The following is a 57,671-nucleotide window of genomic DNA, read 5'->3' as shown; positions in this document are numbered from 1 at the left end:
TGTTTTGGTCCCATCGGCATGATCGCCCATCATGGCTTTCATTTCAGGATAACCGGGGGTTTCCAATGTTACTTGTACCGGCAGCTGAGCCATATAGGACTTGTCTTTTTCAGGAAGGCTATTGAGGGATTGCAATCCTTCTTTTGCCGTCTGGGAAGCATATCTTCTCGGGACATTGGTCGCGATAAAATTTAGTTTTTTAGCTTTGGCGAAATCTACCAACGGCTTGTAATCGGTTGAAAAATTATTCCATAAGCGTGCTGAATCCTTCAGCTTTTTGGTGTCAAAATTCCCGTTGAGGTATTGGTTTAACTGTGGCTGATTGTCCCTTTCGAACATTTCTGCTCCTAAAATTAGCTGTCCGTTTTTCTTCTGATACAGACCTTCCGTAATTTTCAGCTGAAGCCAGTGGTTGATAGAGCTGTTGTGGTTTTCACCGAAGAAGACCACATCATAATCTGCCAGTTCGCTGATGAGTTTATCCGTTTTAATTTCCTTCCCTTTCCCGGTATAAAACTGATAGGCTTTGAAATCCTGCGCATGTAATGAACAGAAAGCAACAAACAGTATTGTTATTAAAATATTCTTCATTTTATTTTATCTTTTAGTTTAACCGTAATTTTTTCATTCAGAATGACTTCACAGGTAATCAATAAAGATGATCCCGACCTCAAAATTAAATAAAAAAGCCGCCCTGTAAAAACAAAACGGCCTTAATAAAAAAACGATCTAACTATTATTTTTCCAACCCGGCTACCAGGTCTTTCCATTCCTGCAGCTCAGGGATTCCCGGTTTTCTTTTTCCGAAGAACTGAACGATGAAGTCGCCTTCGTTATTAAATACTTCAATAGCGGTTACCTCTCCGTCTTCAGTCGGTTTTTTCACGATCCATGCTTCAGCAATTTTTGTTACATCCAGGTGTAAGTTGAAATCCGGGTCCATTACGTTGAACCACTGCTGATGCCAAAGTGTCTTCTTCACATTTCCCGTGTGGATCTGGATAATCCCTCTGTTTCCTACAAAAATCATGATCGGAAGCTCTTTTTCAGAAGCATCTTCCAATACGTTCACCACTTTTGAATTGTCAATCTTTTTGGCAAAACCTTCGGGAGCAAGCCTTAAAGCCTGTGTTCTGCTCACCCCGAATTTCCTGGTCATCATGAAAAAGTCGTGGGTATCTTTTAAAGAAGTCCATGCCTGCTGGAATCCTTCAACATCAATCTCAGCATCTGCTTTTTCAGGCGCTTTAGGAGCTACCGTTTCAAATTCGAAAGCTTGGTTCTGGTCTTCTGCCCTGAATTTCTCCACAGCTGCATCGAAAGCCGCTTCATTACTGTCCTTTGTGAGATAAATCTTGTGCAGGGCCAGTCCGTCTTTCCCAAAGAACTGAAGGCTTTTCTTATCACCTTCTGCCACGGCGAAAACAAATTTCCAGTGGTTCAGGAAAATTCTCAGGTCAATATCTTCCCCTACGAAAAGCTGTGCATGCGGGCTGCTGAAATCACCGTTCCGGTAGATCCCTTTCCTTTCATGAACACACTCGTCATTACGGGTAAGCGCCATTACTTTTCCCAACTGTTCTGCTTCCGTTAAAATATCCTGAAATTCCGGTCTGAGTACCGTTACGCCTTCGCCAATGCTTGTGGCCAGTAATTCTGCCTCGCTTACGCCAAGTTCTGCCGCTGCATTCCTGATTCTCATATGCGGGTTTTCAGCTTTAAGAGCTTCCCATTTTTCTTTTAATTCATTTACTAATGTGCTCATTATTTTATTTTTTTATGGTTAGAATTGTATAATTTCTTGTTATGGTTTCGTTTCCTGTTTTGCTTTTCACCTGTTCTTCCTTTTCAGAGATTTTCATTCTCTTAAATTGGCTCCGGGATACCGTTTCCTCCATTTCAGAGGTTGTATAAAGGGTAAAATCAAACTGAGTAAAAGGCAGTTTTTCCATGAATCCTCTCTGCCCGAAAGTCAGGACAAAAGTTCCGTTGTCTTTCAGCACCCTGTACACTTCGTTCAGATACTGTACGGGCTCGCTCCAGAAATACACGGTGTTCACCGTAAATATTTTGTCGAAAGTCTTATCCGTAAAAGGCAGCTTCCTGCCTTCATACCATACAAAATCCACCTGATCTTCATATTCCCTGTTTAATCTTCCGGCTTCATGATGCATGGTTTCGGAAATATCAATCCCTGTATATCTTAAATTTGCGGCTTTTTTTATGATGTGTTTAACATGCGCTGCATTACCGTGGCCAATTTCCAGGATTGCTTCGTTGTCTTCTATCAAAAGCGCGTTAATACTTTCAATGGTCATCCCGATATTGGTCTCATGCATCATCGCTGCGATTTCAATTCCTTTTTCACCCTGTGGATCGGCTAAATGCTGTGCCAGTTTTTTTAAATCTTCTTTATCCATTTTATCCAAAAATAATCATCGGGTTATGAGTAATCGGGTGCTCGCAGATGGTGCATGGAAAATTATAGGCACTGCTGATATTTTCAGCGGTGAATACTTCTTCCGGCGTCCCGAAGGCGGCAACTTTTCCTGATTTCATTAATAAAATTTTATCTGCGTACTGTGCGGCTAAGTTCAGGTCATGAAGCACCACAATGGCAGAATTGGCTTTTTTGGTAAACTTCCTGATGATTTCCAGTGCTTTGTACTGGTGTTTTACATCCAGGTTGTTCAGGGGTTCATCCAGAAAAAGAAGTTTGTGGTCAATTCCGTTCTGCAGCTGGGCCAGAACCCTGGACAGGTGTACCCGCTGTTTTTCTCCGCCCGACAGCGTGTTGTATTCTCTTTCTTTTAAATGGAAAACATCTGTTTCGTACATCATGTTGTTCATGGCTTCGTGATCTTCCTGCCTCGGCTGCGCCTCAAAATACGGATAACGCCCCATCATCACGACATCTTTTACTTCCAGCGGAATATCATTGCTGTTGTGCTGGGAAAATTTTGCCTTGTGTTTAGACAGTTCCCTGACTTCCCAGTCGTTGATGTTTTTATTTTTAAACAGAATTTTCTGATCTGATTTTACCTCATTGGCAAGAATGCTCAGCAGGCTGGATTTTCCGGCTCCGTTCGGTCCTACAATGGCTAAAAACTCACCGTATTCCAGTGAAACGTCAATTCCGTCCAGGATATGGAATTCTTTATGCCGGTAACTGATCTGATGGGCCCTGATCATGCCAGTGATTTTTTGGATTTAACTAATATTGCTATAAAAATCGGTCCTCCCATTAATGCCGTCAGGATCCCGATCGGCAGTTCTGAAGGCTGTACAATGCTTCTGCTGAATGTATCTGCCGTCAACAGTAAAATGCTTCCGCAGACTGCCGACAGAGGCAGGATGAATGCATAGTTTGATTTAAAAAGAAGCCTTAAAATGTACGGTACGATAAGTCCCACAAAACCGATGGTTCCTGAAAATGCAACGCAGGTCCCGATCATCAGGGCAGTCATAATAATGATCTGCTTTTTTAACTTTTCTACATTGATCCCCAGATGCTGTGCATCTTTTTCGCCCAGCATCATGGCATTCAGCGCTTTTCCTTTTGGCAGCAGCATGCTGTATGAAATCACCAGAACAATGGCCAGGATAATGTTTTTCGTCCAGGTTGCCGCTGCAAGGCTTCCTAAATTCCAGAACGTTAAGTCTCTCAACTGTTCGTCTTTTGAAATATAGATCAGGAATCCTGTAATTGAAAATCCGATGGCCGTAATGGCAACACCCGTCAGCAACATCATCACTACATTGGTTTTTCCGCCGCTTGTGGAAATCCTGTACACCAGAAGCATGGATAGAAGGGAACCGATAAATGCCGAAATCCCCACCAGTGAAAACTGTACGGCTTCGGGAAGGTACTGCTGAAAATGCCCGCCTAAAACAATGGCAATTGCTGCAAGCAGTGTGGCTCCCGAAGTAAGCCCTATCAGGTCTCCCGTTGCCAGGGGATTTTTAAATAACCCCTGCAGGCTGGTCCCTGAAACGGCGAGCATGCTCCCGATCAGGACCGCCATGATAATCCTGGCCGCCCGCACATCCCAGACTACATATTTATCACTTAATGACAGATCCGGATCCTGCTGTATCAGTTTTCCCAATACATCAAAAGCAGATTTCCCGCCGAAGTCATAAACCCCGGTATTCAGTGACCATACTGCCAGCAAGACAAGCAGCAGGACACTTATGATCATATAAAAATATAATTTACTTGGTGTTTTCAATTAAAAGCTTGTTTAATCCTACAGCAGCTTCTCCCAGTCTTGGCCCGAAACCGGAAACCAAGCCTCCGTCCATAGCAATGATTTTCCTGTTTTTACCGGCATTGATTTGCGAAACACCCGGCATTTTCAGTGCACCCTCGTTTCCGCCCGCTCCTTCAAGCCCGCTGGTGAAGAAGAACAGGACATCCGGATTTGCTTTTACGACTGCTTCCGGGGTTAACGGTTTGAAATCTTCAAAATCATTCACGGCATTTTCACCGCCGGCCAGTTCAATTAATGAAGCCATCGGCGTATTTTTACCTGATACCATCAGCATCGGCCCTCTGGCGTAGATAAACAGCACTTTCGGTTTTTTAGCAATCGGCTGAACCTGTTTTAAATCGGCATCAATTTTATCATTAAGTTTCTGGTACTCTGTATTCCCGACTGCCTTGGCTACGTCAGCAATTAATTTTTTAGTCCCGTCAACGGTAAATTCCTGCTTGAAGACTTCAGTTTTGATGCCTGAAGATTTGATTTTCCCCATCAGTTCAGGGTTAATGTCTTTATCAGAAGCTAAAATCAGCGTCGGGCTCACCGCCATGATCGGCTCAATGGTCATAGATCTCACATGCCCCAGGTCTTTCGCCGTTGCTTTCAGAGATCCCGGATAGGTACTGGTAACATCGGTTCCCACAATTTCCTTCTCATGGCCTAAAGCAGCTACGATTTCCGTAATCCCGCCGTTAAGCGTTACGATTTTATTGCTCGATTTCGGGGTTTCCGAACTGATTTCCGTATTGGTTCCGGTCTTGGCATTTTGTTCTTTTTTACAAGAGTACACGGCAGCCAGCACAGAAACGGCAAGAATTATTTTCTTCATGATCTACTTTTATTTGATTTATTTATAAGGGTTGGAATTCAAAGTTCGGATAACCGCGTACCCCATCTTTGGTCATGGCGTTAAACCTTATCTTATAATAAAAGCCTTCAGCATCCTTAAGAACAAAAAATCTGTCGCTGTAAGTTTGAGGGCCGTTTACTCCTGTAGTTGTCCGCCATTTATCGCCCAAAGCTCTATGGTCATTAAAAATAAATCTGGATGATTCGATATCACTTAATTTAAAATCTCCATAAACCTGGTCTAGTGTTTTTCCGGCAGGAATATCAATCTGATAAGCTCCTACTCCGCTGATCATATTGGTAATAATAAAATCTGCATAGAAATAGCTTCCCGCACTTTGTTGCGGAGCAGTAAATACCTCATTGGTAAATGTTGTAAATGCAATATCCCAATTGTCTTTTTGAGGCTGAATCTGAGCTGGCTGGCCTTTTTCAAGACTGAAAAAATTAAAGTTATAGTCAGTATTCTTAGTAATTATCTGTTCCTGATATTGATTATCATTCAAATTGGCATATCTTAAACGGTATCCGTTACCGGATCTTAGGATCTGAATTTTTTTCCATCCTCTTGAATCTCCTGTCAATGATACGGACCCATTAGCCGCCGTAGCTGTAGATAATGCTTTTCCCATATTTACCAAGTAGACTGCATTATCAATGTCATCTGCTTTTATTTCCGTAATTCCTGTAGTCTGGGTTAAAAAATTACCATCAGGATTATCAATATATGCAAGATTGCTAGCCGTAAATGTACCCACCTGCACAGCAGCCATCAATCCTGATACATCAACAGATTTTACAGCATTGATATTTGTGACATTTGGTATTTTTGCTACAGCCATTGCTATGGATCCGTTGATAACCACACGAAACTCATCACCGTTATAAAATGCTAAATCCCAATCGGTTCTCTGATTAGTCTTTTGTCTGGGTTCTTTAGTCACAGGATCGATATCACTTAAATCAATCCACACCTGATTGGGCTGATTAGCCCCTCCCACCATTGGTTTTGATGTTGCACCGGTCATCGAAGGTACGGATACTGGTTCTTCATCTGCTGAAAAACAAGATTGTACAGCAATGATAAGAAGTAGAGATAATATTTTTAAATGTTTCATATTGTTTATTAAAATTGATACATTAATCTTGCAAAATAGCTTCTGCCATAATATAAGTTGAGACGGTCTGTTGCTGCATTATGCCCTGTTGCCGTATTGTTAGTACTGTTGATAGTAGTTACATCAAATATATTTTTAACCCCCAATGAAAGTTCCAGACGGTCTTTCCAGAATGGCTGGCTTACAATGAAGTCCATTATATGGAAACCGTCTGTTTTTGCCAGACGGAAAGCCTCATTTTCAATTATATATATCCTTGCCGGTCCTGTATATTTATAATATAGATTGAATGCCGTACGGGATCCTGTTATCTTATAGCCTGCATTTGCTCCTGCCTGAAAATTATACTGAAAATCCTCCGGAGTTCTAACATCCATTTCCTGCTTGGAAACAGAAATCCCATTTAAGGATGTTCTTACACCAATTGAAAACTGATCTTTCATCACATTTGCATTTGCTCCGAATAATAGACTTCTGTAATTATCCAGATTCATATATTTATAGGTAGAAGGACGTACAATCATTACATTTTCAATCTTATCACTCAAGTCTACATATAGAGCTTCAAGGTTATAATTGAATTTCCATCCGTTGCCTAATGAAAATCCCTGATCCCAGAAAAGTCCTGCAGAATACCCGGTTTCAGGCTTAAGATCAGGATTGCCCTGTATATCGTGGTTTACATTTACAAAATAAGTAAACAATTCATCATAGGTGGGATAACGGTTTGCTGTACCGAAAACACCTCTAATATTGGAGTTCTCAGAAGTCTTATATCTTGCAGAAAGTGAATAGTTAAACTGATTATCGAATCTGTTGCTTACGGAAAGCCTTGTCCCGGGCCTAAGAGAGAACTTATCTGAAATATTCCATTCCGCAGAAAGGAAAGTACCGTAAGTGAAAATTTTCCTTGAGATGTTGTTTCCGTTAAATTCACCCGCTATCAGAGCTGCATAACCGTCTGTATGATCAAGCTCATAACCCAGCTGAAAATCAAATTTTTTACTGTCTAAAAAGTTACTGAACATACCTCTGGAATATATCACATCTGTCTTATAATAGGACTGCTCATTATAATTCGGGTCTTTTACCCTGTTGGGAATATCATAATTATAATCGTAAAATTCCCGGTTCTGGTTCTGATAGGAAAAATCTCCCATATAGCGGATTTGTCCTAATTGGGTTTGAATATTAAACTGGTGAATCCAGCGTTCAGTATTATAATTCCTGTCAAGACTCTTATAAACCACTCCGCCCATACCATCGTTTAAAGGAATCCTGTCAACTTTCGGATTATAATAATTGAATGTTTCGTTCAAATAAGAGGCTTTGTAGAAGAATGACGTTTTATTTTTAGCATATTTTATCAGCGCGTTGGCTTCATACTGATCTTTAGGATTCCATTCATAGCCCCGTAAATTATTCTGCTGAAAATATTTATACCCTTCTTTGGTACCCTCATAACCCATGAACTGATTATGGTTGAAACTAATATTGGTAAACCAGTTGTCATTAAAATTATAGGCTGCATTAAGGTTCTGAATGTGTCTTCCTTGTCCTTTTTTTCTAAGATTGTATTTGTCCCGTACCGTTTCTTCCTGTAAGCTTGTCCTTATGCTTAATTTTTTGGAACTGCTTTTTTTAGTAATGATATTGATCACTCCAGCTAAAGCACCGTTCCCGTATTCCACTCCCATACTGCCTTTTACAATTTCAATCCTTTCAATATTTGTCAGGCTGAGTTTCGTAAGATCAATATTGCTTCCTAATCCGGTATCTCCTACTACAGGAATATTATCGATCAGGATTTTAACATACTGGCCTCCCAGTCCCAAAATATTAGCCGTTGAATTTCCTGAATTGGTATCAGGTGTAATCTGTATATTTAAAGATTGATTCAATACTTCAGCAACATTCGTTACGGCCATATTTTTAATCTGCTGTGCATCTATGACTTCAACCTTATAAATGGACTTATTTATAGACTGCTGTGTAAATTGCCCGGTAAGAACAACCTCTTCTATTTTACTCTGATTAAGAGAATCTTTATCCTGTGCATTTATCCATAAAACAACGGATAATGACAGGATGGAGAGCACTTTCTTCTTCATAGATGCAAAAAATTTCGACAAATATAATGTTTTATTTAGAACAATTAAAAATAATTAATTAATTTTGTAGAATAATTCTAAATAAAAATAACGTTATGAAATTAAGACTACTTTTAGGAACTTTACTGTTAACAGCCATGTCAGCACATGCACAAATGGAATCTATCAATGAAAATTTTGAGTCTTTCAATGCCGGCGCCAATAATCCATTACCTCAAAATGGGTGGACCAGTGTCCTCGCCGGACAACGGATGTATCCGGATGCTGCAAATGGCAACAAATACTTACAGGCTTATACATTTTTTACACCTAATGTTCCTTTCTACGCTATTACTCCACAGATTACTGCTCCAACAGGTACTAAGACTTTATCCTTTAAGGTAGCACAGACAACAGGTTCAGGCGGATCAGGTTCAGTACAGGTAGGACTTGTTTCCAGCAATACCGATATGTCAACATTTACTCCGATCGGTACAGCGGTTACGGTTTCTTCTGTTGCACCACAGACTTTAACCTATACAATACCTGCGTCTACATTCCAGTATATTGCTTTCAGATTCATAGGAAGTGTTGCACACGCTGCGATTCTTATTGATGATGTTGTATATTCAGCTTCCCCCAGCCTTGCTGTTATCGACGCATCAAAAACAAAAGATAACGCTCAGTTTGCCGTAAATGCTGAAAATACAGCCTTAGAATTTATAGCCAAGAAAGATCCTAAGAATATTCAGGTTTATGCAGCCGGAGGTCAGAAAGTGGCCGAAGGCAAGCTTTCCGGAAGATCTTTTGATATCAGCACGCTTCAGACCGGTGTCTATTATATCCTTATCGAAAATGCTGAAGGTTCGGTAATAAAATCAAAATTCATTAAGAAATAATTGATCAGCACACATATTGTTGGCCGGCTTGTGATTTTCATAAGTCGGCTTTTTTTATCAAGAAAGACAACAATATCATTTACATTTTATCTGTAAAAAAATCAAACACGATAAAAATCATGTTTTTATTTAGAACAATTAAAAATAATTATATAGTTTTGTAGAATAATTCTAAATAACAATAATATTATACCCTATGAGAACAAAATTACTTTTAGCAGCCCTGTTTGCTGTCGGTATCCAACAGACTGCTTTGGCACAGGTTGACGCAAACGGCTACACCACTGTAAATATGACGATGGGCGCCAACTATCAGAACCGTGTGTTTTTTGATTTAAGTGCGAATAATACGGTCTCTCAGCCTGCCAACAGCTGGGATATTGCATTTTACAGGAATTCATCCATGAATTTCGGAACGAGAATCAATGACGCGCAGAACATAGAGGTATATCAGGCATCCAATAACCCGAATGACTGGAATGCCATTACGTCCAACAGTATTTCCGCCTACGGAGCTCCACTGTATAACCTTGACAATACAGCAACGATTCAGCAGGGTGCTTTTGAACAGGGAACCGCTGCTTACGGATGGGGAGAATACAATCCCGGAAACCACCATGTGGAAGGAAAAGTAATCTTCATTTTAAAATATGCTTCCGGAACTTACTATAAATTCATGATTGATGATTATTTCGGAGGCTATACTTTCAAATATGCCAAATGGAATGCCGCCAACAGTTCATGGGATGCCACGGTTTTCAAAACGATTGCCAACGGAAGCGATGATGCATATTTCAATTATTTTTCTTTTGCAACAGGTGATAAAGTAACCAATGCAGAGCCTGCCAAAGCCAACTGGGACCTTATGTTCACCCGGTACTGGACTGATTATTCGTATATTAATCCGGGTACGGGACAGCCCGCAACAATGAAGTACAGAATGGCAGGTGTGATCCAGAATACCAATATTACGGTAGCCAAAGTACAGCCCGAAACACAGGCAACAGCCACCTCAACGCTTCCTGCTTCTTCGGCATTTTCAAATAATATTACGGCTGTGGGACATAGCTGGAAACCTACGACCGGCATCTACAATGATGTAGTGTATTACATTAAGCAGGGTTCTGAGTACTACAGGATGTATTTCATTTCCAACGAAGGAAGCGGTACGGGAAATATGTACTTCAAGTATAAAAATATAACATCTTTCTTAGGCACCTATGATATAGCAGTCGGTAAGAAAGCATCATTCGGGATTTATCCGAATCCTGCAACGGCCGGTCAAAATGTGACAGTTTTGTTTGACAGTAAGGAAAAGCAGAACAGCAAAGGCAATGTAGAGGTGTATGACCTTTCCGGGAAAAAATTATATGCTGAAGAACTGACCAATCAGGCCGGTTTCTATAAACAGGATCTCAATATATCCCATCTTGCTTCAGGAACTTACCTGGTAAAAATCACTTTCGGCGGCCAGACAGAGACTAAAAAACTGATTGTGAAATAAAATCTGAACTTTAATACTTTCTATTTTTTCTATAAAGGCTGTTCACTAAGGTGGACAGCCTTTTTACTTTTTCTCCGGAACCACAAACGAAACTTTCCGCTTATCGGTTCCTGATCTATTTCTGCTATAAAATTTTAGACCCTTTATAAACCTGTGTGGAGCTTTCCAGTATTTTGGAAACATCCCTGCGGAAATCCAGCAGATGGTCCTGTCCGTTGTGGCGGTTCAGGTGCTCTTCGGTTTCCCACAGCTCCACCATAAAAAAAGTTCCCTTGGTCACTTTGTCTTCAATCAGGTCATATTGCAGACACCCTTCTTCTTTACGGGTTTCCCTTACCAAAGGCTGAAAAAGTTCCACCGCTTCCATCAGATAATTTTCATTAATCCTGAACAACGCGACAACATGTACGTTCATATTATTTTTTTAAGGATGTAAATGTAGAATATTTTCAAAACCAAAAATCTATTTCATCCCTGTATTTTTACAATAGACCGTAAATTAGATATTAAAGTACAGATTTATAAATCGTTATCGAGCTCATTACAATCACAAGAGTCCCGATTAAAATAAACATTCCCTTTACAGGAAGCTTTGCCGTGAGCATGGCAGAAAACGGTGCGGTAACAATGCCGCCGAGCAGCAGTCCAAGGATGATATTCCAGTGCTGGATTCCCAGCGTAAACATAAAGGTAACAGCGGCCGTGAAAGTTAAAATAAATTTGGCCACCGTAGAACTGCCGACGGCAAATCGCGGGGTAAAGGAATTTTTAATCAATGTTCCGGTCACCAGCGGACCCCATCCGCCTCCGGCAAAAGAATCGATAAAACCTCCGATCACCCCCAGCCTCGTCAGGTTGGTTTTCTTCTTCAGTTTTTTATCCTGCATCGTCTTAAATGCATTGGAAAGAATCTGAATGCCTAAGTATAAGGTATAAAAGGAAATGAGCGTTTTGGTTATTTTAGAATAATATTCCCCGAGATAGGTTAAAGACACTGCCCCGATTACTGCGCCGATTACGGCCGGTATTGCCAGCCTTTTCACCAGGCTCTTACTTACATTTTTTAATCTGATGTGGCTCAGGCTCCCCGCAGCTGTGGTAAAACTCTCTGCCGAATGGATGCTTGCGCTTACGGCATGCGGCGGAATATTCAGGAATAAAAGTGTTGTGGTGCAGATTACTCCGTAGCCCATCCCCATAGAACCTGCTACAACTTCAGCCAGTACCCCTACCAGCAGCATCCAGTAGAAAATATGGTTGTCCTTTGCCAGAACGGTGAACAGCTCATCCAGATACCCGAGCTGATACATGGATAAAACAACAATCAGCAATACCGCTGCCGTAATAAAAAACAGATTTAGCCTGAACTGAACTTTTTTAGAAATCACCATTGCGGTCTTATGTTATTTGAGGTTTTAAAAACAGCATGAAATTATACTGATCTTATAAATGAATATTAGTTTTGAGATCCTTTCCGGAGTTCTTAAGTATATAATGGATCCGGATTACAAAATCATGACTGCTCCTACAGTGGAATGGCTGGTCTCATCAATCAGAACCGCATTCCCCGTATTTTTATGGTCTTCAAAACGGTCAAAAACCAATGGAGAAGCTGTTTTAAGACGGATTTTCACCACTTCATTAAGTCCGATACTGTCTGAAACCGGGATCTTTTCCAGTGTATTGACATCAATTTTATATTCTATCTGCTTCACAACGGCTTTTAAGACCCTGCTTTTATGCTGGATAAAATATTTATTTCCTTCATTCAGGTTTTTGGTATCCAGCCAGCAGACCACAGCTTCAATTTCATTTTCAACCTTCGGAAGGCTTCCGGACTGTACTAAAAAATCGCCCCGGCTGATGTCAATATCATCTTCGGTGTGTAAAACGGCGGGCTGTCCGGCAAATACAGATTCTACTTCATGGCCTCCGGTTTCAATCTTTGAAATCCGGGTCTGGATATTTTGGGGAAGAACCGCAATAGTATCGCCTCTCCGGTAAATCCCTGAGATTACTTCTCCTGCATAACCTCTGTAATCATGCAGCTCATCAGTCTGCGGACGGATAACATACTGCACCTGGAATCTCGGGCTTTCAAAATCACGGCCTTCATGGATGTTGACATTTTCAAGAAAATCCAGCAGCACCTCACCTTTGTACCAAGGCATATTGCCCGACCTTTCCACAATGTGGTCACCGTGAAATGCCGAAATCGGGAAATAGCTGATCTGTTCCAGCCCCAGTTTCTTAGCTACCAGATCATACTGGGCCTTTATATCATTAAAAATCTCCTCAGAATAGTCTACCAGATCCATTTTATTCACCGCTACCACTATATGGGGAATCCGCAGTAAAGAAGCGATAATTGAATGCCTCCGGGTCTGCTCGATTACGCCCTGTCTTGCATCAATCAGGATGACCATCAGCTGTGAATTGGAAGCTCCGGTAACCATATTCCGGGTATACTGGATATGCCCCGGCGCATCAGCAATAATAAACTTCCTTCTCGGGGTGGAAAAATACCGGTAGGCAACATCAATGGTAATCCCCTGCTCACGCTCAGCCCGCAGCCCATCCGTTACAATGGCAAGGTCTATCCCGTTTTCATTCCTGTTTTTAGACTGTTTCTCCAGGGTTTCAAGCTGGTCGATCAATATATTTTTACTGTCATACAGAAGCCTTCCGATCAGGGTACTTTTTCCGTCGTCTACGCTTCCCGCAGTGATAAATCTTAATATGTCCATGTTTGTTTATTAATAATGAATAATTGGTAATGAGTATTTTTAAACCGCCTGTATTTTTCATCTTGAGCAAATGCAGTAAGTTTCGTATTACTTATTACCCATTGCCGATTACTTATTCCTTTAAAAATATCCTCCTTTTTTCCGGTCTTCCATGGCAGCTTCCGTTACCTTATCATCAATCCGGGTTTCCCCTCTTTCTGAAATCCTCGACGCTGTAATCTCGCTGACCACGTCATCCAATGTTGCCGCCGCACTTTCTACGGCAGCCGTGCAGGTCATGTCTCCGACCGTTCTGTACCGGACTTTTTTATTCATAACGGTATCATGCTCATCAATACGAATAAAATCTGAAACCGCAATCAGCTGGCCTTCAAATTCAATCACATCACGATCATGCGAAAAATAGATCGGAGGCAGTTGAATATTTTCCTTTTTGATATAATTCCACACATCAAGCTCTGTCCAGTTGGAAATCGGGAACACCCGCACATTTTCCCCTTTGCTGATTCTTCCGTTGTAGATATTCCAGAGTTCGGGGCGCTGCAGTTTCGGATCCCACTGCCCGAATTCGTCACGGACAGAGAAAAAACGCTCCTTAGCCCTTGCCTTTTCCTCATCCCTCCTCGCTCCGCCGATGCAGGCATCAAACCGGAATTCTTCAATCGTATCTAACAGGGTATGGGTCTGCAGCCAGTTTCTGGACGGAAATTTCCCTTTAGGCTCTGTCAGATTTCTGGCTTTGATGGTATCTTCCACTTTCCGTACAATCAGTTCCGCATTGATGTTTTCTGCTAAATAATCCCTGAAGGCAAGTGCTTCCGGAAAATTATGTCCTGTATCAATATGCACCAAAGGAAACGGGATTTTCATGGGTGAAAAGGCTTTGATGGCCAGATGAACCAGGGTTATGGAGTCTTTTCCGCCGCTGAAGAGCAGGGCCGGCTTTTCAAACTGTGCCGCCACCTCACGCATCATATAAATACTTTCTGCTTCCAGCTGATCCAGATAGTCTAGTTTATGGGTAATCATTATTTGAAATTTTAGAATTAATGGGTATGCAGTCCGCATTCTTTATGTGAATTTTCCCACCACCAGCGTCCGGCACGGGGATTTTCACCTTCGGTAACCGCTCTGGTACAGGGCTGGCATCCTACACTGATGAAACCTTCTTTATGCAGAGGCAATTCCTGTACATTGTGCTGTTTCAGGTAATCCAGAACCTCCTGATAGCTCCAGTGCAGCAGAGGATTGTATTTATACAGCTGACGTTCTTCATCCCATTCAATAACCGGCATACGCTCACGGTTCTCCGACTGTTCAGAACGCAGGCCTGTGATCCATATACCGGCGCGGGCAAGTGCTCTGTTTAAAGGTTTAACCTTCCGGATAAAACAACACTGCTTCCTGTTTTCTACAGATTGATAGAATGCGTTGATGCCTTTCTCATTAACATAGGTTTCCACATCTGAAGCATCAGGGAAATAAACTTCTGTTTTTACTTTATATCTTGAATTGTTCTGGGCGAGTAACTGATAATGCTCGTTGAAGAGCCTTCCCGTATCCAATGTGAAGACCTTTACAGGCAGGGATGCCCTGAAAATCATATCGGTAATTACCTGATCTTCCTGACCGAGTGAAGTGGAAAAAACAGCGCCTTCCGGGAATCTTAACGATACAAATCTAAGCCCCTCCTCTGCAGGAAGCTGTTCCAATATGGCTGCATCTTCTTTTGAAATCATAATTTATTCATTTGAAGTGATGCAAATATCTGACAAAATAATTAGCCTACCAAATGAGTAGACTACTATTTAAGCGATATGGAAAACTAATCCACCAGGTCCATTAAATTTTTGCTTTCCAGGATACCGAGCGAGGCATCCCGTACCTCGATTAATACGTCATGCAGTCCGCAGTGATCTTCATTGCAGTCTTCGCATTTCTCGTAAAAATTAAGGCTTACACAGGGAAGCAGGGCAATTGGTCCGTTCACCAGCCGGATGATCCGTGCCAGCGTTACATTTTCAGGGTTTTGCTTTAACAGGTAACCGCCGCCTTTTCCCTTTTTACTATCCAGGATATCTGCTTTTTTAAGTTCAAGCAGGATATTTTCTAAAAACTTCAAAGGAACTTTCTTGCGGTCTGCAATTTCTGAAATAAGAACAGGGCCGTCATTTCTCTTTTCTACAAGGTATGACAGCGCTTTAAAAGCGTATTGGGATTTTTTAGACAGCATTTCAACAAAAATAAGAAAATTGTTTGAGATATGACAGCAGATTGATTATAAGATAAAAAATGCAGGGCTGAAGCAGTGGATGGAGAGATCAGTCCTTTTTTTTCAGCTAAATCACTATATTTGTTTTATGTTCAGTAAACAGGAAGCACAGCAGTTAAAAAAAGAATTTTGGACGGCTTTCGGAAAGTCTTTCCCGAGGAAATGGATTCTGTATGACACAAAAATCAAGGATATGTCATTCAAATTTTACGCAGATAATAAAAAAGCAGAGGTATCCCTGGATATCGAAATGAAAGACGAGGTTTTCCGGAATGCGTATTACGAGAAAATCTGGTCGCTGGAAGACATCCTGAAAGACTATATCGGGGAATTTCATAAAGATGAACATTTTACACTGGAAAACGGAAAAACCATCAGCAGGATCTGGGTGGAACAATACGGCGTTTCTATTTTCAACAAAAATACATGGCAGCAGACCTTTGAATTCTTCCTGGAAAAAATGGACGGTTTTGAAAGGTTTTATTATGAATATGAAGATTTTATAAAAGACGTTTAACTTACGGTTCATTCGATTTTTCAATAAAGAAATTTACTTTCACTGTTTATTTTTTAGAACCTGCTTTAAAATTATTCCGGCAGATTTTTGGTATGGATTTAAATCTGCTAAATCTAAACGTCAACCTAAAAGTTTCTGCAAAGCTTCAATACTAAAATTTAAACACAACAAATTATCACATTTTAAATACGGTTATCCGTCCGGGATTACGGATTGAAAAGAATGCAGTCATAGCCCTGCCTGAGCTGTTATTTCTATCCATAGCTGCCAACACTCCGTAAACAACAATCAAATTATTGCTATTCAAACACTTATGATTACGATCATAAGCCACCATATAATGAGTTATTATATTTGCCGAAATATAAATCCAGGTTAAAATAAATTTAATCAGATTAATTTATTAACAGCTGTAAAATCAGCAATTACTTAATTCTTGTATTATGATGAACCCTTCTACTATTTATAATCCCGGGAGATTGTTATCTCTGGTATTCCTGTTGCTGGCTTTCACTGCCAACGCGCAGGTGGGAATAGGAACAACAACACCGAACCCAAGTTCTGCTCTTGACATAGCCTCTACCTCCCGTGGGATGCTGACCCCGAGAATGAGCACAACCCAGCGGAACGCAATACTTTCGCCGGCAGACGGCCTGATGGTCTATGATACCACACTGAAACAGTTTTTCTACTATGTTGGCACCACCGCATCCTGGTCTCCCATAGCCAGCGGTGTAACAGCAAGGCTGAATTTTAAAAGAATACGGTCTACAGATGTCCTGGCTACGGTATTGGCTGCTGAGCTTGCTGCCGGAGGCGGATCCAGATATGTAATGAACTCCAATACTTTATATGAAATCAACGGGCAGATCAGTTTTGATTTCCCGATTGACATCAATAATTCCTACATCCATGGCCTGGATACCGAAAATGACATCATCACCCGTGCTTCCGGTAATATTTTCGAAGGGTCTACAGGCGGCAGCATCAGGAGTTTATCGCTGAGTGCTCCCGGCGGCAGTGTTTTTAACCTAAACGGTGCTTCCACCCAAAACCTGATTTTCAGAGACTGTATTGTTTCCAACTCCAATACCGTGGGTACTGTTTCGGGATTCGGACTGGTATTCACAAGCATTATCCAGTTTTCAGGCAACGCCAACGGTATTACCTATAATAATATCACGCAGTTGCTGCTGAGCAACATGGGCTGGTTTGGGAATAACACAGGAACGTATGAAAGATTAACGGGAACTTTTACTCTGGTTGAAAAACAGGGAGGCTTCAGTCAGGTAAACGGCTCGGCAATTGGTCTTGATGTTTCTGCTACAGGCCTTACCATTACGGGGGATGCCGTCCTGGAATCCGTTGTCTTTACAGGAACCAATACTGCGGGTTATGTAAGAGCTTACACTACAGGAACCTATCCCGGATATAATTTTAACAACAGCTGGACGGTAAGGGCTGCCGGAATCCCAACGGAAACAGATGCCAATGCAGTGGGTGATTTTGCGGTAGATTATGCAGTGGGAACAGGAATCGGGGTTAGTTTCAATACTGCCAACCCGAGTAATATTGTAAAAATCGGGACGGCGACTTCGGTTTCCACATCCTCCAATTTATTCCGTTTTTCAACGGACGGTGTGCCTAACAGGCTGAAATATCTGGGTAAAAAGAAAAGAATTTTCCAGATCTCAGGTTCTGTTTCATTCCAGGTTCCGGCTGCAGGAACGTACATCATTTATATTGCTAAAAACGGCACCGTACTGAACCAGTATAAAGTATACGGCCGTGGATCTGCTGTCAATGATATTGTTGTACTGCCTATCAACGGAACTACGGAACTTTTGAGTAATGATTATATTGAGATATTCGCACAGCGTTATTCAGGTTCTACCGGGGATATTATTGTTCCGAATATGACCATTACAGTAAAATAAAAAAACAAAGCTAAATTCCTACTTTATGAACTAAAAGACATAATCCAAAAAAATAATTGATCATAATACCATTCTTGCGAATGGTATTGTTGATTTCAGGAGACAGCTTAATTATATGGTTATCAATCAATAAAAAAAATCAGGCTTATGTACTACACAATATTACAATCGAATACTGAATCCGGTAAAATATTTACCAAATGGCAAATGATAAAAAGCCGGGTTTACTTATCTTGCGTTCATGAAAGAACTGTTTGATTTCATTTTAAGATTCGGGAACCTCAACCCGCAGCAGATGGATTTTATTGCCGCCAAAGCTACGATACTTGATCTTCCAAAGGAAGCATATTTCTCTGAAGCCGGGAAAATTGCGCGCCAGGTAGGCTTTAATATAGACGGCATCCTGCGTGTCTGCTATTACAACAATAAAAGTGAAGAAATCACCAAATATTTTATTGAAGAAAACAATCTGGTGGTAGACCTGGAAAGCTTCGATAACGGAATCTGTTCTACAGCCTATGTCCAGGCAGTTACCGATTGCAGGATGATTGTTTTTCAGAAGAAAGACTGGCAGGAGCTCTTACAGACGATCGTCGGTTTTGATGCCATTGTCCATAAAATTATTTCAAGGGCACTGATGCAGAAAGTAGAGAGAAGAAGCCCGCTTGTTTCGGAAGATGCCACCACGAGATACCTGAAATTCCTGGAGGTCTACCCTACTGCGGTCAACCGTATCCCGCTTTCCTATGTTGCTTCTTATCTGGGAGTAACACAGTCTTCTTTGAGCAGAATCAGGAAGAATATTAAATAGATTGATAGATTTTAGATCTTAGATTTCAGACTTCAGATTTAAAATTATGTTGACTTAAATTCTGTTTAAATCCATAATTTAACCTGTCTTTACTTGAAAAGTTTTAAATGTATAATGCTGATAGAGAATTACAGAAATCATACAGATTTGAAACTGAATTCTGTGTCCAGAATGTGATCATACAGGAAAAAACATCTGAAAGCTTTTATATTAATTCAAACTTCCGTTTAAATATTTTCCGTACTTTAGTAATCAGGAAAGTGGTATCGGGTGTCTGTTGATCATGGTTTCAGCGCGCTCAATTTCAAATTTCCGACAATTAAATCACAAAATATCTAAAAATAATGGAAAATAATCCCATCTTTTTTGCAGACGGTGCAGATTCTGAAATGATTGAGGCTTACCAGAAAGCCCAGCAGACCTTTAAATATTTCTGGAGGGAACAATCCTGGGAATACAGAAGAATTATTCCGGCACTGGCAGTTTCCTGTGTGAAAGTCGCTTTTTCGCAGAAAGACCCAACATCTGAAAGTCCGATAATAGAACATATGTGGATCAATGATATTGATTTTGACGGCGACTATGTTAAAGGCTATCTTATTAACGAACCGAATGAATTAACCAATATTCAGGTCGGAGATTACGTAGAAGTGCCGCTTAATGAAATCAGCGACTGGCTCTTTGCTATCACTCCGGCAACAAAGAAATCAACGGGGCTTTCAAAATTATTTTCATCTTCTGCTGATCCTTTACCGAAAGTATATGGCGGGTTTACGATTCAGAAAATGCGTTCTGATATGCTACCGGCTGAAAGAAAAGACCATGACAGCGCGTGGCAGCTTGATTTCGGGGATGTTAACGATATAGAAGTGGTCTATGAACAAAAAGAAAAGCCGGAAAACCTGATTGAACATCCCATGAGCAGGAATATGAAGGAAGATTTCATCAAGTTTCTAAAAGAGTATCCGGATGAAATGACCAATGCAGATGAAAACGGATTAACCATTCTCCATAAAGAAACAATTGCCGGGAATTTAAGTTCTGTAGAAGTTCTGCTGGAAAACGGAGCTGACAGAAACTTAAAGGCAAACAACGGAAAAACAGCTCTGGATTTTGCCAGGCAGCTGAATTGGGAACACCTGATTCCGGTTTTGGAAAAAAATAATTAGACAGACAAAATATCCAATGATTCTTCGGTCACAGATTAATTCTGCAGGTTATCCTGATCACGAGTTTCCAGACTTATATTTAAACAGGCTAATTATTTAAGACCTTTTCATCGCTTTTTGCCAAATGGCAAATGCCATCCTGATTAATTGGCGGAATTTTACACCATCAATTAAAAGAAATATGAAAACAGCATTAATTACAGGAGCCAACAGAAGCATCGGCTTTGAAACAGCAAAACAACTTTCAGAACAGGGACTGTTCGTGTACCTGGGAAGCCGCAGCCTTGAAAACGGGGAAAAAGCCGTACAGGAATTACATGAAAAAGGGTTCCAAAATATCAAAGCCATTGAAATTGATGTTACCCGTCCGGAATCGGTTTCAGCCGCAAAAAACTGTATTGAAAAAGAACAGGGAAAACTGGATCTCCTGATCAACAATGCCGGAATTCTGGGAATACAGCCTCAAACGGCTGCCGAAACTCCGGTAGAAGGTATCAAAGAAGTTTTTGAGACCAATTTTTTCGGTGTGATCAGCATTACCCAGACTTTTCTGGACCTGCTTAAAAGGTCGGACAGCCCGAGAATCAGCAACATCACGTCCGGACTGGGTTCACTGACTTTGCACAGCGATCCGGACTGGAAATATTACCATGTAAAAAATTCGGCTTACGGGCCTTCCAAATCAGCTTTGAATGCCTACACTATTGTTCTGGCGTATGAACTGAGAGATCTGCCTTTTAAAGTAAATGCCATTGATCCCGGTTATACCGCAACGGATTTCAACCACCACAGCGGGCCGGGTTCCGTAGAAAGTGCCGCATCATTTATCATTAAGCATACCTTAACCGATGAATATGCACCAACCGGACAGTTCTACAGCAATGATATTGAGGATGAAAGCGGAATCAGCCCGTGGTAAGAACTGATTTCAATTAATCATTAAAGAGAAACTTCCGGGTTTCTCTTTATTTTTTACCAAATGGTAAAGATCCGGAAACTAAGAAAAAGTATATTGCAGGAATGAAAGAGTTTATTGATTATCTGCTGAAATTCGGTGATCTGAACGAACAGCAGATCAGTTGTATTACCGCAAATGCCGTTGAAACGGAACTCAGAAAAGACGCTTATTTTGCGGAAGCAGGAAAAGTGGTCAGGCAGACCGGATTTATGACTGAAGGTATTCTCCGGAACTATTATTACAACAGCAAAGGAGAAGAAATTACCAAATATTTCGTAGAGGAAAACAATGTGGTGATCTGCAAAGCCAGTTTCGACAATGAAATTCCTGCCACCTCTTATCTGCAGGCAGTTACAGACTGCAGGCTTATTATCTTTCCGAAAAAAAACTGGGAAGAAATTTCCGGGACGGTCATGATCTGGGACAGCCTGATGCAGAAAATAATTTCCAGGGCTTTGGTAAGGAAGGTGGAAAGGATCAGTCCGCTTGTTTCCCAGGATGCCACCACCCGTTACCTGGAGTTTCTTGAACACTACCCGGGCCTGGCCAACCGCGTCCCGCTTTCCTATATTGCTTCCTATCTCGGGATTACCCAGCAGTCACTCAGCAGGATCAGGAAAAATATACGGTAAATAATTCAATACCATTTTTAAATCTTTTCTACTAAATGTAATCAGCTCTTTTATTGATTTAACCTACTGTTGATTTAAATGAAAACAGCATTCATTACCCGTAAAGATTATGGTTCTGTATTATATCTTAAAGAGAAATGAACTCCGTAAAATAATACTGTGATGACGTCTATAAAAGCTAAATTTATTATCTTTAAAGTACAGTTCGTAAAACTTCACTGCTTAAAAACCCATAGACTGTAATCGAACAGACTGAAAACAACCGGCCATATGAAATCAAAATCCCATTTTTCAGCATTGCTGACCTATACCCCAACAGAAGAAGGAGGAAGACCCACACCGGTCTCATCAGGTTACAGACCCGGGTTCAAATTCCCATTTGATAAAAACCTGTTTACAGGCATACAGAAATTTGCAGGAACGGATCTGGCTTTTCCCGGTGACAGCGTACATGCAGAGATCACATTACTCAATCCAGAAAAACTTACAGGAAAATATATGAAGGCATGGATTTCGATTTTTTTGAAGGTGATAAATTAATCGGGCACGGGACGGTAACTGCATTATACTGAATAAAACCCTATGAAAGAACCGGTTCCTTATTTCACTGCACTTATTCTGGAATTTGAAAAATCCGGCCCCTCTGCAGAAAGCATCAATAAGTTGTTTGACCTGCTGTATGAATTACGTAAAAAGAACAGGTCACACCAGGAACAATATATTCTTGCGAAAACCCTCTATCTTTTAGGCTCCTATCATGAAGCTGAAAGAATTTTGGAATCTGATGCATCTCCTATCTATTCGTATGAGAAAAAAGAAAAAGAAAGGTTTTTAAAGCTCCTTCAGGAAATCAGTAAGGAGAACTCTTTTCCGTTCAGAACAGCAAAAGTCTACCGCGACCTTCGCGAAGCAGCAAGCCAAAAAAAATAAGTATGCTTTCTTTGGATGATATTATAACAGTCTGGGATAATCCCGGTTATCAGATTACCTTTTCAGATTCTGTCAAAGACCTTATTATATGTAATAAAAATGTAAGGACACAATGGCTCAATGTCTTTTCAGAAAAACAGCCTGATGAACTTTTAATAATAAAACTCATCTTCCATTTTGAATGGCTTGCCACACTAAAAAAAGAACTGATAGACTTCTACAGGATTGCCGATACGGATTACAAGCCTGAAAAAATGGATCCTGATTGGTTTAACGGTCTTGAAATCTGGGATGTTACTATTGACATCGACCATAAAAATACCATCCACACTGAAATTCTTATGGCAGATTATTACAACAACGGATACAGTTTCTGCCTTAACCTAAAAGATGATATCATTACTCATCTGCAATATGATCCTTCCCTGTAATTAATATTCACGATCCGGATACATCATTCGCGGATCGGGCTACTTTTCCCGCTGTTCATCTCCCCATCTTTGTACCATCATTTAAAACAAAAAATATTTAAAAAATGGAAACAAAAAAAGTATGGTTCGTAACAGGAGCTTCAAAAGGTTTAGGATTGGCTTTGGCTAAAAAATTATTGGAACAGGGTTACCGTGTGGTGGCAACAAGCAGAACTATTCAGTCTTTGCATTCTGAAATCGGAGAACAATCGGAGCATTTCCTGCCTCTTGAAGTCAGTTTAACGGATCCTGAGAATGTAAAATCTGCCATCGGGAAAAGCATCGAACATTTCGGGCAGCTAGATGTAATGGTCAACAATGCGGGGTATGGACAGATCGGAACGCTGGAAGAACTTTCAGACGAAGAAGCCAGGGCCAATTTCGACATCAATGTTTTCGGAACGCTGAATGTGATCAGAAATGCAATGCCTTATCTTCGCCAACAGAGATCAGGGCACATTTTCAATATTTCTTCGATCGGAGGATATTCCGGGAATTTTCCGGGCTGGGGAATTTACTGTGCGACAAAATTTGCGGTTGCCGGACTTACGGAATCGCTGGCAGAGGAAATTAAAGATTTCGGAGTGAAAGCCACGGTGGTGTATCCCGGATATTTCAGAACCGATTTTTTAAGCAAAGAATCTGTGAGAACGCCTGAAAATGTAATTGAAGAATATGAAGCTGCAAGAAATTCTGAACAGGCCCACCTGGATGAAATCAACGGAAACCAGCCCAATGATCCTGAAAAAGGCGCAGAAGCCATCATCAAAATCAGTGAAGAGCAACATCCGCCTGTGCATTTCCTATTGGGAAGCGGTGCCACTGAAGCACTGGATAAAAAATTTGAGATGATGAAAGGCGAAGCTGACAAATGGGAAAGCCTGACCTTATCCACCGTGATCTGATCATTTTCCTTGGCATTCACTCAAAAAAACAAAAAGTCAAGACTGGAAGCTTTCACTAAAAATGAACTCTGTTCTAAAACCCGTGCGGATTTTATATTTTTGCTCCGGTAGAATATTGTCCGCACTTATACAGTAGAATTTATTTAACGTAACAGGGTTCATTTTCTTAACGCTGCATTTCTTAAGCCGAGATTACAATAGGGCTTAAATAATGAGCACTTTCTGCATTGTGCTTTTTACAAAAATATCTAACTTAGTCATTATGAAACAGGCATTCCGTTTTAATTCGCTATCCGATTTTCATGCGTTCTGCAACCTTCCGAACCCTGAGCATCCGCTGATCAGCCTGATTGATTACAGCCAGGTGAATTATCCTACCGATGATACCGAGCTGAAATGGATCCAGAATTTTTATTCCATGGGACTGAAGAGGAATGTTAATGCCAAATTTAATTACGGACAGCAGGAATATGATTTTGATTCCGGTGTACTCTGTTTTGTGTCGCCGCTTCAGTTCCTGAGCCTGGAAATGAAACCTGATATTGAGGTAAAACCGACCGGTTACCTATTGCTGATTCACCCGGATTTTCTCTGGGGGACTTCACTGATCAAAAAAATAAAATCATATGAATTTTTCAGCTACCAGATCAATGAAGCGCTTTTCCTTTCTGATAAGGAAGAAAAAATCATTGTAGACCTGTTTAAAAATATTGAAAGGGAATACCAGAACAATATGGATAAATTCACGCAGGAACTGATTGTGGCCCAGCTTGAACTGTTCCTGATTTATGCCGAACGTTTTTACGAACGCCAGTTCCTTACCCGGAAAAAATCCAGCCATGAACTGCTGCTGAAATTTGAAGAAGTCCTGGACGGATATTTCAGAAGCGGAAACCTCATCGAAAAAGGCATTCCTTCCGTGAAAAGTATTGCCGCACAAATGAATATTTCCGCCAATTACCTCAGCACCTTACTGCGTATCCATACCCAACAGAACACGCAGCAGCACATTCAGAATAAAATTATTGACACGGCAAAGGAACGCCTGAGCACTACGAGTCTTTCGGTAAGTGAGATTGCTTATGAACTGGGGTTTGAGCATCCGCAGTCTTTCAGTAAGCTGTTTAAACAGAAGACAAACCAGTCGCCGGGAGAATTTAGGAGGTTGTTTAATTGAATAATAATTTTCAACAAATAGAAATATTATTTCATTTAAGATTATCTATATTTGGAATCAAAACTTATTTCATGAAAACCAAATATGCTGTTATTATTTTCCTGATGGGATTTTTATCAAACCTGATCGGTGCCTTTTTAAAAATTACCCACTATCCAAATGCTAATCTATTTTTCGTAATAGCTTCAATCCTTGAATCTTTGGGAATGCTTATTTTTATCTATAAACTCATGACTTATCCAAAATTCAGGGAATTTATGAACTGGTAATATATGAACACAATATAAAATTAATTTGTAATTTTGATTTAAATACATCAGTCGTGGATATTCAAACGAGAAAATTAATATTTATTCAGGAGTTTCTGAAAATTCAAAGTGAGGAATTAATTTCTCGCCTAGAAAAGATTTTAATCGGTAATGAAGATCAATTTAATTCATTTTCGATTGAAGAATTGAATACCAGAATTGATCAGTCATTAAAAGATTCTGAAAATAACAAAGTTACTGAATCGGATGATTTACTTTCTGAAATTAAACAATGGCAGTAAAAGTATTCTGGACAGATTTTGCAAAGCAACAATTAAGAAACATCTTTGATTATTACAAATTAAAGGCAAGCCTTAAAATTGCAAGAAATTTAGTTTCCGGAATTGCTGAAAAGACAAATACTCTTGATTTTCAAAAAGAAATCGGACAAAAAGAAGAATTACTTTTAGAACGAAAAGAAAATTTCAGATATTTGATTTATAAAAACTATAAAATCATTTACTGGTTCAACGAAAAAAAGAACCGAATTGAAATTAATGATGTTTTCGATGTAAGACAGAATCCAATTAAAATGACTGATGAGAATCGGGATAAGAAATAACTAAACTGATTCATTATATTCAAAATAAAAAAGAGAAGCTTACACTTCTCTTTTTATGGTTATGGTTATCCAAATTTCTTCTTTCTCAGCCAGAAAAACAATCCTCCCAAAACAGCAATAATTGCTAAAGGAAGCAGCAGGTTGAACCACTGCCAGTAATTTCTTTCTTCGTTGATCAGGTAACGGTCTAGAAGCCGTTCTTCAATATTCCGGTTTCTCAACTCCATCAGGTTGCTGTCGTCCAAAAGGTAGTCCAATGCATTTTTAAGGAACTGTTCGTTTCCGAAACGTTCCTGTGTAAGGACATCCATTCCCAGAGGCATCGGTTTTCCGTTCACCACTTTATTTCTGGCGATATCTCCGTCGGCAATCACGATCATTTTATTTTCAGGACTTGACGCTTTAAAACCGGGATACGATTTCCTTTCGATCCTTGAAGCATAGGCAGAAGTGAATTTCCCCTGTAAAGCCACGGCAAAAATCTTAGGCGTGCTAGGTTTTTCCAGTTGTCCTAAGCTGTCTACACTGTTGATTTCTTCCAAGCTTACGTAATTCGGGACCTGTTTCAGTGATGTTCTTTCACTGGATTCAAAAAGAACGTCTGTCCTGATATTTTTCCTTCCGCCCAATGTATCAATTGAAGTCGGGAACTCAAATTTTACGGGATTGATATTTTTAGTAACAGGGTTTTCATTTTCTGCAATACCCAACGGAAAATAAGGCCACGGCTGTGTAGAATACTGTGCATTTCCGGCTACTTCCCCGGCAACAAATTTCAGCTTGGCAAACTTTTTTACATCTTTTACCAGAGCCGGATTGATCCTAATGCCGTAATTGAAAAAGAAATCCGTCAGATTAAGGTCAACCGGATAAGGCATCAGCTTTTCAGAACGCATCAGTGTATCCATTTCCGCATTCACGGCATCGATCATCCAAAGGGTCTTTCCGCCGTTCATGATGTATTGGTCAAGAATTACTTTCTCGCCATCCGTAAACGCTTTTCTGGGCTTTGCAATCACCAGGGCACTCATCTGTTTCAGCAACGGGACATCCGCTAATGAAAGTTCGGTCTGGTTTTTAGGGATAATCGGTCCCGCATCATAATTTTCAAGCGCAAGATTCATAAAGCCCTGGAATTCGCCCGGACTCAGTTCATCCTGGTTCACCAGAACGCCTACTTTCTTGAAACTTTCATTGGTGGCTATTTTTAATCTGGAAATAAAATTATACTCCAGGTTTTCAATGGATTTGTTAAGCAACTCGGCATTATCCGTATAATTCTGTTCCACCACCAACGGCACGGTTACTTTTACTTTTCCGTTCTTAATCAGTGCATAAGGATAAATTTCGATCTGTGAAGTTTTCCCGCTTTTTCTGTCGTCCAGAACAGACGGGTATATTCCGTGAGACAATAAACTGTCTTTCGGGATCTTTGTTTCAATCGGGTCTATAAATTTGAAATCCACCTTTGAATTCACTTTCCTGAAATTTTCAAGCATGAATTTGGTTTCGCTCTGAAGCTGTTTAAAATCCGCAGGGAAATCACCTTCGAGGTAAACTTCAACCATAATCGGCTTTTTTACGGACTCCAAAACTTTGATGGTATTATCGGAAAGGGTATATCTTTTTTCCTGGGTTAAATCCAATCTGATTCCTGAAACGGCCAGGATTATAACCAGCGGCAGCACTACAAAAAGCAAAATTCCTACCGGGGATCTGAACTGTATCTTCTTCATACTTTTACTTCTTTTTATTGATGAAATGATTGGACAATACCAGGGTTACACCGATAACCAACACGAAATAGGCGACATCCTTAAAATCAATAAGCCCTCTCGTAAAGCCGAGAAAATGCTGGTAAAAACCGATATTCTGCAGAATAAAATCTGCGCCGCCCAATAATTTATAACTGGCCAGCTGTTCGATTCCGAAATACATGATAAAGCACATGAAAACACCCAGCAGGTACGCCATGATCTGGTTCTGTGAAAAAGAGGAGGCCAGGATCCCTACTCCTGAAAATGCGGCAATCAGGATAATCAGCCCGATATAGCTTCCGAAGGTCATCCCCAGGTCAATATTTCCCGCAGGAACGCCTAAGACATATACCGTATACAGGTAAATCAGTGACGGAATCAGACATAAAATCCCGACGATCCAGACAGAAAGAAATTTTCCGAATACCAGGTCTGAAACTTTCAGCGGTTGGGAAAACAGCCAGTTTAAGGTACCGGTCTGCTGTTCCTCAGCAAAAGTTTTCATTGAAAGCGCGGGAATGATGAACATCAGGAACCATGGTACCAACACAAAGTAGCTCTGTAATGAAGCGGTCCCGATTTCAAAAATATTGGAATCATTGTCGAAAAAAAACAGAAACAGCGTCGCAATCAGGCTGAACGCTGCAATGATCAGCCATGCGCTCCAGTTCCCGAAATAACTCCAAAGTTCTTTTTTTAAAATTGCAAACATGTTTTATAGTTATGAGTTGTAAATTACGAGTTACACTTGCCGGCTGCAGATTGAAAGTTGAGTTATAAATCTCTGCCAGGCATTCTTAACTGTTAATTTAATTATTACTTTTTCTATTCTTATTAACCAACTTTACGGTCATCATAATCAGAAATACCAGAACGAAAAATCCTGTGATTAATTGCCACCAGTATTCAATAACTCCATTTTTTAGGATCACTGTAAATACCACAAGGAACAGAATAAAGGTGGCGATCTCGTTGGCCTGCCTCAGTTTGATATTGGCCGTTCCGAGTGTAGCTCCGCCAAGCTTCTTTAATTCCAGTACTTTTTTCCAGCACCAGTAATGATAGAATGCCAGGCCGACAAGGAAAGTCAGCTTCAGATGGAACCAAGGTGTTTTCATTAATCCGGTGTTTAAGAAAATCATGACCAGCCCGCAGACTGCCATGATAATTCCGGCCGGAACGGTGATGATGTTCCACAGCCTTCCTGCCATAAAAATATACTGTTCCCTTAAAATCTTCTTCTTTTCCTCCGGGAATCCGTCGGTATCTTTATAGTACACAAAAATTCTTACGAGATAAAAAATTCCCGCAAAATAACTGACCATAAAAATTATATGAAGCGCTTTTATTATCGTATAAAGCATTTTTACCTATTTTTTGAAAGAAATACTATCGGTTTTATTACCATTAAAATATTTCTTAATGTATAAAAGTTCTCCTTGATCATTATAAAATTTCCAGTCTCCGAAATAAAACCAGTGGCGTTCTTCTTTTGAAATATCGAATTTACTCTGACCTTGTTCCATCATTTTTCCGTCGGGAAAATACCTTTTGGTTTTTGTAATATCTTTCCTGATTTTATCTTTCTGGAACAGTTGATGATTTAAAAAAGTCTTCCAGATACCAATTTTCTCTCCTTTTTTATATTTCCCGATGGAAATCAGAGTTCCTTCATCTGAAGAGTATTCTTCTTCCCATTTTCCGTTTCTTTTATTGGTGCTGTTATCATCTTTTACATATTGGTTGATTTTAGTTTTACATGAAACAAAAAATACACAATACAGTAAAAACAATAATTTTATTTTCATAAGCTACTGCACCACCGTAATATTGGATTTGTCCTGCTTTAACCGGATTTTTTTCGCTCCTAAATGGGTATAATATTTTTCCAGTTTATTTAAGTGATCGTCGCTTGTTTCCTTACCCTCTATCTGGTAGCCATAGTCACTCCAGATGCGGATATAAAACAGGTCTTTCACTAAAACCCTGTAATTGGGCTGCTCAAAATTTTTGGCAAGATAATTATCCAGGTCTTTTTTCGTTTTAAACTGATAAATATACACACCTCCGTCATGCAGGTCGTCTTTGGGATTGTCATAAACAAACCCGTAGACTTTGGTAATTTTAGAGGCAATATCAGCATCTGTAATTTTAGAAATTATCTCAGGATTATCCGTTACAAAAGGGATTTTGGCAATCCCTGCAGATTTCATTTCCTTATTTACTTTTACAGGCTGCATACCCTGCAGCTCAACATTTTTAAGATCAAAATCCATGATGTTTTGCGCAGAAAAACTTTGGAAACAGACGAAACCGATGATCAGCAGTACTTTTTTCATAAGTCTGCTTTTAAGAAATCACATCCAGCTCTTTCCCCACTTTTTCAAATGCAGCAATGGCTTTATCCAGATGTTCTCTGGTGTGTGCTGCAGAAAGCTGAACCCTGATTCTTGCTTTTCCTTTCGGCACTACTGGATAGAAGAACCCGATTACGTAAATGCCTTCATCCATTAACTTTTCAGCCATTTTCTGGGCCAAAGGTGCATCATAAAGCATCACAGGCACAATCGCGGCATCGCCATCCGGGATATCAAAGCCTTTCGCTTTCATTTCCTTTCTGAAATATTCTGCATTTTCCATCACCTGGTCACGGAGAGAAGTGTCTTCAGAAATCATATCCAGAACTTTCAGTGCTGCCCCAACAATTCCGGGTGCGAGTGAATTGGAGAATAAATAGGGTCTTGAACGCTGTCTCAGCATATCAATAATTTCTTTTTTACCGGAAGTAAATCCGCCCAGGGCACCGCCCAAAGCTTTTCCTAAGGTAGAGGTAATGATGTCTACCCTGCCCATTACTTCGTTGGCTTCGTGGGTTCCGCGGCCTGTCTTTCCGATAAATCCTGTCGCGTGGGAATCATCCACCATAACCAGTGCATCGTATTTATCCGCTAAATCACAAACACCTTTCAGGTCTGCAACAATTCCGTCCATAGAGAATACGCCGTCCGTAACGATAATTTTAAAACGGTGGCTTTTTTCGGAAGCGGCAATCAGCTGAGCTTCAAGATCTTCCATGTTGTTGTTTTTGTAACGGTATCTTGCGGCTTTACACAGACGTACGCCGTCAATGATCGAAGCGTGGTTCAGTTCATCTGAAATAATGGCATCCTCTTCTGTAAAGAGAGGTTCGAAAACCCCGCCGTTGGCATCGAAGCATGCAGCATATAAGATCGTATCTTCGAGTCCTAAAAATTCAGCGATTTTCTGCTCCAGCTGCTTGTGGATATCCTGAGTCCCGCAGATGAAACGAACAGACGACATGCCGTATCCGTGGGATTCAATCATATCCTGGGAAGATTTCATCACTTCCGGATGGTTGGATAATCCCAGGTAATTGTTGGCACAGAAGTTCAGAAGCTTTTTCCCGTTGGCTTCTATTTCCGCACTCTGCTGAGAAGTAATAATCCTTTCTTTTTTGTAAAGACCGTCATTTTCAATATTCTGCAGTTCGTTCTGTAGGTTTTCAAGATACTTTGTAGAGATCATTTTCTGATAAATTTTTGATGTGCTAATTTAATAAAAAAAAGCCGTTTCACGATGATGAAACGGCTGGGTTATTTGCTGATGGCAAGCTTTGTTATTTTTTGATGAATTTAACCGGTTTGTCTTTTATTTTAAACACATACATTCCGGGAACAAGCTCTGAAATATCAACCGCTTTTTCAGGCTCGCATTTTCCGCTTCTCACCAATTTTCCGTCTGCAGCATAAATAATAAAATCTTCCGGCCTGTTAATTCCTTTGATGTACAGTTCATCCTTCGCAGGGTTAGGGTATAGAGCAAATTCTTCTTTACTGAATTCGGCAGTTCCTAAATTAGTATCCATGCTTACGGTAGAATTCCTTTCCAGGATCTGATAGTCATAATTGAACTCCACACTGGCTACCGGAAAGGTTACCGACTGCACGAAATACTGGTTGTTGGTGGTATTGTTCAGCGAAAAATAAGCTACCTGACCGCCTGTTCCGTTTACTTTTACCGGTAACGGCATTTCAAAGAAGCTTACCATAGGGCTGCTTTGGGTCTGGGATGCCCTGAATGTCAGTGTATTTCCCGTCTGTTTCCAGCGAATATCATAAACAGGATAGCCTTCGCCATAGATCCAGTCATTGAAAAATCCTGTAAAATCCTGTCCTGTAGACTGTAATAAAGAAGCATTGAAATCCTGGGTTTTTACATAATTATAGGCAAGGGCCGGCCTTGAATGGTACTGCTGAAGCGCCTGATAAAAAGCAGCATCTCCTAAAATCCATTTCAGCATCCTCAGTACGTACCCTCCTTTTGAATAAGAAAGTCTTCCGCTGAAAATAATCCCGGTGTTCCCAAGATTTGAATCATCAACATACACACTTCCTCCGGGCGCGCCGGTGATATAATTTTTCTGGGTGGACAGGTAGTTTAAAAATTCCGTATTGGACATCAGCAGCTTTTCATTGGCCAGGTGTTCCCCGAAGGTTGCAAAACCTTCATTCAGCCAGATATCATTCCATGCCCCGCAGGTTACCTTATCGCCGAACCACTGATGGGCAAGTTCATGGGCAATCAGCCCTCTGCCCCAAGAACCCATTGAAGACATAGTCTGGTGTTCCATACCGCCTCCGGCCTGGAATTCCATGTGTCCGTATTTTTCATTCCTGAACGGATAAGGCCCGAAATAGGTTTCAAAAGTATTCATTACCGTTTTGGTCCATTCGATATTGCTCATGCTGGAAGTATTGGAAGCGGTTGAAGGGAATACATAATTTACAAACGGAAAGGGAGGATTTCCCATGGTATCATTAAGCTTTACAAAATTGGTAATGGAAAGCGCAATGAGATAGGCAGCCGTTGGGTACTGCGTCCTCCAGAAGGTGCGTTTCTGTCCGTTGCCTACAATAGTCTCAGACATCAGCTTTCCGTTGGAAGCGACATTGTACTGGGAAGGCGTAGTCACTTTAATATCAAACCTTTCAATCTTATCATTTAAGCTCTGCTTGGTCGGAAACCAGTCCTGCGCACCGTACGGTTCATTTAACGTTGACAGAACAGCTGTTCCGCCCTGGGTGCCATTAAAGAAAGCATTGTTAGCGTTTGAAGGGGCTCCGGAATAGTAGACCGTAAGCGAATCCAGTACATTGGCAGCCAGCGATGCCGCAAAGTTAACTTTCAATTCTTTGGTGGAAAGCTGCTGGAAGCTGAGATTCTGACCATGGTACATAACCTGTGAAACCGGCATCTGATTATTGAGGTCAAAATAAATGCTGTTCATGGCCTGGTTCGGTTTGAAATGCGAAGTCACCGAGCCCGAAATATTATAGACGGAAGGATTAATGGTGACATCCATCCGCTGGTACTGAAGATCATAATTCAGGGTATTGGGATTGGTATTGCCTGCAGCCATTTTATGGGCAAAAGATTTCATTTCCTTTGCAATCAATCCTTTTTTTTCCAGATTGTCATTTTGAGAATACAACTGCTGAAAGACAGCAACACTCAAAATAAAAAGACCTATTTTTTTCATATTTCATTAAATTACGTCAAAGATAAAAAAAACCTTCTAATCATTGATTAAAAGGTTTTTGTAATATCTGTCTAAAATATTTTATAAATCCAGAGCCGGTTCCAGAATCTTTTCCATTCTTTTCTTCACCATATCTACCGAACCTGCATAATTGTTTACCATCAGGGAAAAAACAAGCGTCTTTCCTGAGTTTGTTTTCATATATCCTGCCAGCGTCTTCACTTTATTCAGGGTTCCGGTTTTAGCAAAAACCTGCCCGTTCCCGGTACCGATGAACATTCTCTTCAAGGTTCCCGACTGTCCTCCAACCGGTAATGAACTGAAATAAGTCTTATAATATTTTTCATCCATTAAAGAAGTTAAGAACTTAGCCTGTGCAATCGGGGTTACATTATTGCTCCTGGACAATCCGCTTCCGTCAATATAATTCAGCCCGATCATATCAAAACCTTCATTTTTCAAATGCTGGGTCACTACTTTTCTGCCGGATTCAGTGGTCTGGTCTCCCAAACTCTGGAATCCTACGGTTTTTAACAGCACTTCTGCAAGGCCGTTGTCGCTGTGCTGATTGGTATAATAAATAATATCACTCAAAGTCGGGGATTTGTACACTGAAAGCAGTTTCCTGTTTTCAGGATTCGCATCCGTCATCTTCGGGGTTACTTTTCCCGTTACGGCAATTCCGCTTTTTACCAGGTTTGTCCTGAAAGAATTGGCCAGATAAGCCGGGGCGTCCGGTAGTTTTGTAGTTAAGGTACCGTTTCCTTCATAAATATCGGCGTAAACCATCTGGTTGTTGTAAGGAGAAACATAGAAGAACTTCTTTTCTGTAGAGAAATTTCCGGTCTTTTTTACGATCAGTTTTTCATTGGCCGGGTTGATTTCGCGCGTTGTTCCTGCAGGCAGATAATAATTGTTATTTTCCAGCCAGACAACATTTTCCGGAAGCTTTGAAATACTGCCTTTGAAAAGCGCTGTCTGAATGATAATATCACCATTTACCTTTTTGATCCCCTCACGTGAAAGTCCGTCTCTGAAGTCTGAAACAATATTGCTGTAAGACCAGGCACCTGCCTTATTGGTTCCCAGGGAAGGATCGCCGCTTCCTACAATATAAAGATTTCCGTTCAATACGCCGTTTTCATCAATACTTCCCGAATATTCCAGCTGGGTATTCCAGCGGTAATTCTCACCGAGCATGCTCATCGCCGTTTCCGTAGTTAAAAGTTTGGTGGTGGAAGCCGGAACCAAAGGCGCATTTTCGTTATACGAAGAGATTACTTTCTTCGTTTTCGGGTCATACACTACGAATCCCCAGGTTGCATTTTTCAGCACCGGGTCGGTCATCATCGTGTTTACATTAATGTCAACAATTTCCTTAGGCGACAAAATAGCTTTCTCTGCCATCGCGGTGATGGGAGAAGGTAAGTTTAAATTACTTTTCTGGTTGTCGTAAGCCTGAGAATAGAGAACTGTGGAAACGGTAGACTGTGCAAGGAAAAAGCCTGAAGCCAGCACCGCAACACCTGAAATATACTTTCTGAAATTTACCATCTAATTTTTCATTTTCTTATAATTTGGATAGGTTAAAAATCAATTGGTTAAATCGATAACAGAAGTCCAAACATATAATCAACGTCCAAATGTAGAAAATATTGCTGTACTTAGGTTCGCAGGGGTCTTATAAAAACTCTATAAAGTTTGTTAAAAACTGTTAAAAGTCTACATAAATGTCTTTTTTGATACTTTGATAGGCTGTAATTTCTGAAAATTCATTCAGACTCAGCAGGACTAACTTTTTATATTCTTCATACTTTTTTCCGCGCGGAAGCTTCAGCATGATCTGGAACTGATAGAGGTTGTTGAGTTTTGCAATCTGTGCTTTTTCAGGGCCCAGGACACAGTCTTCGGGAAGGTATTTCCTGAGTACCGAACCCAGAAACTGGGAAGCCCGGTTGACCTTATCTTCTTTCCGGTGCTTCAGTTCGATCATGATCAGTTTTGTAAACGGCGGATAATGGAATTTTTTCCGTTCCGTTAAAATATATTTATAAACCCTGGCAGGATTATTCATTTTAATCAGCTGGAAAACAGAATGCTCCGGATTGAAGGTCTGAATCAAGATCTTCCCTTTCCCGGAAACCCTTCCCGCTCTCCCGGAAACCTGTGTAATCAGCTGGTATGCCCTTTCCTCTGCCCTGAAATCCTGAACGTACAGCATGGAATCTGCCTTGGGAATGGCGACGAGTTCAATATGGTCAAAATCCAGCCCTTTGGAAATCATCTGGGTTCCGACCACGATATCCGTTTCGCCCTCTTCAATTTTTTCGTACAGCTTTTCATAGGCAAATTTTTTACGCATGGAGTCCACATCCATCCGGTCCACTTCATGATCGGGAAATAATTTGGACACTTCTTCGTGAATCTGCTCTACTCCCACGCCTCTTTCATTGAGGTTTTCCGAATGGCATTTCGGGCAGGTTCTGGGTTTGGAAGCCCGCTGGCCGCAGTAATGGCATTTCATTTCATTGGCCGCTTTGTGATAGGTCATCACCACATCACAGTTGGAACAGTAGTTTACGTAGCCGCAGGTCTCACATTCCACTACATTCGCATAGCCGCGGCGGTTGTGAAGGACGATAGCCTGATTTTTATCTTCGAGTGTTTTTTTGAGTTCATCAATCAGGTGTAAAGAGAAGTTCCCGGAAACCTTTTTGGAATCCTGTGCTTCCTTAAAATTGATCAGTTCATATTCGGGCAGGCTGACATTTCCGAAACGTTCGTCCAGGAACACATATTTCATTTTATCTTTCCGGGCGTTGTAATAGCTTTCCACGGAAGGTGTCGCGGAACCTAAAATTACTTTTGCCCCGTAAAAACTCCCCATTACCAGCGCCGCATCTTTCGCATTGAAATAAGGGGAAACTTCTCTGGGACGGTACGCGGAATCATGTTCTTCATCCACGACAACCAGTCCGAGGTTTTCAAATGGCAGAAACAATGCATTCCGTGTCCCGATCAGGATTTTAATATCATTGCGCCTGATTCTTCTCCAGACTTCCACCCGCTCAAAATCGGTAAGCTTCTGATGATAAAACCCGAGCTGCCGCCCGTATTTCTTTTCCAGCCTTTGGGTAATCTGTTTGGTTAAGGATATTTCAGGAAGCAGAAACAGGACGTTTTTCCCTTCGCTGATGCATTCTTCGATTTTCTCCAGATAAATATGGGTTTTCCCTGATGAAGTTACGCCATGAAGCAGCACATTTTTTCCTTCCGCGAAAGCTTCGTCCACCTCAGCCTTTGCTTCTTTCTGGGCTTCGGAAAGTTCTTCCAGGGCTTCAATTTCCCCTTCATAGCTGTCAATCCGGTCCTTCTGCATATAATATTCTTCAACCAGGTTTTTATCCGCCAGCGATTTAAAATGCGAGCTTGCGAAATATCCGTCTTCAAACAATTCTGATTTTTTGATATGCCCTTCAGGATGTTCCGCCTCTTTTTCCAGGATATGAAGCAGAAGCTCCTTCTGTTTCTGTGCTCTTTTCAGGCTCAGAAGAATATCCGTAAGGTTCTGATTGTTTACAGCCTCACGGTTTACTTTAACATAAGCAATTTCTTTTGCTTTGTATTTTTCGGCAATTTTCTCATCAATTTCAATGTACTGCAGATCAATCAGGGAATTGATGGTTCTGATGATATCCTTTTTCGGGATAAATGCTTCAATATCCGTTAAGTTGATCAGCTGCCTGATTTCCAAAGCCTGGATCAGGTATATTTCATTTACGTCCAGATTCTCAAAATCAACCGTTACATTGGGTTTTAATTTCAGGTAGGTTTCACTTTCCAGCTTCAGGGAAGAAGGGAAGGCAAAACGGTAAATCTCGCCTAAGCTGCACAGGTAATAATCTGAAAGCCAGTTCCAGAACCTGATCTGCTCCTGTGGGACAATGGGTTTATCATCCAGGATACTGATCACTTCTTTGGCGATAAAGCTTACCGGTTCGTTGCCGTGAAGCTCAAAAACAATTCCCGTATAAATTTTCTTTCCCCCGAACGGAACAAGTACCCGCATTCCGATCCTGATTTCAGGCTCCAGCTCTTCCGGGACTTTATAGGTGAAAGACCCTTTTAAATTTAACGGCAAAACAATCTGTGCGTACAGCAAGTGAAATATTTTAAAGTGTAAAATTAGATTTTTCTGCAGAGAACTGCAATTTTTTGTCAGGCCATTGCTTGCTACCTTACTCTATCAATGGTTCATAATGAAACATCAGACAAAAGCCCTAGCCCCGATTGCAGAGAAAATCCTTTTTTGAAAAAAAAAGATTGTAACGGAAAGCGGGAAACAGCTCCTGGAAATGGGTAATGAATAATGGGTAATGGGAAGATAATGTATGCTGCTTTGTTCAATATGATTTATTTCAGAACAGGAATTCAATAATCTGATACCAGCATGCGGAAGTAAACAGTCCGGCAATAATGCTGAACCCGATGGTTAAATTGGCCAGTTTGGTGTTTAGCCTGAACTGTTCTGCGATGATGCTTGATGTTAAAACAGCCGGCATTGCCGATTCAAAAATGGTGATTCTGGCGATATTTCCTTTTATGCCGAAAATCAGGGCAAGCAATAAAGTAATTGCTGGCGCTAAAATCAGTTTGTAGAGCATGGAAACGGACATTTGCGGGATTAATTTTTTCCAGCCGTTGAATTTCAACTGTAAACCGACCGAAAATAGGGCCAGCGGACTGACGGTTGCTGCCAGTTTATCGAAAAAAGGTTCTGCCAAAGTGAAATCGATGAACTGGGATAAGGTTAATGCGGCGATGCATCCCATCAATGGCGGAAAGGTAAACAGCCGTTTTAAGATCAGCTTTGCGCTCACTTTTCCTGATTTGCTTCCGCCCTTTATGGCTGCTATGATCCCTAATGTGGAAAGGGAAAAAAACATGGTCTGGTCACAGATAACCGCAATGCTCAACAGGCTTTCCCCGTAGAATGCGGAAATGAGCGGGAACCCTAAGAATGAAGTGTTGCTGTAACCGCTTACCAGCTCCAGGGTGCTTCTCGACCGCCTGGAATAGCCTCTGCTCCTGCTGTAAAACATCATGAAGAAAAAACAGAAAACCGAAGTCAGAAAAGTTGCAATGATCGGGAAAAGCATTTCATTCGTCCAGTGAAGCTTGGGTAAATATTTGAATGAAACGGCAGGCAATGCCAGGTAAAGAATCCAGGTATTGATGCCTTTATGCGCATCGGGATGGATGGATTTTGTTGCTTTGAAAACCATTCCTGCGATAATGCATACTGCGATCAGAACAAAATTCACCATTGCTTTTATAAATCTGGTGCAAATTTACGGTTGATTTTTCAGTTTGGGGAGGGAAATTTATTTTAATTTGAATACTGATGTGATTTTCATGCAAGGTTGGTTTGTCGTTATTCTAAACGAAGATTCTTAGATGAACCATTAAAATTTATTCAGATTTTAAGAATATTAAGGTGTTTATATTTATATGCGTTTTTAAGTTTCAGGGCTTTAACAGAAACTGAGATTCTTAGCTTTACTTTGTTTGGTTAAGATAACAAGCTCAGAATTTATTCATTCATCGTGTCCCAAAGACTCATTACCTCAACTTTTTCCAGAGGTTTTGAAAGGATAATCCTTTTTGATGTTTTCGGAAGCAAATCAAAAAAATTATCGCTGAAATGCACATCTCCCATCAGATAAACATCTTTCGCCAGGACATCGGTGGAAATTTCGATTTCCGTGTAAGAGATTTTCTTTATTTTGAGATTGGGTTTTGTAAGTTTTAAATCTTTCGGTTTTGCAAAGAAATGGGTATTTCGGGCAATGGTTTTTTGATTTTTATCTTTAAAGGAAATATCGAGGAAAATTTCATTCCTGTCTGAATCTCCGATGGTTTCCTCGAGTGAAAACGGATCAAACTTCACGATCCCGTTATCATTTAAAGCTTTGTCATCTGCAGTTCCTGCTGAACCTAACTTTTCTCCATTGAATTTAATAATATCGAAATGTACATAGACATCATTAATCTTTCTGAAATCATCATTAATTCCGTAAAAATTCAGCATCCCGTCTTTCTCTTCGGTTAAAACCACCTGATTTTCAAAACTTCTCTTAATCTCGTAATGCAATGCTTTCCAGTTTCCCAGATAATCAATCGATGACCACGAAATCACAGGCCAGCAGTCATTCAGCTGCCAGTACAAAGTCCCCATATTGTAGGGTTTCGCGCGGCGGTGCGCTTCAATGGCCATCCGCATTCCGCGGGCCTGGAGCAGCTGCGATACATAATTGTATTTCACAAAATCTTTCGGCACGGTATAATCGCGCTTCATGTATTCATCAATAATATGAAAGCCGCGGGCATTTTTTTCATGTGCTTTTATGGTTGGATTTTCCAGACTTAAATCCGGTTTTCCTGAAAACATAGATTTTACAGCTTCCAGACTGGGCATTCCCTGAAAACCGTATTCTGAAGCAAATCTCGGAACTTTTTCATTGTAAATTTCAAACGGCTGCTCGCCCCACCAGACGCCCCAATAATGAGAATCGCCTTCGGATAAGCTTTCTTTATGACCCCAGCCGATTGACGGCGAACTCGGCCAGTAAATTGCCTGATTTTTTCCGGCTGCTTCATCAATGACATTGGGAATTACTTCATGAAAAAGCTTTTTGTAATCTTTCCAGACCTGTAATGAATCTTCTCTGGAATATTTGAACTGCTTCTGGTAGCCCCAGTTGACAATGGCTTCATCAATTTCATTGTTACCACACCACAAAGCGATGGATGCATGGTTCTGAAGCCGGTTTACCTGGTCTTTAACTTCCGCTTTTACATTGTTGAGAAAATCTTCATCGGACGGATAAAAACTGCCTGCAAACATGAAATCCTGCCAGATGAGAATCCCGTTTTCATCGCAAGCTTTGTAAAATTCTTCATCTTCGTAAATACCGCCGCCCCACACACGGATCATATTCATATTGGCTTCTTTGCAGTCTTCAATAAGCTTACGGTATTTTTCTTTCGTGATTCTTGGGGTAAAACTGTCGGACGGAATCCAGTTGGTTCCTTTTGCATACAAAGGTTTGCCATTGACTTTAAAGTAAAAAGATTTTCCTTTTGCATCTTTTTCCTGAATTAATTCGATGGTTCTTAAGCCAATCCGTTCCACTTTATCTGCAAGAATTTCTGAATCTTTACGTAAGGAAATTTTCAAGTCGTATAAATTCGGCTCACCCCAGCCATTGGGCTGCCAGAGTTTAGGGTTCTTAATCTGATAAGGGATTGAAATTTTGTTTTTTCCTTGTTTTAAAGAAATATTCTGAACATTGCCGTTTACTGCAACGCTGTACTTTCCGGCTTCCTGTGTAAAAATTTCAGTGTGGATGCTTAATTCTGCCTGTTTCCCGGTTATTGCCTTCTGCTCTATTCTTACATTTTCTATTTTGGCGCGGTTCCAGAAATTCAGCTGTACATCTTTCCAGATTCCGGCTGTCACCAATCTCGGTCCCCAATCCCATCCGAATTGGTACTGTGCTTTCCTGACAAAACTTCGTGGCGATTCCGGCATCGTGAACGGAACTTTTTTCGCCAGCTCTTTTCCGACAGTTACCGAAGACCTGAATTTAATCTGTACTACATTATCTCCAGGTTTTAAATCCTGCTTAACCGGAATTTCCCATTTCCTGAACATATTATCCGTTTTCTTCAACCGTTTTCCGTTCAGGTAAATTTCAGAGAACGTGTCCAGCCCATTAAAAACCAGATCGATATTTTGATTTTCCAGTTCTTTCGTTGAAATTTCAAATGAAGCCTGATAATCCCAGTCTTCATTCTCTATCCACTGCATTTTTTTCTCATTTTCGTCCTTGTAAGAATCAGGAATGAGTTGGTTATTCATCAAATCCAAATGAACCGTTCCCGGCACTGTGGCGGTGAGCCAGGAGTTTTCTTCCGCATTTTTGAACCACCATTTTTCAGAGGACAGACTCCGCTCTGAAAACTGTGCATTGATTGATATCTGAATGAAAAGGAAAGCAAAAAATATAGTTTTGTTCATTAATAGATTAATTAAATTAACGTTCAGTTTGTCATTCTGACGAAGGAAGAATCTAAATTATTATTTAAACCGTTAAGATTAAAGTTAAGCCTTTAAGAATATTAAGCTGAAATTCTTTACTCCACTTTGAACTTCTTTCGCAGACGTTTAGTCAGTGAATGACAAGTACACTGTTGAATTATGAGAAATATTATCCGTTCTTCAAAGCAATAACCTCATCCGCATTTGCGAAAGCACCTCCATCGGTAATTGCCGAAGAATGGAAATATTCAGCTTTGGTAAAATCCCTGATTTCTTCAATATTGGTTGAACGGAGGCCGCCGCCGACCAGGATTTCTATTCTTCCATCGGATTGCGCGACCAGCTTTTTCAGGTTTTCTTTTCCTTCCGAAACATTGGGTTTCTGTCCGGAGGTAAGGATGGTTGTAAAGCCGCATTCAATGACTTTTTCCAAAGAATTTTCCAAATCTTTTGCCCGGTCAAAGGCCCGGTGAAACGTACACGGATAAGGTTTTGCCAGTTCAACAAGCTCTTTATTCTGTTCCAAGTTCACCTCATCATTTTCGTCTAAAATCCCGAATACGAAACCGTCCACCTGTAAAGACTTTAACTGGGTAAGATCATTTTTCATCTGTTTAAATTCGGTATCAGAATAGGTAAAGTCACCGCCACGGGGCCGGATCATCACAAAAACCAGAATGTTTATTTTTGCCCGGAGCTGTTTAACGGTTTCAAAATCAGGCGTTGTTCCGCCTTCGGCTAATCCGGCGCAGAGTTCTATCCTGTCGGCACCGTTTTCAAAGGCAATCATGGCAGATTCCGGGTTGAAGCAGGCGATTTCTATTTTTGACATTTGAATTTAGGGTTTAGGGTTTAGGGTTTAGGGTTTAGGGTTTAGGAAAAATTATTGCTTATTGCTAATTGCTTATTGCTAATTGCTTATTGCTAATTGCTAATTATTTCAGTGCAAATTCAGGTTTTTCCAGCCGGTTTCCTTTCCGGTCATGTACGGCAAAGTTAAATCCGTCCTGAATACAGTATGAACCGTATTCCCCTTTTTTATTGATGGCAATAAAACCGACCTGGATATCTTTCAGGTTTTTATTTCTTGTTTTGGTAATCCTTACAATCCTTTCCACAGCTTCTTTACAGGCCTGCTGCGGATGTCTACCCTGCCTCATCAGTTCCACCACCAGATGGGTTCCCACCATCCGGATCACTTCCTCGCCATGACCGGTTGCAGTGGCTGCACCTACCTCATTATCAACAAATAACCCGGCTCCGATAATCGGTGAGTCACCTACCCTTCCATGCATTTTAAAAGCCATTCCACTCGTGGTACAGGCTCCGGAAAGGTTCCCCTGTGCATCCAGGGCTATCATCCCGATGGTATCATGATTTTCAATGTTTACAATAGGTTTGTATTTGCTGTCTTTCAGCCACTCTTTCCACTCTTTTTCAGATTCCGGTGTCAGAAGGTTTTCTTTTTTAAAGCCCTGTGAAAGGGCAAACTGCAAAGCACCGTCGCCTACGAGCATAACATGAGGCGTTTTTTCCATCACGGCTCTCGCCACGGAAATCGGGTTCTTAATATTTTCCAGACTGGCTACCGAACCGATATTGTAATTTTCATCCATAATGCAGGCATCCAGCGTCACTCTGCCGTCTCTGTCGGGACGTCCGCCATACCCGACGCTTCTTTCAGTCGGGTCCAGCTCTACCAAACGGACTCCTTTTTCAACGGCATCCAAAGCTCTCCCGCCTTTTCCCAGAATGGTCCACGCTTCTTCATTAGCCCGCAATCCGAAATCCCAGGTAGAAAGAACGATGGGCTTATTGATAACTGCATTATGCTGAGGACTGTTTTTAGCGATCAGGTCCAGAGGGTTTAAAAGGAGTGCAGATGACAATATCCCGGTTGTTTTTATAAATTTTCTTCTTGAAGACATTTTTTTAAGTTTAGATTATTGTTTTAAACAGTTTATTTATGCAATGATTAAACGTGAAGTTTATTTTGCTCCGATTTCGTCCACAAACAGCCATGCTTTTGAGTCGGCTCCCGGATTTCCTGCCGGAATAACCCCTGCATTTTCTATTTTGATTCTGATATATTTTGAGTTTTGATTTCCGACTTTAAGATTGAGTTTTCCTTTTGAACTTTGAATTTCCTCTTTTCCAATTTCTTTGATCAACTTAAAATTTTTATTATCATCAGAAATAAAGATCTGCGCAGATTTTGCCAGATGGATCCAGCTTCCCTTATTGTCCAGCGTATTGAAATACACTTCTGAAAATTGTGTATTCTGTCCGAAGTCAATGGTTGCCACAACATCTGTTCCCTGAAAGCCTAACCAGGTTTTCCCCAATTGTTTTACATTTCCGATAATCCCGTCAACTAAAGTAAATGCGCCGCCAAAAGCATAATTTTCACCGGGCTGATGTTCTAAAGTGATCTTTTTGCCGGTTGTTTTTGAGGTAGAAAAATCCTGAGAAGAAACGGCAGATTTCAATTCTCCATGTTCAAAATAAGCAGATTTTACAGTCAGTGCTTTTGAAACCGGTATCGGATTCTGATAGGTTGGCGAGTTTGGTTTTGGTTCGCTTCCGTCAATCGTAAATTTAATTCCGTCCGGATTCTGCGATGTTGAAAGTTCGTAAGAAACACCCTTAGGATCAGGAATTACTTTTCCGGAAATATTGTAAATACTTTTGGCGTAGTTAATGTTCATTTTATCTAAAATTTTAAAATGCTGCACTACTCTGTTTTCAAATTCCTTATAATTTTCCGGTTTCGAAGTTCCCCAACCCACTTCCGAAAGTGCAAACAACCTTGGGAAAATCATGTACTGAACCTGCTTAAAATCAAGGATATATTCTGTCCATAAATTAGCCTGGACACCCAGAATATATTTCGACTGCTCTGCATTCAGTTCTTCAGGAACCGGATGGTAAGAATACACTTTATCCAAAGGCGTAAAACCTCCGAAAGCATTGGGCTCTGTCTGCGGATCGCCCTGATAGTGATCGAAGTAGCAATAAGAACCCGGAGTCATCACCGCAAAATGATTTGATTTGGCAGCTTCTACCCCACCTTTGATCCCGGTCCAGCTCATAACAGCTGCATTCGGGGCCAATCCGCCTTCCAGAATTTCATCCCAACCGATGATTTTCCGGCCTTTGCTGTTTACATATTTTTCAACCCTGTGGATAAAATAGCTTTGTAAGCCATGCTCATCTTTGAGGTTGTGTTTTTTAATTAAAGCCTGGCAGTGTGCACATTCTTTCCATCTTGTTTTAGGACATTCGTCACCACCGATGTGAATATATTGTGACGGGAAAAGCACCATTACTTCAGCGAGTACATTTTCTAAAAATGTAAATGTTTCTTCTTTCGGACAGAACACATCATCAAAAACGCCCCATTTCGCAGCCGGTTCAAAAGGCCCTTTGGTACAGGCCAGTTCAGGATATGCTGATAAAGCAGCCAGTGCGTGGCCGGGCATTTCGATCTCCGGAACGACGGTAATATGTCTTTCCCGAGCGTATTTTACCACTTCTTTGATCTGCTCCTGTGTATAAAAAAATGGTCCGTACGGTTTTCCGTCATAGGTATCGTCAACATAAGCCCCGATCATGGATTCTTTACGTTTTGAACCGGTCTGTGTGAGTTTCGGATATTTTTTGATCTCAATCCTCCAGCCCTGGTCATCAGTTAAGTGCCAGTGAAATGTATTGAGCTTGTACATGGCCAGATAATCAATGTATTGTTTTACTTCTTCAACAGTGAAAAAATGACGGCAGACATCAAGATGCATTCCCCTCCATGCAAACCTGGGTTCATCCTCAATCTTCATGGCCGGAATTTTTTTACCGGCCTTATACTGTTCCATCAGCTGTATGACGGTCTGAAGGGCTCGGAAATATCCCTCTTTCGTATTGGACCATATAATGATTCCTCCTGATGAGATCTCTATTGAATATTTTTCTTTTTTTTGCAGGTCTTCTTTTGACGGAGCCGGAAATAATGAATTTACCAGATGAACGCCTTCATCTTTTTTGCCGTAACTGAATATAAATGAAGATCCAAGCCGTTTTTTGAAATATTCGGTTTCCTGTTTCGGAAGGTTTTCATCCAGTTTAAAATTTTCAGGAATGCTGAATTCTCCCTTTAAAAATTCCACTTTTTGTGGATAAGGAATTAAATTTAAACGATGCTGGGAAAAAAATGCATTTGAAAAAAGTATAAAAAATAATAAAATTGAGCGTATCATCGTACTGGATTAGGTTTGGGCTAAGATAATTATTTTCCGAAAACTTAATAAGCTTTAACTTATTAAAAAATAAAACATCTAATCCTGTAAAAGTAAATGATGAGAAAAACGATTGGATTGGCAGCCATACTCCTGTTTTCAGTTTCTGCGCAGGCACAGATTTTCGATGTAATTAAATCTACGGTAAAAGACAGAACAGGAATTGACCTGAATGCTCCGGTAAAAACAACAACAAGTTCCGGCACTTCTACAACGACAACAACCACTCAGAATACTTCGGGAATAAATTCTCCGGTTAATCCCGGCAGCCTGACTTCAACTCAGATTTCTTCAGGACTCAAACAGGCTTTAAGCCTCGGCGTGACGGAAGGTGTGAAAAAACTGGGTGTGACTGACGGTTTCCTGAAGAATGAAGCTGTGAAAATTTTAATGCCTGAAAAACTCAGGAAAATAGACACTACATTACGTTCGATCGGTTTGGGAAGCCTCGCAGATCAGGGAGTCAAATTATTGAACAGAGCCGCGGAAGATGCGGTAACAGAAGCTGCTCCGATCTTTACCAAAGCTATTACGTCAATGACCATTACGGATGCTAAAAATATCCTGCTGGGAAGCGATAATGCGGCTACGAACTATTTACAGGGAAAAACCCAAAGCCAATTATTTACTGCTTTTCAGCCGAAAGTAAAAGCATCACTGGGAAAAGTAGGTGCAGACAAAGTATGGTCTAATTTAATTTCAAAATACAATACTTTTACAGGACAGGCCGTGACGACTGATCTTAATGAATATGTAACGACTGAAACCATTAACGGAGTTTTTAAAATGGTTGCCCAGAAAGAAAGCGGAATCAGAAATTCCCCAGCGATGAGAACGACCAGTATTCTGCAGAAGGTTTTCGGGGCGCAGGATAGAAAGTAACTTTCTTTTATCTTAAAATAAAAGCATAAAAAAAACCTTGTCGGTAAACTGACAAGGTTTCATTTATTTAAAACTGCATTTCAGGAATTTCGCCTTCAATAATCAGGTCTGCTTCCGTAGATTTTATAATGTGTTCCACTGAAACGCCGGGTGCCCGTTCCACAAGCCTGAAACCTGCCGGTGTAACATCCAAAACGGCTAATTCGGTAACTACTTTTTTAACACAGTTGATTCCGGTTAAGGGAAGCGTACATTTCTTAAGGATTTTGCTTTCTCCGGCTTTATTAACATGCATCATGGCAACAATGATATTTTCTGCTGAAGCCACAAGATCCATGGCGCCGCCCATTCCTTTGACCATTTTTCCGGGGATTTTCCAGTTGGCGATGTCTCCGTTTTCTGAAACTTCCATGGCTCCGAGGATCGTAAGATCTACCTTCTGGCTGCGGATCATCCCGAAACTGAAGGCGGAATCAAAAAATGAACCTCCCGGCAGGATGGTAATGGTCTGTTTTCCGGCGTTGATGACATCTGCATCTTCCTGTCCTTCAAAAGGGAAAGGCCCCATTCCCAGAACTCCGTTTTCACTCTGGAATTCTACGGAAAGATTGTCCGGAACATAATTGGCGACCAAAGTAGGAATCCCGATTCCTAAGTTTACGTAATATCCGTCTTTAACTTCTCTGGAAATACGTTTTGCTATATCTTCTTTACTTAACATACTTTTAATTTGAAAATTTGATGATGCGGCAATCCGAAAACTGCTGCTGTCTTTTTATTTTTGGAGATAATCTGTTAATTCCGTCAGTTTAAATGAACCTTTCAATTAAAAATTATTCTGAGTGTATTTGTCATTGGCCTGACAGAAACTCCGTCACATTTATCTGGTTTCCATTTTAACAGAGCCATTTAAAACTGAATTATTCTCAGATTCTATCCTTCTTTCGTACCGTGCGCTGTTCAATTCTTTTTTCAAATTTCTCACCCTGGAAAATCCTCTGGATCATAATTCCTGGAATGTGAATCTGATTGGGATCCAATTCTCCCGGCTCTACCAGTTCTTCCACTTCGGCAATGGTGATGTTCCCGGCACCTGCCATGGGATGATTGAAATTTCTTGCTGATCCTTTGAAAATAAGGTTTCCGGCATGGTCGCCTTTCCAGGCTTTCACAATGGAATAGTCTGCTTTGAATGCATGTTCAAGGATATGCGGCTTACCGTCGAAATCTTTTACTTCTTTGCCTTCTGCCACTTCTGTCCCGAAACCGGCTGGTGTATAAAAGGCCGGAATTCCTGCCTGTGCCGCCCTGCATTTTTCCGCCAGGGTTCCCTGTGGGGTCAGTTCCACTTCCAGTTCACCGGAAAGCATCTGTCTTTCAAACTCCGCATTTTCGCCTACATAAGAAGAGATCATTTTTTTAATCTGTCTTTTATGAAGCAGTAATCCCAAGCCGAAATCATCCACTCCTGCATTGTTTGAAATACAGGTAAGATCTTTTACATCACTCTCTACCAAAGCATTAATTGAATTTTCAGGGATACCGCAAAGTCCGAACCCGCCTAACATCAGCGTCATTCCATCCGTAATTCCAGCGATGGCTTCCTTTGCATTTTTTACTCTTTTATCTATCATGAAATATTAGATTTTTCTGTTGGCCTAATTTAATACTTTTTCTTTATTCCGGAGAACAGGGATTCATTTTGATGTAAGATAAAATTTTCAGGTTTAAATAATAACAGGTTTAAACAGTACTCCGGATAAACGCAGATAAGAATATGCAGGCTTAAAAATTCTGACATTTAAATAATTAAATATATCAGGGATCAGAATGCTGTATCAGATGCACATTTTATCATGGTCTGAATTTTGGTTACTGTATGCTGCACCAATTGTTACAAATAAATATCACATTATGGAAACGAAAGACATTTCTAGAATTGCGCTCGGCGCATTTCTTATCACGGCAGGAATAGGGCATCTCACTTTTGCAAGAAAAGAATTCCAGGCCCAGGTCCCGGAATGGGTTCCGCTGAAAAAGGATGATACCGTGGTTTATTCAGGAATTGCAGAAATTGCACTGGGTACGGCCATGATTGCCACCCCAAAAAAGTATAGAAAAACAATGGGAAAAATTGTAGCCGGATTTTTTGCAGCCGTTCTGCCCGGAAATATTGCCCAATATAAGAACAGAAGGGATTCATTCGGACTGAATACAGATAACCAGAGGTTTGCAAGGCTTTTCATGCAGGCTCCCCTGATTGCCTGGGCCCTGAAGTCTACAGATGATTAATAATACATATAAAAGCGCGGGAAAATTAAAATTTTCCCGCGCTTTTTTTAATCCAGTTTAATTGTGTTTCCTGAAAATCCTTACAGTATATTTCTTAAGAATATTCTTTATTCAGTTATTACTGAATGATTAATTTCAGCGTAAATAATTTTCTGGTATGGACTTTTACAAAATAAACTCCTTTCGGAAGGTTTTCATTCACAAGGGAGAACCGCTGGTTGTTGATGTTTTTAGATTCGTACAGCAAATCCCCGTTGGCTGACATCAACTGTATTTTTTCAATCGGGTAATCACTTTTAATAAAGGTAGGCTCGCCCGGTTTGCTTGGGTTCGGATATAAAATCACATTTTTTTCCGTGCTTTTCACCTCTTCTGCTCCCAGCGATGGCCCGGAAACCTGGAACTGAACCCGGTTTGAAACTTCTGTATAAGAATCATTGGTAAACATCACCAGGTAATAGTTGCCCGGTGTTGCGGGTACTGCTGTTCCCTGAATGGTTTTTGTTCCCTGCGTGATTCCGTCAAAATAAGTGTATGAAACGAAATTGTCATCAGGCGTCGTCACACTCTGCGGGTAAATTCCCAGCCAGTCTTTGATGATTCCCGGGGAATCCGTCCATGAAGCCGTTATATTTTCACCTAATGTATAAACCGGTTTATTGGTCCATAGTTCGGTAACAATATCTCCTACTTTAAAGAAAACCTTTTCTCCTACTGAAGTGTAGCCGTCCTCAAGGAAGTACTGGGCATAATAATATCCTTTCGGGAGCCCTGTGAAATTAAGTGTTCCTGAAGCGGTGGTTACATAACTCCATTTTACGGAAGGCGTCGGTCCGGGAACCTGTCCCATTTTATAAATCCCGATCCAGTCTTTTGTCAGGTTGGGCCCGTTATTGAAATTAACGACAACGGTTCCGCCTACAGGATATTCATCAGCACTTGTATTCAGAACCACTTTCGGCCCTACATAAAAGCTTTTTTTAGGAGCAATATCCGTGTACCCGTTATTGGCAAAGAATCCTGCAAAATACTGGCCTTTATTCGGCAAACCGTTGTTGATGGTAACCGTTCCTGAAGTCTGTCCATTGGTATATGCATAAGCCTGCGAAGTTACCGAGGTCGGCGTCTGCCCTTTTTTATAAATACCTACCCAATCCTGGTTATTTCCGGGACCGTCTGTAAAAGTTGCCGTAATGGGTTCGTTCTGAAGATATTCAGTTTTGTTTAAAGTAAAAGTTGGATTTGACACTACACTTCCGGTCACTTCAAACTGTTTTGCATCACTCCAGTCGCTCCACTCCAGGTTCCTGTCCCGGTAGCGGACCTTCACATAATAAATCCCGTTGGTTATTGAGTTGGCTGCAATCTCAGCTTTTGTAATATCAACATTGGCATTCAGATTTTTGGTAAGATCCGACGTTCCGTTTCCGTCTTTCCCGAACCAGTTTTCATAGTCGCGGTACAGTTCTTTTTCAACCACAGAAAAATCTGCCGCTTTACTGATGAGGAACTGTGTGGTGTTGAGTAATTCTCCGTTGGTTGTTGAAAAACTACTGCCGTTTAAGGTTAAAGGTAAAGTTACGGGAGCAGTAAAAGTATTCGTAACAGACGGCTTGGCCGGTTTAGGCTGATTTTTATACCGGTGAAAGGTATCAACCAGTTCATTGTATTTTTTATGGTAAACACCTCCGATTGAATAAGATTCGATATCTACTTTTCCTGTATTGACATCAACCTCTACAATCTGATAGGTCCAGTCGGTCAGTGTTTTCTGAACGTCATCAAAATCCTGCTCGTTTGACATTCCCCAATATTGGTCCCAGGCCGTTCCGCCCGAAATAATCTGATAATTCGGGGTATTTTTCAACTGGCCCCTGTGATATAAATGGTGATGGGCTCCAACGTGCATTAAATATTTGTTGGAAGCCGTTAACATAGGAACTGCCGTATTTCTAACCCAGGTTGAAATATCCCCTACATACTGCTCTGCCTGATAAGGCCTGTGGCTTAAAGAAATAATCCAGTCTACCGTAGGATCATTGTTTGCCTCATTCAACACCTGCTGAAGCCAGGTCTGCTGTGCCGAACCTGTATGCTCTGAGCTTAAGCTTACAAATAAAACGTTTCCGGCCTGCTGGGCGTAATAATTCTCATTTCCAGAAGAAATGTTTTTGTATTTGATTTCATCAATATAAAAGTGGGCATAGTAGGAATTCATTCCCAGGGTTCCGTAGGTTTCGTGATTCCCCACCGTTGTCTGGATCGGAAGGTAAGGCGAAAGTTTGATGTTCTTTTTAAAGTGTACATTTTCATAATGATCCAGTGTTCCTACATCTACCTGGTCTCCCACCATAAATGTTAAGGCGATATTATCTGAAGGATCTGAGTTAGCTCCGAATTTTTCCTTTAATTTTTTGTATGCATTTAATGTTAAGGAATCATACCTCGGTTCCGCTTTGATCTGGTTGTCTCCCATGATCAGGAACCTGATTTTTCCGTTTGCGGTAACCGCCTGCCCCGGTAAAGGTAGCGTCCGGAAATTGTACACTGCCGATTCGCTGGTACCGGTTTTAATCTTGTAATAATATTTTGTATTCGGCTGAAGGCTGGTAATTTTTGCCGTATGGTAATAGTAATTGTTGTTGTAACCGGTATCCGAAAAAATATTGGTTGTTCCGGTAACCGTCACGTTCAGATTCGCCGGTGAAGTTCCGTAGGTAACTATAGTTTCATTATTGGACGCCGTTTTCCAGGTAACAATCATGGAATTGGGTGTCGGATTCTGAAGATAGGGAAATAAGGACTGTCCAAATGCCATCTGGACGACCAGGAAGAAAAAGAGAAAATAATGTTTCATAAAATTCAGTTTTAAGTTGTGGGTATATTTATTTGAACTGCATGGCACAGCGTATGTACAGACAGATTTTATCACCCGGCAAAACTATAACTGCCATATAAACTAAGGCTGATGTTAACTTAAAGGAAATGTTAATTTTCAGTCGGAATTATCCTTAGAACTGCATTATTTTTAATAAACAATTGTTTTGAATATTTAAAAAGTATTTATATATTTGCAACCTGTTATTCAACCTCTGACGAAGTCCGTGTAAGTTGCTTAGCCTAAACATTTTATTTATTTATAATGGATTTATTAAAGTACGTACAAGACAAGTACATTACAAAAAAAGAATTCCCTGAATTCAAAGCCGGTGATACCATCACTGTGTATTACGAGATTAAAGAAGGCCAGAAAACAAGAACCCAGTTCTTCAAAGGAACTGTGATCCAGTTGAGAGGTGCAGGATCTACAAAGACTTTTACCATCAGAAAAATGAGTGGTGATATCGGTGTAGAAAGAGTTTTCCCGATCAACATGCCAGCTTTGCAAAAAATTGAAGTTGACAGAAGAGGTAAAGTTAGAAGATCAAGAATCTACTACTTCAGAGATCTTAGAGGTAAAAAAGCGAGAATTAAAGACGCTGCTTACAAGAAGAAATAATTCAGACAACAATACATACGAAAAGAGGCTGTTCATATTTGAGCAGTCTCTTTTTATTTGAATCATTTTCAGGAGCTGTTTCCCGCTTTCCGCTGCAATCTTTTTTTTCAAAAAAGGATTTTCACTACAATCGGGGCTAGTCAAAAGACTCTGTAATTGTGATGGTAAATTTTGCTTCGTAAATGAGTTTCGGATTAATGAGTTTAAAATTCACATTATTAAAACTGCTCTACCCTTCAAAAGCTTTGAGTTTTGATTCACTTTAGAGAAAGGGAATTTTATATGCTAAAAGTTTTCCATTATATTTCACAATTATGTAAACTTTCAGTTCGTGTCATCCAACTTACCTACTTGATAAAGCCATACAGCGCATTCCAGAATTTATCATATACTTCGATATGCGGAAGGTGGCCCACATTTTCAATTTCAACCAGTTTTGAGCCAGGAATCTGCTGCTGTGTTTTTTTACCCAATTCCTGATACTGTCCCATTTTATCCTGTAATTCTTTGGGAGTCCTGTCCTTTCCTATCGCGGTTCTGTCTCTGGTCCCGATGATCAGCAATGTCGGGGCTTTGATATTTTTAAATTCATAACATACCGGCTGGTTATAGATCATGTCTGAGGTCAGTGCCGCGTCCCATGCTACTTTAGGGTAATCAGGATGAAGTGTCCAGCCCGCAATCAGATCCAGCCAGGGCTGGTATTCGGCTTTCCATTTATTATCATAATAAAATTTCAACTGATAGTTTTTGTACGACTCAGCTGTATTTTTTAATTCCGACCGATACGCATCATCTATGGTCTGATAGGATGCAAAAGTCTTATAGTCTTCCAGTCCGATCGGGTTTTCCAAAATTAATTTCTGTACTTTTTCAGGATACTGCAAGGTAAAACGTGTCGCTACCATTCCGCCCATGGAATGCCCCAATACTATGGCCTTTTCAATTTTCAGTTCATCCAGAACCGCTTTTGTATTTTCTGCCAGCTGGGAAAAGGAAAACTGGTAATGCTGAGGTTTTGAAGACTTTCCGAATCCGATCTGATCCGGAATAACCACCCTGAATCCTTTATCCGAAAGATCGCGTGCTGTTTTTTCCCAATATGCTCCGTTGAAATTTTTCCCGTGAAGAAGCACAATGGTCTTTCCGTTGGCTGCTTTAGGTTTTATATCCATATAGGCCATTTTCAGATCATTATTCTGAGATTTAAAACTGAGAAAATGTACGGTGTAAGGATATTGATAATTGGTAAGTTCCGCATCCAGAGGCTTTATCTGCGAAAAAAGCCCGTTAGAACTCGCCGACAGCATGATGATCACAACAGCATTCTTAATATATTTCATAGTATTTTATTTTAAGGATATATAAAATTAAAAAAACCGCTTCAAAAGAAACGGTTTTCATTGTTATTTTTTATCGTTATACAGCTCTTATCAAATTTCTGCAACAGCCGTTTCTCTTTTCGAGGGCAGATTCATCAGCACAATTGCAAAAAGTATCAGGGCAATGCCTACCCACTGGATAAAAACTACTTTTTCTCCCAGCAAAATAAAAGCCATGGTTACCGAAACCGGAAGTTCCAGTGAAGAAACGATACTTCCGAGCCCTAGTCCGGCATTAGGAAAACCGATGTTAAATAAAATCGGAGGGATAATTGTTCCGAATAACGCCAGAACAAATCCATATTTCCATAAAATCGAATACCGGAACGCATGAATGTGCTCAGTATTATCCGTAAAGTTCAGATAGACTGATTTTAATCCTTCAAAATGCAAGGGCCCGATCTGGGCAAAAAACAGGAAAATAAATATAACCACGGAACCTCCGCAAAGCATGATGATACTTTTTCTAAGCACCGGCAAATGCGTTGCCAGCTTATTGGATGTAAACATGGTCATGGTATAAGATGCCGCTGCCATCAGACCCCAGAAAATACCTTTTACATCAAGATTAATTTCCGTATTGATCAGGTTGGTAGCCAGGACCGTCCCTGTTAAAACGATCACTACGGATATAATTTTTCTGGCATTGGGTAATTTTTTTGTTAAAAAACTTTCCACCACAACACTGAACCATACCGACTGCATTAATAAAACAATGGCGATGGAAACATTGATATATTGTACTGACAGGTAATAAAACAAGCTTGTACAGCCCAATGAAGTCCCAGCCAACATCAGATTTCTTACTTCTTTTGAGGTAGGTGAAGGCAGTATTTTTTTAGACGTAATGGTCTGGATAAAGTTCAGCAGCAAAAGCCCTGTCAACCCCAGAACAAACTGAGATGTTGTGACCTCCGAAGTAGTGTACCCTTCTTCATACGCAAGTTTCACAAAAGTTGCCAACATTCCGTAGATGCTCGCGCCAATCCCTACAAATAAAACTCCTTTCAGTATATTCTTCTTCATAATTCTTTTTTCAGCCTGCAAAGGTACGATATTTCAATAAGAATTACTGATACTGCGGGTTATAAAGAAACCCGGCACAAGCTTCGCTTGTGCCGGGTTAAGATGTATGATATAATATACTACTTTTTGATAAGAAGTTTGGTTGCGGCATCAATACCGATCCCTTTTACTTTTACCATATACGTTCCGTTAATCAGTTTATCTGTAGAAATGGCTTTCTTCGCATCCGGAGAAATTTTGTCTTCAGAAGAAACCAGTTTTCCGGACATGTCATAAATTTCTACACTTGCTTTTCCTAATGTTTTATCCGGGAAGTTAATAAAGAATTCATTCTTAGCAGGATTTGGATAAATTGAAATGGTTGTGTTTTTTACACCATTTACTTCATCGGTTGCCAGTACACAATCTGCCGGCACGCTGAAGTCCTGAACCTGGTCAGTAATACTAGTCTTGGATCCTGCAGAAGCATTTACACCCAATCCTCTTTTTGCAAAAGTCCTCCAGATCATACAACGGTCTGCTCCTTGCGTAGTTGCCAGTTCAGCTGTTAAAATTGCAGTTCTCCCATCGATGAAGGTCGGACTGCAAACCTGAAGTTTTAATGCATTTGTAACCAATTGCAATACTCTGGAACTTCCGTTAGTCGTATTAGCCATTACATCTGAAGAATATCCGTATTTTGCAACATACTGCCAGTGAAGATCCCACAGCATGGTTGCCCAAACAAAACCGATGGAGTGAACATCCACTGCTCCATTACTAAACACCATATCATTGGTATCTTCATATGTGAAATCATTAATTGCAAAATCTGGTGAATATTTAGCAGGTCTAATACCATCACCATTAGCCAGCTCTCCTGCAGCATAAGTAGCCATACCCCTTGCAATTGATGCATTGTCTCCAGGTTTATTTGTTAACATTAAAGCAAAAAAATCTGACCATCCTTCACCCATCTGTTCTCTACTCTGCGAAGGCTGTAAACAAGAATAACCATCACCAGTTAATCTATTTGAAATTCCATGGCCATACTCGTGAATCATAACTCCATTATCAAAACTTCCATCTTGCCGTGTATCATAACTCATTGAAACATTAACAGGAACATTATTTGCCAATTGTGATTTAATATATTCTCCTTCAGTATTATCTATAAGTTGTGCATGTATATATACGTTTCCATTAACCCCTCCCATAAGCGCTGGTGAAGGAGAATTTACGGCATTATATATTATTGCTCCTATAGCATCAGCATTCTGCATATTTTCAACTTTGATGCTAAAATCACAATTTCCTCTTTCCGCAAGACCGATAAAACCACTTAATGAACCGGCCGGTAAAGCTGTACATGCATCTAAAACTGGGGATAATTTAACATTGCCTGTTACCGGAACTCCTGTTATCTGCTGTCCGAACTGGGCTGTAAAAGAAACCGGAGTTCTTGTGGTAGCAGAAGTTGGTGTATTATAAAATAATTTACGAGCAGTATTCACCCAAAGATACATTTGCATTTTACCGCTGCTGCCATCCGGTGGAGTTGCAAAATTAGCATTATTATAATTGGAAACAGTACTTGTAGGCACTGTACCCCCTCCATCTTGTGCTTCAGCATTCACAAAATCATTTCCAACCCCACCCCCTAAACCAAAATTATTTTTTTGAAAATTTCTTGAAGCTGATGTAAAGCCAAACTTATAGAAAATATCATGCACCATATTATTAGCATAAAATAAATTGGTAATAGCTGCATCCTGATTAGCTAAAGCTAATGCACCTGCAGTGTATGGAAAATTGAAGTTCCTATTTGTACCTCCTTGTGCTGTTATCCCAGTAAAACTGTTAAAATTATCTAAATCCTGATAGGCAAAAACATTATTTCCCTGTGTATGCGTGTAATGAGTGGTCCCGTCAGAATGCCATCCTTCCGGTGATGCTGTAAGGTTCCATGGATTTGTAACTACTGATCTTGAGCCAAATGTCGGAGCTTCAATAGGGAAAGGAAATACATTATAAGATGCATTATCCGGAGCAAGTAACAAACTTGACTGCTGATAACTTTCTTTATTCAAAGGAAATGCGACTAATTTATGATCATGAGAATGCTCATAAGGGTGATCAGTAAAATTGCAACTCACATTAAGATTATTTTTCTCAATAATTTCTCCAGTAGTAGCATTTACCAAGATATCCCAGTAATTTGAAGTCTTTCTTTCAGGGAAGGTAAATTCATGACATAAAACAAGCTTCTGATCTTTCTTTACATATACCAACTGGTGTTTTGCAAACAACATATCTTTGGCATCAGCATCAGGGAAATTAAGAATGGTAATTTTACTCGGATCCTCTATACTTGTCCCTTTTATCGCAGCTCCAAAAGCTGTTTCTTTAGTAAGTAAAGGAACATTCTGATCAACACTTCCATAGTCTTTTTCAAAAGAATCACTATAATAAGTTACCTGATTATTTTTTATTAGAACAGAACCGAGAGATCTGTACACAGGTATACCTTTATACATCTGCTGTATTTTAATAATATCAGCATTCATGCTTTCAGCATGATCACTTACATTGATACTAAAACCGGTAAGATCAGACTTTTTATATTCTCTGATTTTATTTTGAGAAATATAATCTTTAATCAACTTCTCATTGTCTTGTCCGAACAGAACGGAAGGAATTATTGCAGAAACCGCAAACAACAGGGGTAAAGCTACTTTTTTCATATACATTAATAGATTCGCTAATCTACAAATATTTAAT

53 protein-coding genes (1 of these 53 running past the window's edge) are annotated in these 57,671 nt (G+C 40.4%); 19 read left to right on the top strand and 34 right to left on the bottom strand.

Translation table 11 applies throughout. The annotated features are described in order from the left end of the window. The 8 genes from ASE55_RS15475 to ASE55_RS15440 all read right to left on the bottom strand — a co-directional run. Positions 1-591, bottom strand: partial view of a ChaN family lipoprotein gene (locus ASE55_RS15475; RefSeq protein WP_056221611.1) — the 5' portion only. The gene continues 282 nt to the left of window position 1, outside the view; only the first 591 of its 873 coding nucleotides appear in the window; it begins with the start codon at positions 589-591; its stop codon lies off the left edge, out of view. Between the two features lie 145 nt (positions 592-736). Next, entirely contained in the window at positions 737-1,765 is a 1,029-nt protein-coding gene (locus ASE55_RS15470) for a hemin-degrading factor (RefSeq protein WP_056221609.1), read from the bottom strand. A gap of 4 nt (positions 1,766-1,769) precedes the next feature. After that, a complete protein-coding gene (locus tag ASE55_RS15465) occupies positions 1,770-2,420 on the bottom strand; it encodes a class I SAM-dependent methyltransferase (protein ID WP_056221606.1) in 651 nt (216 codons plus the stop codon). Position 2,421: 1 nt separating this feature from the next. Beyond that, entirely contained in the window at positions 2,422-3,192 is a 771-nt protein-coding gene (locus ASE55_RS15460; protein ID WP_056221603.1) for a heme ABC transporter ATP-binding protein, read from the bottom strand. Next, complete coding sequence (locus tag ASE55_RS15455) at positions 3,189-4,232, bottom strand: FecCD family ABC transporter permease (protein ID WP_056221600.1); 1,044 nt, start codon at positions 4,230-4,232, stop codon at positions 3,189-3,191. Before ASE55_RS15455 ends, ASE55_RS15460 begins: the two co-directional genes overlap by 4 nt. Next, positions 4,216-5,094, bottom strand: coding sequence for a hemin ABC transporter substrate-binding protein (locus tag ASE55_RS15450; RefSeq protein ID WP_056221597.1), 879 nt, complete (start codon positions 5,092-5,094; stop codon positions 4,216-4,218). Before ASE55_RS15450 ends, ASE55_RS15455 begins: the two co-directional genes overlap by 17 nt. A 22-nt stretch (positions 5,095-5,116) precedes the next feature. Next, complete coding sequence (locus ASE55_RS15445) at positions 5,117-6,232, bottom strand: HmuY family protein (RefSeq protein WP_056221594.1); 1,116 nt, start codon at positions 6,230-6,232, stop codon at positions 5,117-5,119. A gap of 8 nt (positions 6,233-6,240) precedes the next feature. Then, positions 6,241-8,343, bottom strand: a complete 2,103-nt coding sequence (locus ASE55_RS15440) for a TonB-dependent receptor plug domain-containing protein (protein WP_056221591.1) — start codon at positions 8,341-8,343, stop codon at positions 6,241-6,243. A gap of 95 nt (positions 8,344-8,438) precedes the next feature. On the opposite strand from ASE55_RS15440, the gene ASE55_RS15435 reads away from it, so the two are divergent. Then, a complete protein-coding gene (locus ASE55_RS15435) occupies positions 8,439-9,221 on the top strand; it encodes a T9SS-dependent choice-of-anchor J family protein (protein ID WP_056221588.1) in 783 nt (260 codons plus the stop codon). Positions 9,222-9,417: 196 nt separating this feature from the next. Then, positions 9,418-10,725 (top strand): T9SS type A sorting domain-containing protein, encoded by a 1,308-nt coding sequence (locus ASE55_RS15430; RefSeq protein ID WP_056221584.1) that lies wholly within the window; start codon positions 9,418-9,420, stop codon positions 10,723-10,725. Positions 10,726-10,849: 124 nt separating this feature from the next. Here ASE55_RS15430 and ASE55_RS15425 read toward each other — a convergent pair whose 3' ends face one another. The 6 genes from ASE55_RS15425 to ASE55_RS15400 form a co-directional block, all read right to left on the bottom strand. Next, entirely contained in the window at positions 10,850-11,140 is a 291-nt protein-coding gene (locus tag ASE55_RS15425) for a putative quinol monooxygenase (protein WP_056221581.1), read from the bottom strand. Between the two features lie 91 nt (positions 11,141-11,231). Beyond that, positions 11,232-12,116, bottom strand: a complete 885-nt coding sequence (locus ASE55_RS15420) for a sulfite exporter TauE/SafE family protein (RefSeq protein WP_056221579.1) — start codon at positions 12,114-12,116, stop codon at positions 11,232-11,234. A gap of 114 nt (positions 12,117-12,230) precedes the next feature. Further along, on the bottom strand, positions 12,231-13,472 hold the full coding sequence (locus tag ASE55_RS15415; protein ID WP_056221576.1) for a sulfate adenylyltransferase subunit 1: 1,242 nt from the start codon (positions 13,470-13,472) through the stop codon (positions 12,231-12,233). Between the two features lie 120 nt (positions 13,473-13,592). Then, entirely contained in the window at positions 13,593-14,501 is a 909-nt protein-coding gene (cysD, locus tag ASE55_RS15410; protein ID WP_056221572.1) for a sulfate adenylyltransferase subunit CysD, read from the bottom strand. A gap of 17 nt (positions 14,502-14,518) precedes the next feature. Next, complete coding sequence (locus ASE55_RS15405) at positions 14,519-15,211, bottom strand: phosphoadenylyl-sulfate reductase (protein WP_056221570.1); 693 nt, start codon at positions 15,209-15,211, stop codon at positions 14,519-14,521. An 86-nt stretch (positions 15,212-15,297) separates the two neighbouring features. Next, entirely contained in the window at positions 15,298-15,705 is a 408-nt protein-coding gene (locus ASE55_RS15400; protein WP_056221567.1) for an RrF2 family transcriptional regulator, read from the bottom strand. 127 nt (positions 15,706-15,832) lie between these two features. Here ASE55_RS15400 and ASE55_RS15395 point away from each other — a divergent pair, with 127 nt between their 5' ends. The 14 genes from ASE55_RS15395 to ASE55_RS15330 all read left to right on the top strand — a co-directional run bounded on the left by ASE55_RS15395 (position 15,833) and on the right by ASE55_RS15330 (position 26,120). After that, positions 15,833-16,261: a DUF4268 domain-containing protein gene (locus ASE55_RS15395; protein WP_056221564.1), complete on the top strand. Its 429-nt coding sequence runs from the start codon at positions 15,833-15,835 to the stop codon at positions 16,259-16,261. A 443-nt stretch (positions 16,262-16,704) separates the two neighbouring features. Next, complete coding sequence (locus ASE55_RS15390) at positions 16,705-18,198, top strand: hypothetical protein (RefSeq protein WP_056221560.1); 1,494 nt, start codon at positions 16,705-16,707, stop codon at positions 18,196-18,198. A 241-nt stretch (positions 18,199-18,439) separates the two neighbouring features. Continuing rightward, positions 18,440-19,009, top strand: a complete 570-nt coding sequence (locus ASE55_RS15385) for a Crp/Fnr family transcriptional regulator (RefSeq protein WP_056221556.1) — start codon at positions 18,440-18,442, stop codon at positions 19,007-19,009. 344 nt (positions 19,010-19,353) lie between these two features. Further along, positions 19,354-20,178 (top strand): DUF2314 domain-containing protein, encoded by an 825-nt coding sequence (locus ASE55_RS15380; RefSeq protein WP_056221553.1) that lies wholly within the window; start codon positions 19,354-19,356, stop codon positions 20,176-20,178. 181 nt (positions 20,179-20,359) lie between these two features. Continuing rightward, positions 20,360-21,097 carry an SDR family oxidoreductase gene (locus ASE55_RS15375; protein ID WP_056221783.1) on the top strand — a complete coding sequence of 246 codons (738 nt, stop codon included), beginning with the start codon at positions 20,360-20,362 and terminating at the stop codon, positions 21,095-21,097. 101 nt (positions 21,098-21,198) lie between these two features. Then, a complete protein-coding gene (locus tag ASE55_RS15370) occupies positions 21,199-21,768 on the top strand; it encodes a Crp/Fnr family transcriptional regulator (protein ID WP_056221549.1) in 570 nt (189 codons plus the stop codon). A gap of 270 nt (positions 21,769-22,038) precedes the next feature. Beyond that, positions 22,039-22,308 carry a hypothetical protein gene (locus tag ASE55_RS15365; RefSeq protein WP_056221546.1) on the top strand — a complete coding sequence of 90 codons (270 nt, stop codon included), beginning with the start codon at positions 22,039-22,041 and terminating at the stop codon, positions 22,306-22,308. A 42-nt stretch (positions 22,309-22,350) separates the two neighbouring features. After that, positions 22,351-22,698, top strand: a complete 348-nt coding sequence (locus ASE55_RS15360) for a hypothetical protein (protein WP_056221542.1) — start codon at positions 22,351-22,353, stop codon at positions 22,696-22,698. 2 nt (positions 22,699-22,700) lie between these two features. Continuing rightward, entirely contained in the window at positions 22,701-23,129 is a 429-nt protein-coding gene (locus ASE55_RS15355) for a hypothetical protein (protein WP_056221541.1), read from the top strand. 104 nt (positions 23,130-23,233) lie between these two features. Continuing rightward, positions 23,234-24,073: an oxidoreductase gene (locus ASE55_RS15350; protein ID WP_056221538.1), complete on the top strand. Its 840-nt coding sequence runs from the start codon at positions 23,234-23,236 to the stop codon at positions 24,071-24,073. Positions 24,074-24,335: 262 nt separating this feature from the next. Then, positions 24,336-25,250 carry a helix-turn-helix domain-containing protein gene (locus ASE55_RS15345; RefSeq protein WP_056221535.1) on the top strand — a complete coding sequence of 305 codons (915 nt, stop codon included), beginning with the start codon at positions 24,336-24,338 and terminating at the stop codon, positions 25,248-25,250. Between the two features lie 71 nt (positions 25,251-25,321). After that, positions 25,322-25,519, top strand: a complete 198-nt coding sequence (locus ASE55_RS15340; RefSeq protein WP_056221532.1) for a hypothetical protein — start codon at positions 25,322-25,324, stop codon at positions 25,517-25,519. A 53-nt stretch (positions 25,520-25,572) separates the two neighbouring features. Next, positions 25,573-25,800, top strand: a complete 228-nt coding sequence (locus tag ASE55_RS15335) for a hypothetical protein (RefSeq protein WP_056221529.1) — start codon at positions 25,573-25,575, stop codon at positions 25,798-25,800. Next, complete coding sequence (locus ASE55_RS15330; protein WP_056221526.1) at positions 25,791-26,120, top strand: type II toxin-antitoxin system RelE/ParE family toxin; 330 nt, start codon at positions 25,791-25,793, stop codon at positions 26,118-26,120. The genes ASE55_RS15335 and ASE55_RS15330 overlap by 10 nt, the downstream gene beginning before the upstream one ends. A 65-nt stretch (positions 26,121-26,185) precedes the next feature. Here the strand turns inward: ASE55_RS15330 and gldG are convergent, their stop codons facing one another. The 14 genes from gldG to ASE55_RS15260 all read right to left on the bottom strand — a co-directional run bounded on the left by gldG (position 26,186) and on the right by ASE55_RS15260 (position 45,701). After that, a complete protein-coding gene (gene gldG, locus ASE55_RS15325) occupies positions 26,186-27,856 on the bottom strand; it encodes a gliding motility-associated ABC transporter substrate-binding protein GldG (protein WP_056221524.1) in 1,671 nt (556 codons plus the stop codon). Between the two features lie 4 nt (positions 27,857-27,860). Next, a complete protein-coding gene (locus ASE55_RS15320) occupies positions 27,861-28,589 on the bottom strand; it encodes an ABC transporter permease (protein WP_056221522.1) in 729 nt (242 codons plus the stop codon). Positions 28,590-28,686: 97 nt separating this feature from the next. Further along, complete coding sequence (locus ASE55_RS15315; protein WP_056221518.1) at positions 28,687-29,241, bottom strand: CopD family protein; 555 nt, start codon at positions 29,239-29,241, stop codon at positions 28,687-28,689. Positions 29,242-29,247: 6 nt separating this feature from the next. Next, on the bottom strand, positions 29,248-29,685 hold the full coding sequence (locus ASE55_RS15310) for a hypothetical protein (protein ID WP_056221515.1): 438 nt from the start codon (positions 29,683-29,685) through the stop codon (positions 29,248-29,250). Between the two features lie 3 nt (positions 29,686-29,688). Continuing rightward, the gene (locus tag ASE55_RS15305; RefSeq protein ID WP_056221512.1) at positions 29,689-30,216 is read right to left on the bottom strand and encodes a hypothetical protein; all 528 of its coding nucleotides are present in this window, start codon (positions 30,214-30,216) and stop codon (positions 29,689-29,691) included. Positions 30,217-30,226: 10 nt separating this feature from the next. Then, positions 30,227-31,423, bottom strand: coding sequence for a glycine C-acetyltransferase (gene kbl / locus ASE55_RS15300; RefSeq protein ID WP_056221509.1), 1,197 nt, complete (start codon positions 31,421-31,423; stop codon positions 30,227-30,229). A 91-nt stretch (positions 31,424-31,514) separates the two neighbouring features. Continuing rightward, positions 31,515-33,437, bottom strand: a complete 1,923-nt coding sequence (locus tag ASE55_RS15295; protein WP_056221506.1) for a M1 family metallopeptidase — start codon at positions 33,435-33,437, stop codon at positions 31,515-31,517. Positions 33,438-33,518: 81 nt separating this feature from the next. Then, complete coding sequence (gene dacB / locus ASE55_RS15290; RefSeq protein ID WP_056221503.1) at positions 33,519-34,991, bottom strand: D-alanyl-D-alanine carboxypeptidase/D-alanyl-D-alanine-endopeptidase; 1,473 nt, start codon at positions 34,989-34,991, stop codon at positions 33,519-33,521. A 160-nt stretch (positions 34,992-35,151) separates the two neighbouring features. Beyond that, the gene (priA, locus tag ASE55_RS15285; RefSeq protein WP_056221500.1) at positions 35,152-37,599 is read right to left on the bottom strand and encodes a primosomal protein N'; all 2,448 of its coding nucleotides are present in this window, start codon (positions 37,597-37,599) and stop codon (positions 35,152-35,154) included. A gap of 256 nt (positions 37,600-37,855) precedes the next feature. Continuing rightward, complete coding sequence (locus ASE55_RS15280; protein WP_056221497.1) at positions 37,856-38,764, bottom strand: AEC family transporter; 909 nt, start codon at positions 38,762-38,764, stop codon at positions 37,856-37,858. Positions 38,765-39,030: 266 nt separating this feature from the next. Then, positions 39,031-41,520: a beta-mannosidase gene (locus ASE55_RS15275; protein ID WP_056221494.1), complete on the bottom strand. Its 2,490-nt coding sequence runs from the start codon at positions 41,518-41,520 to the stop codon at positions 39,031-39,033. A gap of 190 nt (positions 41,521-41,710) precedes the next feature. Next, on the bottom strand, positions 41,711-42,373 hold the full coding sequence (locus ASE55_RS15270; RefSeq protein ID WP_056221491.1) for a copper homeostasis protein CutC: 663 nt from the start codon (positions 42,371-42,373) through the stop codon (positions 41,711-41,713). Between the two features lie 103 nt (positions 42,374-42,476). Then, positions 42,477-43,469 carry an isoaspartyl peptidase/L-asparaginase family protein gene (locus ASE55_RS15265; RefSeq protein ID WP_056221489.1) on the bottom strand — a complete coding sequence of 331 codons (993 nt, stop codon included), beginning with the start codon at positions 43,467-43,469 and terminating at the stop codon, positions 42,477-42,479. A 60-nt stretch (positions 43,470-43,529) separates the two neighbouring features. Continuing rightward, a complete protein-coding gene (locus tag ASE55_RS15260) occupies positions 43,530-45,701 on the bottom strand; it encodes a beta-N-acetylhexosaminidase (protein ID WP_410493058.1) in 2,172 nt (723 codons plus the stop codon). Positions 45,702-45,890: 189 nt separating this feature from the next. Here ASE55_RS15260 and ASE55_RS15255 point away from each other — a divergent pair, with 189 nt between their 5' ends. After that, a complete protein-coding gene (locus ASE55_RS15255) occupies positions 45,891-46,712 on the top strand; it encodes a DUF4197 domain-containing protein (RefSeq protein ID WP_056221776.1) in 822 nt (273 codons plus the stop codon). A 67-nt stretch (positions 46,713-46,779) separates the two neighbouring features. Here the strand turns inward: ASE55_RS15255 and ASE55_RS15250 are convergent, their stop codons facing one another. Next, positions 46,780-47,433: a CoA transferase subunit B gene (locus ASE55_RS15250; RefSeq protein ID WP_056221484.1), complete on the bottom strand. Its 654-nt coding sequence runs from the start codon at positions 47,431-47,433 to the stop codon at positions 46,780-46,782. A 205-nt stretch (positions 47,434-47,638) separates the two neighbouring features. Beyond that, positions 47,639-48,346, bottom strand: coding sequence for a CoA transferase subunit A (locus ASE55_RS15245; RefSeq protein ID WP_056221481.1), 708 nt, complete (start codon positions 48,344-48,346; stop codon positions 47,639-47,641). A gap of 280 nt (positions 48,347-48,626) precedes the next feature. On the opposite strand from ASE55_RS15245, the gene ASE55_RS15240 reads away from it, so the two are divergent. Further along, positions 48,627-49,004 carry a membrane protein gene (locus tag ASE55_RS15240; protein WP_027386341.1) on the top strand — a complete coding sequence of 126 codons (378 nt, stop codon included), beginning with the start codon at positions 48,627-48,629 and terminating at the stop codon, positions 49,002-49,004. Positions 49,005-49,122: 118 nt separating this feature from the next. On the opposite strand, the gene ASE55_RS15235 is transcribed toward ASE55_RS15240, so the two are convergent. Next, positions 49,123-51,861 (bottom strand): fibronectin type III domain-containing protein, encoded by a 2,739-nt coding sequence (locus ASE55_RS15235; RefSeq protein ID WP_056221774.1) that lies wholly within the window; start codon positions 51,859-51,861, stop codon positions 49,123-49,125. A gap of 285 nt (positions 51,862-52,146) precedes the next feature. Between ASE55_RS15235 and rplS the strand changes: the two genes are divergently transcribed. Then, positions 52,147-52,503, top strand: a complete 357-nt coding sequence (rplS, locus tag ASE55_RS15230; protein ID WP_027386339.1) for a 50S ribosomal protein L19 — start codon at positions 52,147-52,149, stop codon at positions 52,501-52,503. A 347-nt stretch (positions 52,504-52,850) separates the two neighbouring features. Here the strand turns inward: rplS and ASE55_RS15225 are convergent, their stop codons facing one another. From ASE55_RS15225 to ASE55_RS15215, 3 genes are all read right to left on the bottom strand, one after another. Beyond that, a complete protein-coding gene (locus ASE55_RS15225) occupies positions 52,851-53,846 on the bottom strand; it encodes an alpha/beta fold hydrolase (protein WP_056221477.1) in 996 nt (331 codons plus the stop codon). Positions 53,847-53,936: 90 nt separating this feature from the next. Beyond that, the gene (locus ASE55_RS15220) at positions 53,937-54,914 is read right to left on the bottom strand and encodes an EamA family transporter (RefSeq protein ID WP_056221772.1); all 978 of its coding nucleotides are present in this window, start codon (positions 54,912-54,914) and stop codon (positions 53,937-53,939) included. Between the two features lie 116 nt (positions 54,915-55,030). Continuing rightward, positions 55,031-57,634: a T9SS-dependent M36 family metallopeptidase gene (locus ASE55_RS15215; RefSeq protein ID WP_238585067.1), complete on the bottom strand. Its 2,604-nt coding sequence runs from the start codon at positions 57,632-57,634 to the stop codon at positions 55,031-55,033. Positions 57,635-57,671: the final 37 nt, after the last annotated feature.

Source organism: Chryseobacterium sp. Leaf201, assembly GCF_001421435.1.
GTDB lineage: Bacteria > Bacteroidota > Bacteroidia > Flavobacteriales > Weeksellaceae > Chryseobacterium.
This window is presented reverse-complemented; position numbering and strand designations above follow the sequence as displayed.

What these genes read in the sequence shown, in the direction of transcription:
- ASE55_RS15460 (WP_056221603.1), bottom strand. Translation starts at nt 3,192, where the DNA reads ATGATCAGGGCCCATCAGATCAGTTACCGGCATAAAGAATTCCATATC.
- ASE55_RS15355 (WP_056221541.1), top strand. Translation starts at nt 22,701, where the DNA reads ATGCTTTCTTTGGATGATATTATAACAGTCTGGGATAATCCCGGTTAT.
- ASE55_RS15405 (WP_056221570.1), bottom strand. Translation starts at nt 15,211, where the DNA reads ATGATTTCAAAAGAAGATGCAGCCATATTGGAACAGCTTCCTGCAGAG.
- ASE55_RS15265 (WP_056221489.1), bottom strand. Translation starts at nt 43,469, where the DNA reads ATGTCTTCAAGAAGAAAATTTATAAAAACAACCGGGATATTGTCATCT.
- ASE55_RS15465 (WP_056221606.1), bottom strand. Translation starts at nt 2,420, where the DNA reads ATGGATAAAGAAGATTTAAAAAAACTGGCACAGCATTTAGCCGATCCA.
- ASE55_RS15315 (WP_056221518.1), bottom strand. Translation starts at nt 29,241, where the DNA reads ATGCTTTATACGATAATAAAAGCGCTTCATATAATTTTTATGGTCAGT.
- ASE55_RS15320 (WP_056221522.1), bottom strand. Translation starts at nt 28,589, where the DNA reads ATGTTTGCAATTTTAAAAAAAGAACTTTGGAGTTATTTCGGGAACTGG.
- ASE55_RS15365 (WP_056221546.1), top strand. Translation starts at nt 22,039, where the DNA reads ATGAAATCAAAATCCCATTTTTCAGCATTGCTGACCTATACCCCAACA.
- ASE55_RS15330 (WP_056221526.1), top strand. Translation starts at nt 25,791, where the DNA reads ATGGCAGTAAAAGTATTCTGGACAGATTTTGCAAAGCAACAATTAAGA.
- ASE55_RS15425 (WP_056221581.1), bottom strand. Translation starts at nt 11,140, where the DNA reads ATGAACGTACATGTTGTCGCGTTGTTCAGGATTAATGAAAATTATCTG.
- ASE55_RS15450 (WP_056221597.1), bottom strand. Translation starts at nt 5,094, where the DNA reads ATGAAGAAAATAATTCTTGCCGTTTCTGTGCTGGCTGCCGTGTACTCT.
- kbl (WP_056221509.1), bottom strand. Translation starts at nt 31,423, where the DNA reads ATGATCTCTACAAAGTATCTTGAAAACCTACAGAACGAACTGCAGAAT.
- ASE55_RS15380 (WP_056221553.1), top strand. Translation starts at nt 19,354, where the DNA reads ATGGAAAATAATCCCATCTTTTTTGCAGACGGTGCAGATTCTGAAATG.
- ASE55_RS15305 (WP_056221512.1), bottom strand. Translation starts at nt 30,216, where the DNA reads ATGAAAAAAGTACTGCTGATCATCGGTTTCGTCTGTTTCCAAAGTTTT.
- ASE55_RS15435 (WP_056221588.1), top strand. Translation starts at nt 8,439, where the DNA reads ATGAAATTAAGACTACTTTTAGGAACTTTACTGTTAACAGCCATGTCA.
- ASE55_RS15420 (WP_056221579.1), bottom strand. Translation starts at nt 12,116, where the DNA reads ATGGTGATTTCTAAAAAAGTTCAGTTCAGGCTAAATCTGTTTTTTATT.
- ASE55_RS15235 (WP_056221774.1), bottom strand. Translation starts at nt 51,861, where the DNA reads ATGAAACATTATTTTCTCTTTTTCTTCCTGGTCGTCCAGATGGCATTT.
- ASE55_RS15245 (WP_056221481.1), bottom strand. Translation starts at nt 48,346, where the DNA reads ATGATAGATAAAAGAGTAAAAAATGCAAAGGAAGCCATCGCTGGAATT.
- ASE55_RS15345 (WP_056221535.1), top strand. Translation starts at nt 24,336, where the DNA reads ATGAAACAGGCATTCCGTTTTAATTCGCTATCCGATTTTCATGCGTTC.
- ASE55_RS15430 (WP_056221584.1), top strand. Translation starts at nt 9,418, where the DNA reads ATGAGAACAAAATTACTTTTAGCAGCCCTGTTTGCTGTCGGTATCCAA.
- ASE55_RS15470 (WP_056221609.1), bottom strand. Translation starts at nt 1,765, where the DNA reads ATGAGCACATTAGTAAATGAATTAAAAGAAAAATGGGAAGCTCTTAAA.
- ASE55_RS15445 (WP_056221594.1), bottom strand. Translation starts at nt 6,232, where the DNA reads ATGAAACATTTAAAAATATTATCTCTACTTCTTATCATTGCTGTACAA.
- ASE55_RS15240 (WP_027386341.1), top strand. Translation starts at nt 48,627, where the DNA reads ATGGAAACGAAAGACATTTCTAGAATTGCGCTCGGCGCATTTCTTATC.
- ASE55_RS15225 (WP_056221477.1), bottom strand. Translation starts at nt 53,846, where the DNA reads ATGAAATATATTAAGAATGCTGTTGTGATCATCATGCTGTCGGCGAGT.
- ASE55_RS15370 (WP_056221549.1), top strand. Translation starts at nt 21,199, where the DNA reads ATGAAAGAGTTTATTGATTATCTGCTGAAATTCGGTGATCTGAACGAA.
- ASE55_RS15440 (WP_056221591.1), bottom strand. Translation starts at nt 8,343, where the DNA reads ATGAAGAAGAAAGTGCTCTCCATCCTGTCATTATCCGTTGTTTTATGG.
- ASE55_RS15390 (WP_056221560.1), top strand. Translation starts at nt 16,705, where the DNA reads ATGATGAACCCTTCTACTATTTATAATCCCGGGAGATTGTTATCTCTG.
- ASE55_RS15310 (WP_056221515.1), bottom strand. Translation starts at nt 29,685, where the DNA reads ATGAAAATAAAATTATTGTTTTTACTGTATTGTGTATTTTTTGTTTCA.
- ASE55_RS15350 (WP_056221538.1), top strand. Translation starts at nt 23,234, where the DNA reads ATGGAAACAAAAAAAGTATGGTTCGTAACAGGAGCTTCAAAAGGTTTA.
- ASE55_RS15215 (WP_238585067.1), bottom strand. Translation starts at nt 57,634, where the DNA reads ATGAAAAAAGTAGCTTTACCCCTGTTGTTTGCGGTTTCTGCAATAATT.
- ASE55_RS15275 (WP_056221494.1), bottom strand. Translation starts at nt 41,520, where the DNA reads ATGAACAAAACTATATTTTTTGCTTTCCTTTTCATTCAGATATCAATC.
- ASE55_RS15280 (WP_056221497.1), bottom strand. Translation starts at nt 38,764, where the DNA reads ATGGTGAATTTTGTTCTGATCGCAGTATGCATTATCGCAGGAATGGTT.
- ASE55_RS15400 (WP_056221567.1), bottom strand. Translation starts at nt 15,705, where the DNA reads ATGCTGTCTAAAAAATCCCAATACGCTTTTAAAGCGCTGTCATACCTT.
- ASE55_RS15360 (WP_056221542.1), top strand. Translation starts at nt 22,351, where the DNA reads ATGAAAGAACCGGTTCCTTATTTCACTGCACTTATTCTGGAATTTGAA.
- ASE55_RS15295 (WP_056221506.1), bottom strand. Translation starts at nt 33,437, where the DNA reads ATGAAAAAAATAGGTCTTTTTATTTTGAGTGTTGCTGTCTTTCAGCAG.
- gldG (WP_056221524.1), bottom strand. Translation starts at nt 27,856, where the DNA reads ATGAAGAAGATACAGTTCAGATCCCCGGTAGGAATTTTGCTTTTTGTA.
- cysD (WP_056221572.1), bottom strand. Translation starts at nt 14,501, where the DNA reads ATGATTACCCATAAACTAGACTATCTGGATCAGCTGGAAGCAGAAAGT.
- ASE55_RS15250 (WP_056221484.1), bottom strand. Translation starts at nt 47,433, where the DNA reads ATGTTAAGTAAAGAAGATATAGCAAAACGTATTTCCAGAGAAGTTAAA.
- ASE55_RS15270 (WP_056221491.1), bottom strand. Translation starts at nt 42,373, where the DNA reads ATGTCAAAAATAGAAATCGCCTGCTTCAACCCGGAATCTGCCATGATT.
- ASE55_RS15340 (WP_056221532.1), top strand. Translation starts at nt 25,322, where the DNA reads ATGAAAACCAAATATGCTGTTATTATTTTCCTGATGGGATTTTTATCA.
- ASE55_RS15395 (WP_056221564.1), top strand. Translation starts at nt 15,833, where the DNA reads ATGTTCAGTAAACAGGAAGCACAGCAGTTAAAAAAAGAATTTTGGACG.
- dacB (WP_056221503.1), bottom strand. Translation starts at nt 34,991, where the DNA reads ATGGTAAATTTCAGAAAGTATATTTCAGGTGTTGCGGTGCTGGCTTCA.
- ASE55_RS15375 (WP_056221783.1), top strand. Translation starts at nt 20,360, where the DNA reads ATGAAAACAGCATTAATTACAGGAGCCAACAGAAGCATCGGCTTTGAA.
- ASE55_RS15255 (WP_056221776.1), top strand. Translation starts at nt 45,891, where the DNA reads ATGAGAAAAACGATTGGATTGGCAGCCATACTCCTGTTTTCAGTTTCT.
- rplS (WP_027386339.1), top strand. Translation starts at nt 52,147, where the DNA reads ATGGATTTATTAAAGTACGTACAAGACAAGTACATTACAAAAAAAGAA.
- ASE55_RS15415 (WP_056221576.1), bottom strand. Translation starts at nt 13,472, where the DNA reads ATGGACATATTAAGATTTATCACTGCGGGAAGCGTAGACGACGGAAAA.
- ASE55_RS15385 (WP_056221556.1), top strand. Translation starts at nt 18,440, where the DNA reads ATGAAAGAACTGTTTGATTTCATTTTAAGATTCGGGAACCTCAACCCG.